At 43.5% G+C, this 55,637-nt stretch carries 45 protein-coding genes, 1 tRNA gene and 1 other RNA gene; 30 read left to right on the top strand and 17 right to left on the bottom strand.

What is annotated here, in order from left to right; genetic code table 11:
* The first annotated feature begins 221 nt into the window (after positions 1 to 221).
* Complete coding sequence (gene ligA / locus L0G63_RS04085; protein ID WP_301449481.1) at positions 222 to 2,342, top strand: NAD-dependent DNA ligase LigA; 2,121 nt, start codon at positions 222 to 224, stop codon at positions 2,340 to 2,342.
* 255 nt (positions 2,343 to 2,597) lie between these two features.
* On the opposite strand, the gene L0G63_RS04080 is transcribed toward ligA, so the two are convergent.
* The 3 genes from L0G63_RS04080 to L0G63_RS04070 all read right to left on the bottom strand — a co-directional run bounded on the left by L0G63_RS04080 (position 2,598) and on the right by L0G63_RS04070 (position 3,801).
* On the bottom strand, positions 2,598 to 2,849 hold the full coding sequence (locus L0G63_RS04080; protein ID WP_301449480.1) for a hypothetical protein: 252 nt from the start codon (positions 2,847 to 2,849) through the stop codon (positions 2,598 to 2,600).
* Positions 2,850 to 3,009: 160 nt separating this feature from the next.
* Entirely contained in the window at positions 3,010 to 3,186 is a 177-nt protein-coding gene (locus L0G63_RS04075) for a hypothetical protein (protein ID WP_288999760.1), read from the bottom strand.
* Positions 3,187 to 3,219: 33 nt separating this feature from the next.
* A complete protein-coding gene (locus L0G63_RS04070) occupies positions 3,220 to 3,801 on the bottom strand; it encodes a hypothetical protein (RefSeq protein WP_301449479.1) in 582 nt (193 codons plus the stop codon).
* Positions 3,802 to 4,155: 354 nt separating this feature from the next.
* Between L0G63_RS04070 and L0G63_RS04065 the strand changes: the two genes are divergently transcribed.
* Complete coding sequence (locus L0G63_RS04065; RefSeq protein ID WP_301449478.1) at positions 4,156 to 4,506, top strand: glutaredoxin domain-containing protein; 351 nt, start codon at positions 4,156 to 4,158, stop codon at positions 4,504 to 4,506.
* A 161-nt stretch (positions 4,507 to 4,667) separates the two neighbouring features.
* On the opposite strand, the gene L0G63_RS04060 is transcribed toward L0G63_RS04065, so the two are convergent.
* From L0G63_RS04060 to L0G63_RS04050, 3 genes are all read right to left on the bottom strand, one after another.
* On the bottom strand, positions 4,668 to 5,204 hold the full coding sequence (locus L0G63_RS04060) for a hypothetical protein (protein WP_301449477.1): 537 nt from the start codon (positions 5,202 to 5,204) through the stop codon (positions 4,668 to 4,670).
* Positions 5,205 to 5,410: 206 nt separating this feature from the next.
* On the bottom strand, positions 5,411 to 5,821 hold the full coding sequence (locus tag L0G63_RS04055; protein WP_301449476.1) for a hypothetical protein: 411 nt from the start codon (positions 5,819 to 5,821) through the stop codon (positions 5,411 to 5,413).
* A gap of 314 nt (positions 5,822 to 6,135) precedes the next feature.
* The gene (locus L0G63_RS04050) at positions 6,136 to 8,619 is read right to left on the bottom strand and encodes a YgiQ family radical SAM protein (protein ID WP_301449475.1); all 2,484 of its coding nucleotides are present in this window, start codon (positions 8,617 to 8,619) and stop codon (positions 6,136 to 6,138) included.
* A 505-nt stretch (positions 8,620 to 9,124) separates the two neighbouring features.
* Here L0G63_RS04050 and L0G63_RS04045 point away from each other — a divergent pair.
* Together L0G63_RS04045 and L0G63_RS04040 are read left to right on the top strand one after the other, a co-directional pair.
* Entirely contained in the window at positions 9,125 to 10,450 is a 1,326-nt protein-coding gene (locus tag L0G63_RS04045; RefSeq protein WP_301449483.1) for an ammonium transporter, read from the top strand.
* 10 nt (positions 10,451 to 10,460) lie between these two features.
* Complete coding sequence (locus tag L0G63_RS04040) at positions 10,461 to 11,093, top strand: hypothetical protein (protein WP_301449474.1); 633 nt, start codon at positions 10,461 to 10,463, stop codon at positions 11,091 to 11,093.
* A 92-nt stretch (positions 11,094 to 11,185) separates the two neighbouring features.
* Here the strand turns inward: L0G63_RS04040 and L0G63_RS04035 are convergent, their stop codons facing one another.
* From L0G63_RS04035 to L0G63_RS04025, 3 genes are all read right to left on the bottom strand, one after another.
* The gene (locus L0G63_RS04035) at positions 11,186 to 11,899 is read right to left on the bottom strand and encodes a hypothetical protein (protein WP_301449473.1); all 714 of its coding nucleotides are present in this window, start codon (positions 11,897 to 11,899) and stop codon (positions 11,186 to 11,188) included.
* A 240-nt stretch (positions 11,900 to 12,139) separates the two neighbouring features.
* Positions 12,140 to 13,132: a hypothetical protein gene (locus L0G63_RS04030; protein WP_301449472.1), complete on the bottom strand. Its 993-nt coding sequence runs from the start codon at positions 13,130 to 13,132 to the stop codon at positions 12,140 to 12,142.
* Between the two features lie 90 nt (positions 13,133 to 13,222).
* On the bottom strand, positions 13,223 to 13,690 hold the full coding sequence (locus L0G63_RS04025; RefSeq protein ID WP_301449471.1) for an Lrp/AsnC family transcriptional regulator: 468 nt from the start codon (positions 13,688 to 13,690) through the stop codon (positions 13,223 to 13,225).
* Positions 13,691 to 13,968: 278 nt separating this feature from the next.
* On the opposite strand from L0G63_RS04025, the gene rarD reads away from it, so the two are divergent.
* Complete coding sequence (gene rarD, locus L0G63_RS04020) at positions 13,969 to 14,976, top strand: EamA family transporter RarD (protein ID WP_301449470.1); 1,008 nt, start codon at positions 13,969 to 13,971, stop codon at positions 14,974 to 14,976.
* A 284-nt stretch (positions 14,977 to 15,260) separates the two neighbouring features.
* Here rarD and smpB read toward each other — a convergent pair whose 3' ends face one another.
* Positions 15,261 to 15,737, bottom strand: a complete 477-nt coding sequence (gene smpB / locus L0G63_RS04015) for an SsrA-binding protein SmpB (protein ID WP_093067726.1) — start codon at positions 15,735 to 15,737, stop codon at positions 15,261 to 15,263.
* Between the two features lie 252 nt (positions 15,738 to 15,989).
* On the opposite strand from smpB, the gene coaD reads away from it, so the two are divergent.
* From coaD to pdxJ, 19 genes are all read left to right on the top strand, one after another.
* Entirely contained in the window at positions 15,990 to 16,508 is a 519-nt protein-coding gene (gene coaD / locus L0G63_RS04010) for a pantetheine-phosphate adenylyltransferase (RefSeq protein ID WP_301449469.1), read from the top strand.
* A gap of 95 nt (positions 16,509 to 16,603) precedes the next feature.
* Complete coding sequence (locus L0G63_RS04005; RefSeq protein WP_058024492.1) at positions 16,604 to 16,852, top strand: YfhL family 4Fe-4S dicluster ferredoxin; 249 nt, start codon at positions 16,604 to 16,606, stop codon at positions 16,850 to 16,852.
* A 55-nt stretch (positions 16,853 to 16,907) separates the two neighbouring features.
* Positions 16,908 to 18,233, top strand: a complete 1,326-nt coding sequence (gene bioA / locus L0G63_RS04000) for an adenosylmethionine--8-amino-7-oxononanoate transaminase (RefSeq protein ID WP_301449468.1) — start codon at positions 16,908 to 16,910, stop codon at positions 18,231 to 18,233.
* Positions 18,230 to 18,946, top strand: a complete 717-nt coding sequence (gene bioD, locus L0G63_RS03995; protein ID WP_301449467.1) for a dethiobiotin synthase — start codon at positions 18,230 to 18,232, stop codon at positions 18,944 to 18,946. Before bioA ends, bioD begins: the two co-directional genes overlap by 4 nt.
* Positions 18,947 to 19,031: 85 nt before the next feature.
* Positions 19,032 to 19,398: RNase P RNA component class A (rnpB, locus tag L0G63_RS03990), an RNA gene on the top strand.
* A gap of 122 nt (positions 19,399 to 19,520) precedes the next feature.
* Positions 19,521 to 19,597 (top strand) — tRNA-Met (locus L0G63_RS03985).
* Between the two features lie 214 nt (positions 19,598 to 19,811).
* The gene (locus tag L0G63_RS03980; protein WP_301449466.1) at positions 19,812 to 20,624 is read left to right on the top strand and encodes an ABC transporter permease; all 813 of its coding nucleotides are present in this window, start codon (positions 19,812 to 19,814) and stop codon (positions 20,622 to 20,624) included.
* Positions 20,625 to 20,670: 46 nt separating this feature from the next.
* Positions 20,671 to 21,342 (top strand): ABC transporter ATP-binding protein, encoded by a 672-nt coding sequence (locus L0G63_RS03975; protein WP_301449465.1) that lies wholly within the window; start codon positions 20,671 to 20,673, stop codon positions 21,340 to 21,342.
* A complete protein-coding gene (locus L0G63_RS03970; protein ID WP_301449464.1) occupies positions 21,311 to 22,426 on the top strand; it encodes a capsule biosynthesis protein in 1,116 nt (371 codons plus the stop codon). The genes L0G63_RS03975 and L0G63_RS03970 overlap by 32 nt, the downstream gene beginning before the upstream one ends.
* A 55-nt stretch (positions 22,427 to 22,481) precedes the next feature.
* Positions 22,482 to 24,254: a polysaccharide biosynthesis/export family protein gene (locus tag L0G63_RS03965; RefSeq protein ID WP_301449463.1), complete on the top strand. Its 1,773-nt coding sequence runs from the start codon at positions 22,482 to 22,484 to the stop codon at positions 24,252 to 24,254.
* Between the two features lie 74 nt (positions 24,255 to 24,328).
* On the top strand, positions 24,329 to 26,806 hold the full coding sequence (locus tag L0G63_RS03960; RefSeq protein ID WP_301449462.1) for a capsular polysaccharide biosynthesis protein: 2,478 nt from the start codon (positions 24,329 to 24,331) through the stop codon (positions 26,804 to 26,806).
* A gap of 152 nt (positions 26,807 to 26,958) precedes the next feature.
* A complete protein-coding gene (locus tag L0G63_RS03955) occupies positions 26,959 to 28,188 on the top strand; it encodes a capsule biosynthesis protein (RefSeq protein WP_301449461.1) in 1,230 nt (409 codons plus the stop codon).
* Between the two features lie 373 nt (positions 28,189 to 28,561).
* Positions 28,562 to 30,361: a translation elongation factor 4 gene (gene lepA, locus L0G63_RS03950; RefSeq protein WP_301449460.1), complete on the top strand. Its 1,800-nt coding sequence runs from the start codon at positions 28,562 to 28,564 to the stop codon at positions 30,359 to 30,361.
* 102 nt (positions 30,362 to 30,463) lie between these two features.
* Positions 30,464 to 31,366 (top strand): signal peptidase I, encoded by a 903-nt coding sequence (gene lepB / locus L0G63_RS03945; protein ID WP_071002300.1) that lies wholly within the window; start codon positions 30,464 to 30,466, stop codon positions 31,364 to 31,366.
* A 130-nt stretch (positions 31,367 to 31,496) separates the two neighbouring features.
* Positions 31,497 to 31,889: a DUF4845 domain-containing protein gene (locus tag L0G63_RS03940; RefSeq protein ID WP_301449459.1), complete on the top strand. Its 393-nt coding sequence runs from the start codon at positions 31,497 to 31,499 to the stop codon at positions 31,887 to 31,889.
* 100 nt (positions 31,890 to 31,989) lie between these two features.
* The gene (gene rnc, locus L0G63_RS03935; RefSeq protein ID WP_301449458.1) at positions 31,990 to 32,787 is read left to right on the top strand and encodes a ribonuclease III; all 798 of its coding nucleotides are present in this window, start codon (positions 31,990 to 31,992) and stop codon (positions 32,785 to 32,787) included.
* 202 nt (positions 32,788 to 32,989) lie between these two features.
* Positions 32,990 to 34,096, top strand: a complete 1,107-nt coding sequence (gene era, locus L0G63_RS03930; RefSeq protein WP_301449457.1) for a GTPase Era — start codon at positions 32,990 to 32,992, stop codon at positions 34,094 to 34,096.
* 63 nt (positions 34,097 to 34,159) lie between these two features.
* A complete protein-coding gene (locus tag L0G63_RS03925; RefSeq protein WP_301449456.1) occupies positions 34,160 to 34,936 on the top strand; it encodes a DNA repair protein RecO in 777 nt (258 codons plus the stop codon).
* 115 nt (positions 34,937 to 35,051) lie between these two features.
* Entirely contained in the window at positions 35,052 to 35,837 is a 786-nt protein-coding gene (pdxJ, locus tag L0G63_RS03920; protein WP_301449455.1) for a pyridoxine 5'-phosphate synthase, read from the top strand.
* 21 nt (positions 35,838 to 35,858) lie between these two features.
* On the opposite strand, the gene L0G63_RS03915 is transcribed toward pdxJ, so the two are convergent.
* Positions 35,859 to 36,407 carry a GspH/FimT family pseudopilin gene (locus tag L0G63_RS03915; RefSeq protein ID WP_301449454.1) on the bottom strand — a complete coding sequence of 183 codons (549 nt, stop codon included), beginning with the start codon at positions 36,405 to 36,407 and terminating at the stop codon, positions 35,859 to 35,861.
* Positions 36,408 to 37,140: 733 nt separating this feature from the next.
* Here L0G63_RS03915 and L0G63_RS03910 point away from each other — a divergent pair.
* From L0G63_RS03910 to mscL, 3 genes are all read left to right on the top strand, one after another.
* A complete protein-coding gene (locus tag L0G63_RS03910; RefSeq protein ID WP_301449453.1) occupies positions 37,141 to 38,427 on the top strand; it encodes an OmpA family protein in 1,287 nt (428 codons plus the stop codon).
* 347 nt (positions 38,428 to 38,774) lie between these two features.
* Entirely contained in the window at positions 38,775 to 40,625 is a 1,851-nt protein-coding gene (typA, locus tag L0G63_RS03905) for a translational GTPase TypA (protein ID WP_301449452.1), read from the top strand.
* A 272-nt stretch (positions 40,626 to 40,897) separates the two neighbouring features.
* Positions 40,898 to 41,329 carry a large conductance mechanosensitive channel protein MscL gene (gene mscL, locus L0G63_RS03900; protein ID WP_301449451.1) on the top strand — a complete coding sequence of 144 codons (432 nt, stop codon included), beginning with the start codon at positions 40,898 to 40,900 and terminating at the stop codon, positions 41,327 to 41,329.
* Between the two features lie 111 nt (positions 41,330 to 41,440).
* Here mscL and L0G63_RS03895 read toward each other — a convergent pair whose 3' ends face one another.
* The 6 genes from L0G63_RS03895 to cysM all read right to left on the bottom strand — a co-directional run bounded on the left by L0G63_RS03895 (position 41,441) and on the right by cysM (position 49,487).
* Positions 41,441 to 41,881, bottom strand: coding sequence for a hypothetical protein (locus L0G63_RS03895; RefSeq protein WP_301449450.1), 441 nt, complete (start codon positions 41,879 to 41,881; stop codon positions 41,441 to 41,443).
* A gap of 281 nt (positions 41,882 to 42,162) precedes the next feature.
* Entirely contained in the window at positions 42,163 to 43,092 is a 930-nt protein-coding gene (gene mutM / locus L0G63_RS03890) for a bifunctional DNA-formamidopyrimidine glycosylase/DNA-(apurinic or apyrimidinic site) lyase (RefSeq protein WP_301449449.1), read from the bottom strand.
* A 52-nt stretch (positions 43,093 to 43,144) separates the two neighbouring features.
* A complete protein-coding gene (locus L0G63_RS03885; protein WP_301449448.1) occupies positions 43,145 to 45,682 on the bottom strand; it encodes a bifunctional (p)ppGpp synthetase/guanosine-3',5'-bis(diphosphate) 3'-pyrophosphohydrolase in 2,538 nt (845 codons plus the stop codon).
* A 380-nt stretch (positions 45,683 to 46,062) separates the two neighbouring features.
* Positions 46,063 to 47,616, bottom strand: a complete 1,554-nt coding sequence (gene rlmD / locus L0G63_RS03880) for a 23S rRNA (uracil(1939)-C(5))-methyltransferase RlmD (protein WP_301449447.1) — start codon at positions 47,614 to 47,616, stop codon at positions 46,063 to 46,065.
* A gap of 62 nt (positions 47,617 to 47,678) precedes the next feature.
* The gene (locus L0G63_RS03875) at positions 47,679 to 48,503 is read right to left on the bottom strand and encodes a 3'-5' exonuclease (protein WP_301449446.1); all 825 of its coding nucleotides are present in this window, start codon (positions 48,501 to 48,503) and stop codon (positions 47,679 to 47,681) included.
* A 27-nt stretch (positions 48,504 to 48,530) separates the two neighbouring features.
* A complete protein-coding gene (cysM, locus tag L0G63_RS03870; RefSeq protein WP_301449482.1) occupies positions 48,531 to 49,487 on the bottom strand; it encodes a cysteine synthase CysM in 957 nt (318 codons plus the stop codon).
* Between the two features lie 570 nt (positions 49,488 to 50,057).
* On the opposite strand from cysM, the gene L0G63_RS03865 reads away from it, so the two are divergent.
* The 3 genes from L0G63_RS03865 to L0G63_RS03855 all read left to right on the top strand — a co-directional run bounded on the left by L0G63_RS03865 (position 50,058) and on the right by L0G63_RS03855 (position 55,452).
* Positions 50,058 to 53,555: an ATP-binding protein gene (locus tag L0G63_RS03865; RefSeq protein ID WP_301449445.1), complete on the top strand. Its 3,498-nt coding sequence runs from the start codon at positions 50,058 to 50,060 to the stop codon at positions 53,553 to 53,555.
* 209 nt (positions 53,556 to 53,764) lie between these two features.
* Positions 53,765 to 54,577 (top strand): crotonase/enoyl-CoA hydratase family protein, encoded by an 813-nt coding sequence (locus L0G63_RS03860; protein WP_301449444.1) that lies wholly within the window; start codon positions 53,765 to 53,767, stop codon positions 54,575 to 54,577.
* 71 nt (positions 54,578 to 54,648) lie between these two features.
* Positions 54,649 to 55,452 carry a hypothetical protein gene (locus L0G63_RS03855; RefSeq protein WP_301449443.1) on the top strand — a complete coding sequence of 268 codons (804 nt, stop codon included), beginning with the start codon at positions 54,649 to 54,651 and terminating at the stop codon, positions 55,450 to 55,452.
* Positions 55,453 to 55,637 lie beyond the last annotated feature (185 nt).

Here is a 55,637-nt window from a genome sequence, read left to right as displayed (position 1 = left end):
GGAACAATTTTAGCGATCAGCAGTGCCTATTTGCGAATGTTCAACACGCCCTAGAGTCGGTTCAAGATAATTTAGATACGAGGAAGGTGAGTGAAAGTACTACACATAGTAGACTGAGCGAGCCTGACACAGTAGCTGATTTATATGGGATTGGCTATATCCGAGCCTCCTGTAAACTTGTTATCATATCGGCATCTTGAATGACAAAAAAGACCCCGACTATGACTGACGCTACCTCACCAAATAATTCTAAAAACCTATCTGCTCAAGTACAAAGTGCAACATCTAATATAGCCAGTTCGGCCAATGACGGCACAAATAATAATGCAGAAATTGTCTCGCAAATGCGCACGCTTATCGAGTCTATCAAACAGCACAACTACGCCTACTATGTGCTTGATAATCCAATCTTAGAAGACAGCGAATACGATCAGTTGCGTCGCTCGTTGCTTGAGATTGAAGAAGAATATCCAGATTTGGTTCAGCCAGATAGCCCAATCAATCAAGTCGGCGATATGCCGCTCTCCGCTTTTACTCAAGTCACGCATGATATTCCAATGTTGTCACTGGGTAATGTTTTTGAATATGATGATTTGCGTGACTTTATGCGCCGTGTCAATGATCGTCTTAGCGACTCGCAGCAAAACCCTGAATACGAGATGGAGCTGAAGCTTGATGGATTGGCCGTTTCATTAAAATATGAGCATGGCAAATTTGTCCAAGCGGTCACGCGCGGCGATGGGCAGACGGGCGAGGACATCACCCAAAACGCCAAAACCATCCGCAATCTACCGCAGTGGCTGCCCGAAGTCGCGGACATTGACCTATTAGAAGTGCGCGGCGAAGTGTTGATGCCCAAAGCAGGCTTTGAACGCCTGAACCGCATTGCCAGTGAAAAAGGCGACAAAGTCTTTGCCAATCCGCGTAACGCCGCCGCAGGCAGTTTGCGCCAGCTCGACCCCAGCATTGCTGCCAGCCGCCCGCTGGCGTTTTATGCGTATTCGGTCAATCAAGGTCTGCCGGCGGCGATTGAAACCCAGTCCGATGCACTTGCTTGGTTAAAAGAGCTTGGCTTTACCGTCAGCGCTGTAGAAGTGGTCGCCAATCCACGCGCCGCCCAGACGTACTATGAATCCGTGATAGAGGGTCGTGCCGATTTGCCATTTGAAATCGATGGCATAGTGATTAAGGTCAACAGCCTTGCGTTACAGCAGCAGCTTGGGTTTTTATCTCGTGAACCGCGCTGGGCGACGGCCTATAAATTCCCTGCCGAGACTGTGATGACGCGTCTCAACGATATCGAATGGCAAGTTGGCCGTACAGGGCAAATCACGCCAGTGGGCAAGCTCGAACCCGTCAAAGTCGGCGGCGTCACCGTCAGCAATGTCACCTTGCATAACTTTGGTGAGATCCAGCGCCTTGACGTGCGCGCAGGCGATATGGTCAGCGTGCACCGTGCAGGTGATGTCATCCCCAAGGTCACCCGCGTTTGGCACGAGCAGCGCCCCGCAGACAGCGAGCCTGTCACTTTACCCAGCGCGTGCCCTGTCTGTGATTCGCCTGTCATCCTACCAGAAGACGAAGCTTTGGCGCGCTGCACAGGTGGACTGTATTGCCCCGCGCAGCAGCAAGAGGCGCTGATTCACTTCGTCTCGCGCCGCGCCATGGACATTGATGGCTTGGGCGAGCGCTGGCTCATTAGCTTTTTTGAGCATGGCTTGGTCAAGACGGTCGCTGATATCTATCAGTTGCACAAGCACACCGATGATTTGATTAACTTTGAAAAGCTGGGCGAAAAATCGGTACAAAACATCATCAACGCTATTGAGGCGAGCAAGTACACGACACTGGCGCGCTTTATCTATGCGCTTGGTATTCGCGGTGTTGGCGAGAGCACCGCGCAAAACCTCGCGCAGCAGTTTGGCGATCTTGACGCTTTAATGACTGCCGATATTGAGACCTTGATAAAAACGCCCGATGTTGGCGAAATCACCGCTGAGCTGACCTATGAGTTCTTCCGTGCGCCGCACAATATCGAAGTCATCACGGCGCTACGTGAAGCTGGCGTGCACTGGGATAAGGTCGAGCAGGTCGCATCCGAAGGGCTACCACTCGATGGGCAAACGTGGGTCATCACGGGTGCGCTCGATAGCATGGCGCGTGATGAAGCCAAGGCCAAACTACAAGCGCTGGGTGCAAAAGTCTCAGGCAGTATCTCGGCAAAAACCACCGCGCTACTAGCAGGGGAAAAGGCTGGCTCCAAACTGACCAAAGCGGAAAAGCTGGGTGTAAAAGTAGTGGGTGAAGATGAGTTTTTGGCGATGGTTGGGGAGAACCGTTAAAAAATTGCACTGCAATTTTAAGTTCGCAAGTGAAAATCCCTTAGAGGGAATTTTCTGGTTAGATCATACTTTAATAACACGCTCGTCCCTAGCGCAAGAGCAAAAGATAAAGATTTAAAAGCATGGCCTCAGCATTGAGTGCTTTTAAAATGGGCCAATATGCAGGTCATGAGCCGTTTTTCTTTAATGGTTCACTTGGCGCTCGTTCCTCGCGTAAAGTTTTTTTCTTCAACTTTAGTAGAGAGTCCGGTTGCTTTACTCATTCGCGCAAGAGTAAGCATTTGGCATATTTTTGAGTAGGGTGCGATCAGCGCACCTTTGAGAAAATTTTTTATATTTATGCGTTAGTTTTTGGGCGTATCCTACCACTACGGATGCAGGAGTGGTTTGTTCGATACGTTGTTTATGCCACGATTGTAGAGCTTCAAGCGTATAGCCAGTCTTAGTTTCAATGGCTTGGATAGCTGACCAGTTGGATGGATAGTCGCTCGCTGGTTCAATTAGCATACGAACGGCGCATTCTTTAATTTCAGGAGTGTAAGTTTATCTTTTCATTGTCGTACTCTGTCAGAATGTTGAGTCTCCGACAATCCTAGGATGGTTCACTATAGGATACAAAAAAACCTACCATGTTAGGTAGGTTTTCTTTAATACATTTAGGAGTATTTTAAGCTGCAACACTGATAGAAAAGTCTGTCTTAGAAATATCAGTAGCTAGAATCTGACGTGGATCAAAACCTTCTTCTACTTTACTATTTAAGGCATCAACGTAAGATTGGCGTAGCGCACTATCCAAAGTTTCAAACATCCTTAAATCTACATTAACTTCTTGAAGATTTTTCATAACCTTGCTCCTTTAGCAAATTTATATACAGGATTAAATTTTTTCAAATTCAAGCCAACGATAGCCTGATGTTTTCATTTTAAACCCTGTTGTTTCTAAAACATTTTTTTCTGTATGTGTGTGGATTTGTTTAATTGTATCTCGAGCGGCATCATCTCTCGCATAGATCTTTGTAATGCCATGATTAGTTGATTTATTGATCTCCAACATATGCGCTAGAATAGAAAGTAATATATCGAAACTTTTATTTATATACGCTTCATCTTCTAAATTACTTATTTTTGGTGCATGAGATATGTCCATGATTTTGCATATAGATTTAGCACCTTGGCGAGCGTATACAATTTCAGTTATAGCAACCACTTCTTGATCACTTGGATCAACTACCGAAAGATAAGTTATTTGATTAGACCTTTGCAGCAAATCTCCAAAGTAATTACCGCTCATAAGGTAATCAAAGAAAGAGTCTGTGAGTTCGAGACCGCTATCATCACCTTTCTCGACTTGTTCTATCCAGTTTGCACGAATAGAGTTGGTGGCTTGGATATCAAGATTTAACAATTTATGCATTAAGTAAGTACCGTATATTTTTCTTGTATGATCATAATTTGACACACTTTCAGCTGTTGACAGCCCTGTCAATACATTATAGTGGTAACTATACAATATACTATTGTAAATTACTATATCTTTATTGCATCTATATAACTACTAATCGAATTGTCAATGATATATATAAGTTAGAGTAATTTATCTAAAAAATACTCTTAAAAGTCAAAATTGAATCATTACTCCAGTCTTCTGCATAAGAACCTTGCCTAACCAAAACACACGCTATCACTTATCATTAAACCTAACAAAGTTAACAAGATTGATTCAGATCGCCCTTACCGATACTTATAAGATAATAGTCACAGTCATAAGAAATTATTATCAAGCAGTGAATAAGCAAAACGTAGGGAGCGCGTTATGGCAGACAATACCAATCATCAGTCTGAGTCCGACACTATAGACGACAGTCACAGCCCGCAAGTACAGCACCTCATCGATATTCTACAAGGCGAGCATATCGGCAAAGAAGGCGGGCAGTCTGCCATCATCTTTCGGATGGTGATGCCAGACCACCTATGTCCGTTTGGCCTCAAATCAATCGATGCGCTCAAGCACGCAGGCTATGACATCATTGATCGCCATATCACCACCCAAGATGAGAATACATTGGTCAAAGAGACGCTTGGGGTCAAGACCACGCCGCAGACCTTTATCAATGGCAAGCGCATTGGCGGCAATGATGATCTGCAAGTATTTTTGGGCAATTAAGAACCCGAGACAGACGACACCACGTACGCGCCGATAGTAATGTACCACTGGGTGCGATCTCTTTAACCGAAAATGTCATGATGTTCGGCATGGGTGGTTATATGCTGATTCGCGCTTTATTATAATCAAATGGTTTGATGATGCGTAACCGATACATCGAGCTACTCCACCATCTCACCATGCGCCTTTGCGTCGCCTTTTTTGCCATCTGGTTTAATCAAAATAGGTAATACCAATCCTTTGGCAAAGTCGTCTGATAATACATAATCGTAGGTACTGGCAGCGACATTGGGTGTGGTATGAATGACCAGTGTCATCTCGTTACCATCGGTCAGCTCATGTGAGACATAGGTTTCGCTCAGCTGATCCAAGACTTTGGATAGGGCTTCGTTACTTGCCATACTGATAGTGAGGTTGTGCTGCGCTGTCGCCGCGTCCACATCGAAGTAATCTGCATAGTCACGGACGTTTTGACTATCGATTGCAAATGGATACTTATAGTTGGTGGGGTCGGCAGGCTTGGTCCCACTAGCGACTAATGACCAGTCTATCTGATCGGCTGCTGGTATTGACGAGTCTGATGCGGTCGCCGCTGTTTCGGCGGATGTATCAGGGGTTTTGACGCTATCGTCGCAGCCTGTCAGCGCCCACATACTCGCAGCTGCCATTATCATCATCGTTATCAGACGCGTCGCCATCGGGTTATCCTTTTTATTATTGATCATCATTAATTGGTGCTAAGGCTATTTTGACAGGTTTCGGTGTGCTTCTCTAGCAAAACAAACCAGCACTGGTGATATCCATAATTATCAGAGAGAAGATGTGTATAAAGAACACGTATAAAAAACAGCCGCTCAAGGGCGACTGTTTTATTTTTGATAGAGCGCTGCTTATCTTTGAGTAATTAGAGTTGGCAGTTTACTTTATATTCTTGGCCGCTTGCCCATTTCATCGCAAAGATTCCTTTGTCACCTTTCATGTGCCACGCATAGACCGCTTTTGGATTTGAATCGTTGACATAGCTTGCGACGTCGCCTTTTACATCACCGTTTAAGACGAGCTTTTGCTCTGTCCATTTTACTTTGGGTAAGGTGGCATTGAGCATGACTTGTTTTTTGTTAATAGACTGCTTTGCCATGATGGTGCTGCCATCGGTACAGGTATAAGGGGCGGCTGCCATGCGATCATAAGCGGCAATGACTTTTTCTGGCGTTGAGGTATCAGTCTCATCTGGCATGGTAGGCGCGGTCGTGGCACAGGCACTTAGCAGAGCAAAGGCAGGTAGGGCAGTTGCAATTTTAGTGATGGTATTCATCATTCTCTCCAAAGTATTACTGGTGTCATTTACTTGTTCTTAATAATGCGTTTAGCATATGAGGCTTATAGTAGCGAAAACGAAGTATTGCCGTGTTAGAAATTGTTCATTACCTGTTAGCTTCGTTACCCAATCACTGACAAATGTAACTTACCATCGCCAGCCTATTGAAAGATAAATGATCGTCATTTGACTATTTATTCACTAATGAGTGAGACAAAAAAAGCCCCTATCAACTGAGCGCTGATAGGGGCTTTTTATGGATTTAACACGATCCACGTTTAGATCATATTTTAATGCTATTTCTTATAAAACTATTTGGTTTTGCGCGGTGGCAGACCTGTATGCTGAGTTTGGAAGTTGCCTTTGCTGACTTTTTTCTTGGTATTTTTGCCGACCGTATTTTTGCTTGTGCCAGCACGGTTTGCAGCGTTGTTCTTTGACGAGTTGTTGCTACGCTTCACCGAGTCATTGCCTAGGCGACTGTTCTTTTTGCGTGCTGACTGATAGCTGTCTTGCGCCGCATCACGCCCCTCTAAGTGTGCATTGAATGGCGGAATCAAGCAACCACGGTTTTTGCCAATCAGATCACTACGGCCCATGTCTTGTAGCGCTTTACGTAGTAGTGCCCAGTTTTTTGGATCATGATAGCGCAGGAACGCTTTGTGCAGTTTGCGCTGCTTGCCAGATTTGACGATATCCATGTCACCTTCACTACGGCTGATCTTATGTAGTGGGTCTTTGTGGGTGTGATACATGGTCGTAGCGGTTGCCATCGGGCTTGGATAAAACGCCTGTACTTGGTCAGCGCGGTAGCCATGACTTTTTAGCCACAGCGCAAGGTTCATCATGTCTTCATCACGGGTACCCGGGTGGGCGGCGATGAAGTAAGGAATCAAATACTGCTCTTTGCCAGCCTCGGCGCTGTACTGCTCAAACATCGCTTTGAATTGATCGTAGCTGCCCATGCCTGGCTTCATCATCTTCGATAGCACGCCTTCTTCAGAATGCTCTGGGGCAATCTTGAGATAACCGCCGACATGATGACTGACCAATTCTTTGACGTATTCAGGATCTTTAACCGCTAAGTCATAACGCAAACCTGAAGCAATCAGGATTTTTTTCACGCCTTTGATATCACGGGCTTTGCGATACAGTTTGGTCAAATTACTGTGATCGGTCAGCAAGTTTTCGCAGACATCAGGATAGACGCAAGAGGGCTTACGGCAGTTCTTTTCAATCATCTCGTCTTTACAGCTCAGACGATACATATTGGCTGTTGGGCCACCAAGATCAGAGATCACGCCAGTGTAGTTAGGTGCGGTATCACGAATCGCTTCGACTTCGCGCAAGATTGAGTCTTCTGAACGGTTTTGGATAATGCGGCCTTCGTGCTCGGTGATCGAGCAGAAGGTACAACCACCAAAACAGCCACGCATGATATTGACCGAAAACTTAATCATGTCATAAGCAGGGATGCGCGCATCGCCATAGCTTGGGTGCGGCAAACGGGCATAGGGCAGGTCAAACACATAGTCCATCTCTTCTGTTGAGAGTGGAATCGGTGGTGGGTTCAGCCAGACATCGATAGAAGTATGTGAGTTACCTGCACCGCTGCTATGACGCTGCACCAGCGCGCGGGCGTTACCCGGATTGGTCTCTAAATGTAAGATACGGTTGGCATGCGCATAAAGCACAGGGTCAGATTTGACATGCTCATAGTCAGGCAGACGAATCACCGTTTGCTCACGTGGGGGCATTTTAATTTTGTGCTTGCGGGCGGTTTTTGGCTTATTAAACGCATTGTCAAAGCCGCGCATCTGTACCACTTGGGTATCAGTATCCACTTGGTCAGCGTTAATGACTTTGTCAGTGACGGGCTCAGCGACAAAACCCTGATACTGTGACGACATTGATGACATGGACGACGGCATGGCTTGCCCAACAGGCGAGTCCAATGGCTTGTTTTGCTCAATTGAGCAGCTATCAACGTCTTCGGTCATGACATACGGGTTGATGATCGGATCGACACGGCCAACGGTATCGACATCGTTACTGGCGACCTCAGTCATATCCGCTTGCCAATGACGACGCGTTGGGGTCAATAAATACGCTGTACCGCGTAGCTTACTCATTTGCTCAAAGCTATAGCCTTTTGACAGACCATGTACCACATCGACGATGGCGCGCTCAGCATTACCATACAATAAGACATCCGCACGCGCATCGAGCAAAATACTACGGCGCACTTTGTCTGACCAATAGTCATAATGCGCGATACGGCGTAAGCTGCCCTCAATACCGCCCAAGATAATCGGCACATCAGGATAGGCTTCACGGCAGCGCTGACTATAAACGATAGCGGCGCGGTCGGGGCGTTTGTTGGCGACGTTGCCAGGAGAGTAGGCATCATCGCTACGGATTTTACGATCGGCGGTATAGCGGTTGATCATGCTATCCATATTGCCTGCGGTCACGCCGTACGCATAGACTGGCTTACCAAGCTCCATAAAGGCATCTTTGCTCTTCCAATCTGGCTGCGCGATGATACCGACGCGAAAGCCTTGTGACTCAAGCAAGCGACCGATAATCGCCATACCAAAGCTTGGGTGATCGACATAGGCATCGCCTGAGACGATGATAACGTCACAAGCATCCCAGCCCAGATCGTCCATCTCTTTGCGGCTCATCGGTAGATAAGGCGCAGGCTCGTAGCAGCTCGCCCAGTGTTTGTCATAATCATAAAGTGGCTTGGTGCCTTGTTTAAAGGCAGTGCGGGCGATGGTATCGGCAGACATGGGCAGACCTGTTAATTAGAAAGATGGCACTAAAAATACGCCCCTTATTCATCATTGATGATAAAGGCTGATTTAAAGGCGCTCATTTTAACATGAATGGCCTTCACTATGCGACCTATTCTATAAGGAGTAATTGCCGATAAGTTATTGATAGCGCGAGATAAACTGCTCATGCAAAGTAAGCGACTAGCCTAGCAGAATAATGGCAAAAATGGTTTCAGCAGAACCGTCTATCTTCGCAAACGTGGTTGTTAAAGTACAGTTATCAAAGTATGGATTTAGCCAGTACCAATCATTTGTTTTCTCATGTTTTGTTAGCCGTTCTGATTTTCATCCATAACTTTTGGCATAGCTTTTGCTCCAACCCCGTTAGGGCTTATTTGTGTGCATTCATGAGTGAAAATGGTGCACCGATAAAAATTGAACGGATAGATAAGTGTTTGGAGATAAAATGAGAACATCATCTGTTGGGCTGGATGCGATAAAAGGGCTACTAAGAACATTACTGCACAAGATACTTATGCTGGGGACGCTACTGTTTGGCACGATAGCTAGTGCACAAGCGGCCGCGGCTGACACATTGACGGTGGCGCAGCTACTCGAATATCAAAATATCGCTTGGATTATCTGGGGCGGGGTTCTGGTGTTCTTTATGCAGGCAGGTTTTGCGCTACTTGAGAGCGGATCGGTACGCGCAAAGAACGCCGTCAATGTGATGATGAAAAACTACACCGACATGTGTATCGGTGGTCTGGCGTTTTATTTGGTGGGTTTTGGGCTAATGATGGGTACTAATCATTCGGGGTTTGTCGGTACCGATCATTTTATGCCAGTCAATCTGCCCAATATGGACTGGGCACTGATGTTCTTTCAGATGATGTTTGCGGCGACAGCGGTGACGATTGCGAGTGGTGCCATGGCAGAGCGTGTCTCGTTTATCGGCTATGCAGTCGCCGCCTGTTTGATCTGTCTATTTATCTATCCTGTGTTTGCCAGTTGGGTGTGGGGTGGGTATTTCGGCGGAACAGGGTGGCTGACCGAGCTTGGTTTTATTGATTTTGCTGGTTCGACCGTCGTGCATTCTATCGGGGGCTGGTTGGCACTGGCAGGTGTTTTAGTTATCGGACCGAGACTGGGCCGCTTTGCACCCGATGGGACGCCAAGACTCATCGCAGGTCACAACATGACGCTATTGGCGCTTGGCGGGTTTATCTTATGGTTTGGTTGGTTTGGCTTCAATGCTGGATCGACATTATCTATCACTGGAAATATTGGCTTGATTGCCGTTAATACTTTTATCGCTGCGGTCAGTGCGGTGGTGAGCTACATGCTGATTGCTCGGACAATGAACAAAGCAATCTTGCTCAGTGATAGTGTCAATGCCAGTTTGATCGGACTCGTGTCTATCACGGCAGGCTGTGCCACAACGACGCCTTTATTTTCTATTATTATCGGTGGGGTTGCTGCCGTGGTCTATATATTGTCTACGCAGGCGCTACTAAAGCTCAAAATAGACGACGTGGTTTCAGCAGTGGCCGTACATGGCTTTGGTGGTGTGTGGGGTACACTTGCGGCTGGGCTATTTTATACAGGGGATTTATTTAATTTATCACGGCTGGGCGTGCAGGCGCTGGGCGTCGGTGTAGCTTTGGTATGGGCACTAGGTCTGGGTCTTATTATGTATAAGCTGATTGATCTGAGCTTTGGGTTAAAGGCGAGCCGGTTACACGAGCAGCGTGGCCTTGACTATACCGAGCATGCAGAGCTGGGTTACCCTGAGTTTCAAAAGCAAATGTTCGATGCTAAAAGTCTAACAGAGCGTCACTTATAGGAGAGAGCTGATGAATACTGATACTCAATCCGTAGACCAAACGGTATCCGCGATGGCAGAGGTACTGGCAAAATACTTACATCCTGAGGAAGTACGACTGCTCAAGACCCAATGGCTACAGTACTCGGCGGTCTCTGTCAGGATGATGCAGCAATGCATCTTGGATGCGACAAGGCGCTATCCTGAACTACAAGATCACAAATCTGAAATTCGTAAAGGCTTTTGGGCTACGTTGCAAGTGGATAGTCAGCAGACAGTGGAGTCTGACAGTCACAATGGCCATAACGAGACAATCAATGCACCCGTACCTATCTCTGAGCCCGTTCTCGCATTTTATACCGTGATAGAAGCGCTGCGCAGTCAGCTAACGGCAGCAGACAGTCGCAGCTTTTTTCATAGTATGCACCAAACTGTTTCGCAAGAACGCACCTTCAAAGGGCATCACATCAATATCAATCAGTTTTTGGAAGGTAATCGTCCACCTGTACCGGACAATGAGCACCTGTTAAACAATCTGATGCAACTTGCCTACGTGTGCTTGTGCGATATTACTGGTCCTGTAGAGGCAGATGAGATACTGTTTCAAGCAGCACAAACGGCCAAGCAAAGTTATCCAAAAGCCATTGTTGAAAAGTTATTTTAACCTATCAAGTGAGCACGTTACGAGCAAGTACGGATATCGCCTCGTAACGTACCTTATGGTTTCAGGTGAGTCAGTGCGCTGTCTGATAGCTTTTAATTATCTAATAATTGAAGCGGGAAAGTCACCACGTCAAAAGCGAGTGCAAAGGGAAGTAATACCAGTTTTTGCGCGCTATTTGGTCCATGACGGTTTGTGTTTTTTTGCTGCGTTTGAGTATAAAAGCTTACCGTATAAGGCTTGGTTAGAGCGCGATAATTTGACTGAATCAAGCTTAAATTACTCACTTGCGGATATATGGCACCTTTCACGGGGACATTAAAACAAAAACGCTGGGCACCAATACGTTGATCACTGGTTGATGTGCATTCCCGGCCATTATTTTGTAAAAAGAACTGATAATCTGTGCGTCCAAACTCATCTTTTAATTTGGCGTAAGACAGCCTCATTTCTCCTTGGAAATATCCATCATTATTGGGGACATAAAAATTCATGTCATTGTCAACGTGAATGTTTTTTTGCGTGAGATTGCTGAGTAGGTTTATCATCTCAATCCCGCCTTGGGTGAGTACGTAGCTGTTTTTTTCACCAACGATTACCATCGTTGCATTTGGCGTTTTTGGTAATGCCTGCGCTGGACGGCCAAAAGCGATCACTTGATCTTCTGACAATGTCTGCTTGGTCGTGATGATATGGTTATTACTTTCTAGCAATGAGCTGGTCGCACAGCCTGACATTGCAAGCATTGAGGCTAGTATGGTTCCTGTTATAAGCGTCCTTGGGTGAGAGATAAAATTTTTCTTAGCCATAATTAGGTTCCCTTTTCTACTATGATTAATTATTCGTAAACATCTAACGTATGCTCATTTGGTCTTTAATAATTTAAGATAGAATAAAATCGATATATAAAGCTGTGTCGTTATATTTAAATAAATTTTTTTGAAAGCTATTCGTGTGCGTGTCGATACTTCGAAAAATATACACTAGTATAATTGGAGTCTTTTTAAAATGGGTCGATTGCAGTTATCTTTCGCTAATACTCTATTGAACTAATGCCAGCTAGTATTGTCTTGAGGTATATTTTCTGACTGCTTCTGCCAATAGTTTGCTTTCGGCTCATAACGCGCATCAGTTAAAGCTAATTCAGTATAAATCTCATCTAAGCCCTCTATTGCTTTGTAACTGCCCAGTTCAGCGTAACCGGTCAACTCTGAAATAAGAGGCTGTAAATACTGTTCAAGCTCTTTTTGACTTGAGTTAACATGAGATGCCCGCCAATAATTGAAAGCCTCAAGCAATAGAACAGCTTTGCTATCTAAATGTCCAGCTTTGGATAATAATGCAGTACTTACAATACCTAATCCAGTCTCAGTTTCCTGCTGTAAGATAATAGGGTTGTTTGGACTTACACGTCTATTTTTTCGTACTAAACCTGTACCCACCATATAATCTAGCCAAATTGAAGAGTTTGCTTTATTTTGTTGAAAATAGTCTACAACTTTACTCATGTATTGTATGGCTTTGTTATCGTCTTTAGGAACAAATTCACCTATGTAGTAATTTAGAGCCATCTGGAAGTAAAGCTCGACTAGTTGCTCTTGATAGTAAACACCATCAGATTTAAATTGTTCTATTTGTTTATGGCTTAAGCTATCTTTCTTAGGAAAGTCGCTAATAGCTTTATTCGCAAACCTAGATAATGCTTGCTCGTATTTAGCATATTGGCTAATAACATCCGTATCCTTACTGAAAGGATATTTTGTTTGACAGAGCTGAAATTTTGCCACTTGTAATGCAAAATTATCTGAATATATGTCTATGCCATTTGGCGTTTCTTTGAATTCGCTTAATGTGATAGGTTTATCAGATTGTTCGATATTTTTATAAATATCGCAACTATTTGAAACAGGCTGAATATCATAGGCATAAGTAGGTAGAGATATAACTGTAAATAACCCTATAATAAACAGGCTATTTAGTGAGAGTTTTAAGTAAGGTAAGCTATTTATTTTGAACATTAAAAATGTATTTAAATTTTGCACAACAAGAATCCTTAAAGTCGTCATTAGCTACCATATTTAAAATTACACTACTCTTATCATTTTATTTCTTGATATGCCACATATGATGTCTTAATCAAGCAAAATCTTCGTGCCACTTTTGGTAAAGTTCATCACAAACTGACTTTTAAAATTGCGTACATTGTTTTCATACGTCAGCAAATGCCGAGTGAACTGATGATAGTCACTCATATTTTTGGCATTGACCATCAGCATAAAATCAAAATCGCCAGATACTTCATAACAGCTCATCACTTGTGTTTGCGAATCCATCAAACGCTCAAATCGATGTTGCATTGATGTGTTGGAGCGCTCCATTTCTATCATGACCACGGCCGTCAGACCATAGCCTACTTTGCTAGGATTGACGATCGCGACTTGTTTGGTGATCACGCCACTGTCTATCAACGCTTGAATACGGCGCTGAGCAGTGGCAACAGACACATGCACGTGCTCGGCAACGGCTTTGAGCGGTAATGTCGCATCGTCTTGTAATAAATTCAAAATGGCTTTATCGGTGTCATCTAGATGCTGACTCATGCGATCCTCCTTTTACAGTAATCCTTATATAGAAATGGATTAGGCAGAAAAAATATAATAAGAATTATGCAATTATTGAATTATTATCAAAATAACCTAGAAAATGATAAATAAATTAGTTTATGGGACAATAATTGAAAAATAAAATCATTATAAATAATAAATAGATAATTTATATCATAAGATATCAGTAGGATAAGACTTATCAACCAATAGTTACGCGATTTACGCACGCTGAGCTTTACCTTTTACTCTTATCTCAATCTATGGTGCTTCACATGTCTATGCAAATGCTATCCAATACTGTCACTACGAGCCTCACACGCTGGCTGTTACCTAGTGTTTTAACAACTGGTAATACGCAGCAGCGCACGCTGATGCTGGGGGTGTCATTTGCCATCTTATCTAATATTTTGTTTGGTGTGCTCTATGCCTACAGCAGCTTTCTTTCGCCTTTGTCGGGTACGCAGGTTTTCATCTGGCGTATGCTGTCAATGTGGGCGGTGTTGGTTGGCTATTTATCGATAAGTGGACGGCTGGGTATGCACATCGATAAATTGCGTGCACTGCGCTCGGTCAAACAGTGGGCATGGCTGCTGCTACCTACACCGATATTTTTGAGTCAGCTTTGGCTATTTATGTGGGCCCCGGTCAATGGGCAGGGCGTCCAAACCGCCATGGGCTATTTTTTGTTTCCACTCATGATGGTGGTGTTTGGTTGTCTGCTGTTCGGTGAGAAGCTCAGTCGTTTACAGTGGTTGGCGGTGGCATTTGCAGCGGTCGGTGTCTTTAGTGAGATCATCCGTACCCAAAGTGTCTCTTGGGCGACATTGTGGGTGTGTGGTACCTATCCGATATACTATATCATGCGTAGGCTGCAAGGTATCGGTGCTATCACTGGTATGCTGGTCGATCTGAGCTTGTTTGCCCCATTTGCGCTTGGTTACTTGTACTTTTTTGCGCCTAGCAATTTGGCGATGGTAGCAGGGTCTGGATTTTTGCTGATGATGCTAGCAGGTCTAGGGATCTTGAGCATATTGGCAATGAAAACCAATATTGATGCCAGCCAAATGCTGCCCGTCAATGTCTATGGCATGATGAGCTATATAGAACCGGCGTTACTGTTTATCTTGGCGGTGACGGTGCTGGGCAATCCGTTTGAATCAGCGATGATATATAGTTATGGGTTGATCTGGTTGGGTATTGCTTGTTTGATTGCTCATGGAATAAAGCAGCTTCGCGCTCGTAAAAGTGTGCCATTGGCGGTCAAAGGGCAGGTCGCGTAAGCGGCTAGTATGGTAGTTAATGAGTATTGTCAGTCACGAGTGTTAACAGTTGATAAGTATAGTAGATTCAATTTAAAAATGTTATAGCGCTACTGGTATAAATTTTCCTTGCGTGCTGTATACACAGAGGCTGTGAAAAATTCATCCCAGTAGCGCTTTGGAACTTATGACATTTTTGTTTTGAACTGACTATATAAGCATTAATAAGGTACAAAAAAGGACGGCTCAATATTTACTGAGCCGTCCTTTTTTATAATGATTGTTCGATAATACTTGAATGAATATTAACCCAAGTGCTGTTTGAAACCACGCTGCTTATCACGTTCCCAATCGCGATCTTTTAACGTCTTACGTTTGTCATGCTGCTTTTTACCTAGTGCGAGGCCAATTTGGCATTTCACTAGCGAGTTTTTCCAGTAGCAAGACAGCGGTACGCAAGCGTAGCCTTTTTGATTGATTGCTCCAGACAGTTTTTCGATTTCACGGCGATTGAGAAGCAGTTTACGGGTACGAATACTGTCTGGACTAACGTGCGTAGAGCTCGATAGTAATGGCTGAATGTGCGCACCAAATAAGAAAGCTTCGTTATTGCGAAATATGACGTACGCTTCAGTGATGGTCATTTTTCCTGCACGAATGGCTTTGACTTCCCAGCCCTGTAGCGCCAATCCGGCTTCAAAAGTTTCTTCGATAAAATATTCATGACGCGCTTTTTTATTAGCGCAAATCTGATTATCAGGTTTTTTTGATTTTTTTGACATAATTTCTCCATAAGGATTGCCTAAAAACACAGGCGCCTTATTTGACCAGTCCTACTAATTCCTCATCTTAACCCATTCAATGGTATTGAATTTTATTTGGATTATAAGTCAGATGAGTCGAACCGCCTATTGTATCAAAGCCTCTGGTGAAAAGGTAAATCGGCTGTTAGGACAAATGTAGCAGATAAGTATTAAGTTTGAGCAAAATTTGCTAGCATATGGCCTAATATTACCGATTATATTAGCCATGCTATGAGCCATTCTATTTCTCCTAATTCCTCAAAGCTACACACCAAAATTCTATATCCTGGTACGTTTGATCCTATTACCAATGGTCATGTGGATTTGGTGACACGCGCAACCAAGCTCTTTAATGAGGTTGTGATTGCGGTTGCCTCGGGGCATCATAAAAAACCTCTATTTAATTTTGAAGAGCGAGTCGCTTTAGTCGAAACTGTATTTGCCGATTTGCCGCAAGTCTCGGTGATTGGCTTTGAAGGGTTGCTGGTTGATTTTATGCGCGAAAAACACGCCACCGCCGTGCTGCGCGGGCTGCGCGCGATGTCCGATTTTGAGTACGAGTTTCAACTGGCCAGTATGAACCGCGAGCTTGATGAAAACTTTGAAGCCGTATTTTTGACCCCCTCTCAGAACTATTCATTTATCTCATCGACCATGATTCGCGAAATTGCCAAACTCGGTGGCGATGTCAGTAAATTTGTCCCACCTTGTGTGTTGCAAGCTTTTGACAAAAAATTAAATAGTAACTAAAAGATGCTGCATCAAAAATACTCTGCTAGCACTTGCTAAAACAGTCAAGCGCAGCCAGATAGGGCTAATATGAGCAAAAATATAAGGAGCAGTTTATGGCGCTATTAATCACTGATGAATGTATCAACTGTGACGTGTGCGAGCCTGCCTGCCCAAATGAGGCCATCTCAGAAGGCGATGATATTTATGTCATTGATCCAGATCTATGCACAGAATGTGTCGGGCATTTTGACGAGCCGCAATGTGTGGTGATTTGTCCAGTCGACTGTATCCCTCATGATCCCAATCATGTCGAGACAGAAAATGATTTATTAGCCAAATACAAGCGTATTACGGGTCAATAAAATATTGATAAGCGATTGATGACGTTTGGGTTTACAACGTTTTAGGGACGATACGATGACCAAAAAAACCACGATCACCACAGCCATCCAAGCAACGAATGAGTTTGATCAACAGCACTTATGGCATCCATATGCCAGCCTACCACCCACCTATTCCAATATCGTTATCGATCGCGCTGAAGGTATTTATATCATTACTGAAGACGGCACGCGCCTGATTGATGGAATGTCGTCATGGTGGGCGAGCGTCCATGGCTACAATCACCCCAAGCTAAACGAAGCGCTAACCCAGCAGTTGAGCAAAATGGCGCATGTGATGTTTGGTGGCTTGACCCATCAGCCAGCGATCGATCTGGGCAAAAAGCTACTCGATATTATGCCTTCTGGTCTCGATGCGATTTTTTATGCGGACAGTGGCAGTATCGCCGTAGAAGTGGCACTAAAAATGGCGCTGCAATATCAAGTGGCTGTCAAACGCCCAAACAAGCAACAGTTTGCCTCAACCCATTCAGGCTATTACGGTGATACGTGGCACGCCATGAGTGTCTGTGATCCTATCAATGGGATGCACAGTCTGTATGGCAAGCAGCTACCGATGCAGCATTTTGTCTCAGCACCGCCACTTGGCTTTGATCGCGCATTGACGGCAGATGATCGTGAGTCGTTAGCTCAGTTTTTTGTAGAGTATGGTGAGCAGCTGGCAGGTTTTATCATTGAGCCAATTATTCAGGGCGCAGGTGGTATGCGTTTTTATAGCCCTGAATATTTGCGGCTATTACGCGCACTTTGTGATAAGTACAATGTACTCTTGATAGCGGATGAAATTGCTACTGGATTTGGGCGTAGTGGAAAGTTATTTGCCTGTGAGCATGCCAGCATTACCCCTGATATCATGACCATTGGCAAGGCGCTAACCGGCGGCTACATGACTTTTGCCGCAACGCTGTGTACTCGCAAGATCGCAGATACCATTCACAATAGCGACTATCCAGCCCTTGTGCATGGTCCGACCTTTATGGGTAATCCGCTCGCCTGTGCGGTCGCCTGTGCTTCGATTGATTTGATCCTGTCTTATGATATCGAAACGCGTACTGCCAATATGCAGCGTACGATGGAGCAAGCCCTGACGCCAGCTGCGCAGCTGGCAGGTGTTGCCGAGGTTCGTTGTTTGGGCGCGGTCGCTGTCATTGAATTGGATGAAGCGGTCGATATGCCTATTTTTCAGTCTTTATTGATTGATCATGGCATCTGGGTCAGACCCTTTGGTAAGTTGGTGTACATTATGCCGCCTTACATTATTACTGATGATGAGCTGACCACCTTATGCCAAGCGCTGCTAAAAGTAGTACGTAAATATTTAGAACATCGAGGTCAACCATGAGCGTGCTATTTGTATCCGGCATTGATACCGATATTGGCAAAACCTATGCCACGGGTCTGCTTGCCAAAGCGTTGATGCAGCAAAGCGTCAACGTTATCACGCAAAAGTTGGTACAAACGGGCATCAGTAAACAAGCAGATGGCGAGCTAGGCATTGCAGATGATATTTTAAGTCACCGTCAATTGATGGGAGTGCCATTACAACCATACGATCTGGACTTTACCACTTGTCCTTATCGCTATGAGAAGCCTGCGTCACCGCACTTATCTGCCGCATTAGCAAACCGTCCTCTTAACATCAATGTGATTACCGATGCCACTAACGCACTACAAGCCGATTATGAGATGGTGTTGCTTGAAGGGGCAGGCGGGCTACTGGTACCGATAAATGAGCAACTATTAACCTTGGATTATATCGCTGAGCGAGGCTATCCTATCGTCTTGGTCACCTCTGGCCGACTGGGCAGCATTAATCATACGTTACTCAGTTTAGAAGCCACAAAATCGCGCGGCTTAATGATCCATAGTGTGATTTACAATCATATCCATGATGATGCTGAACAAACGGATGCTGAGATTGCAAATAGTACCATTGATTTTTTGCAGGCGTATTTGGCGCGCTATTACCCCAAAGCGCACTGGCTGATTTTGGCCAAACAATCAAATGAACATTCAGATAATGCTGACATAGCCTTGCCAACAGCGTTTATCTAAGTGCTTAAAGTGTTTTTAAGGTCATTTTAAAAATATGCCGAAAAGACATTCCCATACAGGCGTGAGTTTTGCTATACTAGCGCGCTTGGTAGACTAGGCGATCGCCGCTGCACACTGGCAACAGATGAGCAGGGGAGGAAAGTCCGGGCTACATAGGGCAGCGTGCCAGCTAACGGCTGGGCAGAGTAATCTGACGACCAGTGCAGCAGAGAGTAGACCGCCTTTAGTATCTTAGGGTATTATCGGTAAGGGTGAAAGGGTGCGGTAAGAGCGCACCGCGTGGATGGCAACATCTCACGGCATGGTAAACTCCACGCGTAGCAAGACCAAATAGGCATCGGCATGGCGCGGCCCGCGTTCGATGCGGGTAGGTTGCTTGAGCGTATCAGCGATGATACGCCTAGAGGAATGATCGTCCACGACAGAACCCGGCTTATCGGTTTACCAAATCTTTTTTATCATTTGTCGTAGTAAGTAAGTGCAGTTAATTTGAATGACATTCATTTTTTTGCAAAAAATGCCCATTAGGGGTTGACGGCAGTCAGCAGCTTGGGCATAATGTGCAGCCTAAAACGGCGATGTAGCTCAGCTGGTTAGAGCGCACGACTCATAATCGTGAGGTCGAGAGTTCAAGTCTCTCCATCGCCACCATATATAGCAGTATTAAAAAAGCCAATCTTTCGAGATTGGCTTTTTTTTGCTTAAAATATATGTATAAGGCTAAGCGTTTTGTACTTCCATCTCTGATAACTTACAGATTTCTTACCAAATCATAGGTTTATCTGTTAATACACAGATTAATTCTTGTAACTTATGTCGCGCTTACTTATCATAGGGGCTGTTTTCGGTAAAGTCCTGTAACGCCATGTCTGTTCAATTACCTCCTTATCGTCCTATCAAGCATCGCAGTGGCTTAAAAGTCATGGGTGCAGCCTTTCATGCACTGCTGATGCGTGAGTTGCAGACCCGTTTCGGTGGTTATCGTTTGGGCTACCTGTGGGCGCCCCTTGAGGTTCTTTTCCAAGTCCTGATTTTTTTGGTGATCTTCGGGGCAATTAGAGAGCGTCTAGTACCAGGTATGGATTTCTCTTTGTTTCTAGTAGCTGGAATGGTGCCATTTCGCATGTTTCAAAAGATAGCGACAAGAGCGTTAGGGGCAGTGAATGCCAATAAAGGTTTATTGATGTACCGTTCGATTAAGCACATTGATGTGATTATTGCGCGTTCATTCTTAGAATTAGTCATCTATTTTTTTACATCTATAATTCTACTTTTAGGCTTGGCTTTTTTTGATATCTATGCCAATTTGGAAAACCTACATATCGTATTATTTTGCTGGATAACGCTATTTATATTTAGTTTCGGTATTGCTCTTATCATGATGGTGGTTGGATACTACGGCGGTGAGATCAGCAAAGTAATCACTATTCTGTTTACTATCTTGTACTTTACGTCTGGTATTATTTATCCAATCCATATTGTTCCTGAGCCTTATTTTAGTTACCTGCTATATAATCCTTTTATCCATAATATTGAACTAATAAGACATGCATTTGCGCCCAATTATCCAGCAAACCATATTGACATTTGGTACTTTCTAGAATGGATGTTTGTGGTTAATTTTTTAGGTCTTCTTCTCTACAAGTATGCTGAGCGTGACATGATCCGTTCTCGCTAAATTAATCATAATAATTATGAGTATCTATATTGAGTAAGGTAGATGAATGATTGAAGTTAAAAACATTTCTAAGTCATTTATGACGAAAAAAGGTCGGCATTATCTTTTTAAAGATCTCAATCTGACCATTGGTGATAAGCAAAGCGTTGGCTTGCTCGGGCGTAATGGCGCGGGTAAGTCAACCTTGCTGCGTATCATCTGCGGACTTGATGAGCCAGACCATGGCGAGATCATCACCGACTCTACCATCTCATGGCCAGTCGGTGTGGCAGGGGGCTTCCAAGGCAGTTTGACCGGTCGGCAAAACGTCCGCTTTGTGTGTCGGCTGTATTCTAGCGGGGCCTATATCGATGAAAAAATTCGTTTTGTCGAAGAGTTTGCTGATATCGGTAATTATTTTGACATGCCCGTTAAGAGTTACTCGTCAGGTATGAAAGCTCGTTTAACATTTGGGCTGAGCTTGGCCTTTGATTTTGATTATTATATGCTCGATGAAGCAGGTGCTGTTGGTGATGCAGCATTTCGCAAGCGTAGTGAAGAGATTCTAGCTGCCAGACGTGCACAGGCCGGATTTTTAATAGTGTCGCACAATATTGGTGATATCAAGAGAAACTGCGATATTGGTATTGTATTAATGGATCAGACAGCACACGTCTTTGAAGATACAACAGAAGCGATTGAGGTTTATGAAAAGCATATCCACAAAGCAAAAAAGTAAGATAATTAACCTCTCGTTATTTATCGGCTTAGTCATACTGCCTTGGGTGCTCGTGATATTTTATGTCATGACGCTGGCTCATCCGCGTTATATATCGACCGCTGATGTGGTGGTAAAGCAAGTCAGTGACTCAAGTGTGTCGTCTGGCGGTGGCATATCAGCTTTACTGGGCGTAAATAGTACCAGTAAAGAAGATGCAACCTATTTGACAGAGTACATTCTGTCAAATGATATGGTGAAGCGGCTAGATAATAAGTTTAAGTTTCGCGAAGCATACTATGTCGATGGCTCAGACCCTATTTATGAAATTGATCCTGATGCGACCCAAGAGGATTTGCTCGAGTATTTCAAAAAACGTGTTCATATCGATCTTGATGAGCAGAGTTATGTACTTTCGGTATCGACAGAAGGCTTTGATTCAAAATATGCTTACGAGCTCAACAAAGCTATCTTAGGTGAGTCTGAGCGTTTTGTGAACCGCATCTCACAAGAGGTGGCGCGTGATCAGTTAGCGTTTGCAGAAACACAGTTAGATGAATCAGAAGAGCGTCTGAACGACGCCAAAGAGCAGCTATTAAACTATCAAAATAAAAATGAGATTTATGACCCGCAGGCCAATGCACAGATTGTTAATCAACTGATTGGTAGTCTGCAAGCGCAATTAAGCTCTTTACGCACAGAGGAGCGTCAACTGCTTAGCTACCTAAATCCAGATGCGCCGCAAGTGGTTTCATTAAGAAGTCAGATAAAGGCCGTTGAGGAACAAATTGCTCAAGAGCAAACCAAACTTACCTCGCCTAATACGACCAAATTGAATCGACAGGCGGTACAGTTTGAGACCATCAAAGCGGATGTCGATTTTGCAACAGAGTTGTATAAATTGTCATTATCATCGCTTGAAAAATCAAGGTTGGAGGCTTTCAAGAAAATGAAAAACTTGATTGTGATCTCAACCCCTTATGAAGCTGAAGAAGCATCCTATCCGCGTCAAGCCTATCTGATATGGACATCATTGGCGTTACTTTTGATGCTCTATGGATTTATACGTTTGGTGATGGCGGTTATCCGTGATCATCGTAGCTAATATTGACAGACCAGATACCAATAATGATCGATGGATCAGTAAAGGAATATAACGCATGAATATGAAACTACGTTCTATCGTGATCATGACAAGTTTAGCGATGGCCACAACTAGCCTGTCAGCAACCGCTGCAAGCAGTTATGCTGACCAGATATCAGGGTCGAGTTTTGGCACAAGCAACAATAATATGTCTCAAGATCAAAATCGCAATAATATCAATGTGTCAACACAGGCATTTTCAGGTGGTGTTCCAGGGCAGGCCAACACTCAAGAGGCGGTCAATGCCGCAAGTTTACCAAGTCAGTCGGTAATCAATACCACGCGCCCTTACCAAGATATCAATACGCAAGACATGATGTTTGGTGAGCAACTGTTTCGCGGCGCATTCTCGACCACTTCTGGGTCCACTTTTAACGACAGCTACGTGATAAATCCTGGCGATAATGTTCAAGTAAGAATGTGGGGTGCCTACCAGTACGCGGCGACGATGACGGTTGATCCACAAGGCAATATTTTCTTGCCAAACGTGGGTCCAGTACGTATCTCTGGGGTACAAAATGGCAACCTACAAAATGTAGTAAAAAGCGCGGTCAATCGTATTTATCGCTCAAACGTCGGCGTCTATGCTTCTTTAGAGCAAGCACAACCAGTCAAAGTATTTGTCACAGGTTTTGTTAAACAGCCAGGTTATTATGGCGGTCTGGCAGCAGATTCGGTACTGTCTTATTTGGACCGAGCAGGCGGTGTTGATCCAGCACGCGGTAGTTATATTGATATTCAGATCAAACGAAACGGTCAGATGCTCCAACAAGTAAATCTATATGACTTTTTGCTAGCAGGTAAACTTCAAGCGTTTTCGTTCCGTGATGGTGATGTGATCACCGTCGCGCCGCAGAAAAAAACCTTTGCTGTGAGTGGTGAGGTACAAAACGAGTATACATTTGAGTTTGATGTGAATGATTTGACCATTGGTGATGTGCTACAAGTGTCCAATCCAGCCGCCAATGCTACCAATGTCAGTATTACTCGCAGTGCAGGACGTGCTCAAACGGCAGAATACTACTCGTTAAGCGAGGCTCAGAACGTACCTGTTTATAATGGCGATCAAATAGTGGTAACGTCCGATCGTTACGCCGGCACCATTGCTGTACAGGTAAAAGGGGCGCATACAGGTAATGGTGCGATGGTCGTGCCATACGGTGCTCGTCTAAAAGATATCGTGCCACAATTACAACCAAGCCCGCTCGCCAAATTGACGCATTTAACGATATACCGTCAATCTGTTGCTGAACAACAAAAACGCATGATCAATGAATCACTCGATCGTTTAGAAGAGCTTACACTAGCGACTCAGTCGACGACTCGTGAGGAGGCCGCCTTACGTCAAGATGATGCTGCATTGGTTAAGCAGTTTGTGGCTAAAGCCCGTAATGTCCAGCCTGATGGTCAGATTGTCGTTGTACCAAATTCGTGGCAGGATATTATCTTGCAACAAGGCGATATTATCGAGATACCCGCACAAACATCAGTCATTACCGTTAATGGTCAAGTACGAGCACAAGGCGCGCTTACCTTTAACCCAGATTATACTGTTGGGGATTATGTTGCCAACTCTGGTGGCTTCTCTGATAACGCTGATACCAAAGACATCCTCATTATTCATCAAAACGGTGCTAGTGAAGTCGTGAACACCGCTTATCGTATCCAACAAGGTGATGAGATTATGGTGTTACCGAAAGTCAAAACTAAGCGCGTGGAGATTGCTCGCGGTTTGTCGCAGATTGTTTATCAATTAGCAATCGCTGCTAAAGTCGTCTTAGATTTATAAGGGTTATCTAGTCGTTGTTTGTTGGACAGCGGCTTTATCAGTTGACGTAAAAGTAATGTGTAAGGGTATCAGAGATGGCAAAGGGTACAGCGAATAAAAACAAAGTAGCCGCTGTGGCCGACTCTGATCCTGCACCACCTTCGCCTCCAGCACAACATCAATTGCCAAAAAAACTGGCAGTGGTCGGCAAAGGGATGCTACGTAATAATCTATTGCTCTCACAGGTGTTGCAAGCAGATATTCAGCGTTGGTATCCATGGTCAAGCTTGCAACAAACCCTAATAGCCCGTAACATCGATTTGCAGCCCAGTGCATTCATCGGCTGGGGACGCAAGAAGAGTTTCCAAAGAGCCAATAAAGCCGCCACACGTCAAAACCTGAGTACGCTGAGTATCGAGGATGGCTTTTTGCGCTCCTTGGATTCAGGCATCAGTAGTCGCCATAGCTTAAGTGTGGTTGTTGACGATATGGGTATGTATTTTGATATGACCCATCGCTCACGCCTTGAACAATTGATTATAGCGCGCGCTGACCATAGTCTTGACCGTGAATTAAATGACAGACGCGCTCGGCAATTGATGGCACGTCTTTGTGATGAGAAGCTCAGTAAATATAATGCAGTAATCGATTGTCCAGTATTAGATGAGCTGGTCAATAAAGACAGCAGCGATACAAAAACAGCGCTGCCAAAATCACATGTGCTACTTATTGACCAAGTTACAGGCGATGCCTCTATTAAAGGGGCTGGTGCTAATAAGCGTCACTTTAAGCAGATGCTAAAAACGGCGTGTCGCCAGCATCCTCATGCAAATATTTGGATCAAAGCGCATCCTGCATCAAAATCAGGGTACTTGACCAATTTAAAACTGCCTAAAAATGTCAAGCTGTTGACGCAAACACTTAACCCAATCACCCTTTTATCGCAAGTAGATCATGTTTATACGGTCAGCTCTCATATGGGTTTTGAGGCGCTGATGCTAGGCAAAACGGTGCATTGCTTTGGAGTCAGTTGGTATAGTGGTTGGGGTTTGACTGATGATACTGGTGCCCCTAAGCGTCTATTAAAAACCGTGAAACAACGTCGATTAGCATCTGCAGCGGCGGTGGTTGATAAAGCGAGTACAGCAAATACCGCCCGTCTCAAGACAGTGTCAAAAAACATGCTCACCACGACACTCGAAACATTATTCTATAGTGCTTATATTGATTATAGTCACTATGTGGATCCAGCGACCAAACAAGCTTGTGATATCGAAACAGCGATTGATTGGCTGGTGACCAATCGATACTGGCAAACGCGCCTTGATGGCAATTTGACGATATATGAATTTAGTCGCTGGAAACTGCCATTTGTAAAAGCCTTTACCAATCTTCCGCGCACAACCTTGTTTATCAAGCCAAAACCACGTCTAAAAAACCTATTACATCCAGATCATTTCCGTGTCAATTATCATCAGCCTCTATTGGTATGGGGACTGGCAAAACGCCAACAGCTACATGAGAAGTTACAGAAAAAGGTCGTTGAGCAATCCGCACACACGCCAGCTATTTATTGCATGGAAGACGGCTTTATTCGCTCGAACGGTCTGGGCGCAACGCTATTGGCTCCATTGTCTGTTGTTATAGATCAGCAAGGCATCTACTACGATGCTACTTGTCCCTCAGATTTAGAGACGTTACTACGTGACTGTCAACCGCTGAGCCTGCAGCAACGAGCACGCGTACAACGGCTTCAAGAAAAGCTACTGACTCAGCGGGTGAGTAAATACAACGTGGGCGTCACTCTTGAGAGTCAACAAACCTCGTGGATGCATAAAGCAAAAAACTCTGGTAAATCTCGTATTCTTATCATCGGGCAAGTAGAAGATGATCTGTCCGTGCAGTACTGCGGCTCAACCATTAAAACCAACCGTCATTTGATCGAACGCGTGCGCCAAGACAATCCCGATGCTTATCTGATTTATAAGCCGCATCCCGATGTAGAGGCAGGGCTGCGAGCAGGTAAGGTAACAGAAGCCTGCTTAGCTCAGGTAGAGGCGGTTGCCTACGATACTGCGATGCCTGACTGTTTAGAGTGGGTCGATGAGGTACATACGATCAGCTCACTGACTGGTTTTGAAGCCTTGCTCCGCGGTTTAAAGGTGACTTGTTATGGTTTGCCATTTTATGCAGGTTGGGGATTGACTGAGGATATCGATGCAACGTCACTACCAAAAGCTCAATACTTAAAGCGGCGAAAACGAGCGATTGCCTTGACGCTTGAGCAATTAGTGTATGGTTCGCTTATAAGGTATCCCTTATACCGTTTGCCTGATGGCTATGGCCTTGCACAAGTAGAGCAGGTAATTGATTATTTGTACCCTCCCAAAATGGCGCTAACTGAGAGTGATAAAGACTCTTATGATAACTTTTCTCATAGTATGGATGGTTCAGTGCAAAAGTCAGCATCACGGATATCCAAAATACCCACACAGCTCAAACGACAAGCTATCACACGTTTTATGCAGCAGCGCCATCGATGGCAGCAGCAGTGGCGCAACATGTCTCGTTAACTGACTTTGAGCATCCTCTCATTCCATTGCGACAACTGGGTGCTTTTTCGGTATAATCATTTTTATACTATATAACGTGATGTATAGATAACCTATCGCTGTTTTATATATTCCCTCTCATTTAATGGTAGCCCCGTACTATGGTAGCTTCGATGTCTCACTTGCTCACTCATCGACACGTTTTGCTGCTACAGGGGAAAATGGGCGGATTTTTTAACCGCTTTGCCTCATTTTTGCAAACACAAGATATTAAAGTCAGTAAAATTAACTTTAATGCTGGTGATGCTTTTTTCTACCGTCATGATAATACTTATGAATATACCGATACTTTAGCGCAGTTCACTGCTTGGCTACAGGCGTTTATTAAAGAGCATGGTATTGATGCCATTGTGTGTTTTGGTGATTGCCGCCCGCATCATACACAAGCGGCATGTGTGAGTGAGCAAGTATGCATCTCATTTTTTGTATTTGAAGAAGGGTATTTGCGGCCTGATTACATCACTTTGCAAGAACACGGTATCAACGGTTATTCGCGCTTAAACATAGAAGACATTAAGGCTTTAAAAAAAGCCAATGATAAGCCGTTATATACCCACAATCGTTTTTATCGTCTGAGCATTGCCGCTATCGTCTACTATGTTATGACTTGGCTCTACAAAAGACGTTATCCGCACTATTCGCATTATCGCGGCATGACGGCGTGGCAAGAAGCGATAGCTTGGCTCAAAGCACCATGGCGTAAACTAAAGGGCTATATACCAGATAAGCAACTGCAAAATAAACTGACTAAAAAGAATGGCAATAATTACTTTTTGATCAGTTTGCAAGTACATAATGATTCACAGATCACGCATCATAGTGATTATCGTGATGTGGTGCAGTTCATTGATGAAGCTATTGCAAGCTTTGCCCATCATGCCGATACACAGCACCTGCTTGTATTCAAACATCACCCCTTAGATCGCGGTCATCGGGATTATCGTGAGCTAGTCGCGAGTTTGGCTGAGCGTTATCAAGTGGCACATCGTGTGTTTTATGGCTGTGATATGCATCTGCCCACCCTTATAAAATATAGCATCGGTATGGTCACTATCAACAGTACGACAGGCCTACAATCGGTCTATCATAAAAAACCGACCAAAGTAATGGGCCGCGCAATTTACGATACACCTAAACTCACAGACTCGCAGCCACTCAAAGACTTTTGGCAGCAGCCCAAGACTCCAGACAATGAGTTTTACCTCAGGTTTCGTGAATACTTGATAGAACAAACGCAGATAAATGGCGCCTTTTATGGCAGATCACCATGGATGTATAAATATCTACATCAAGGCCATGAAAACATGGAAGATAATTTGTCCAAAAATGGCTTGCCAAAATAGCTTGCCAAAGTCTTGTATTTGACTGGGTGCATGGTTTTATAAAGAGTCTATAGATCAATGCGCTTTGAGATCTCTCTATTTCCCGATTTTATCTCTGACAGAATTGTTTATAAATGCTTTGCTTCACTTGCAAATCATGCCGCTGCTACTAAAATCGCCTTACTTTGTGGTTGAAAACTGCTAGAATACTCTTTCATGCGTGCGCATAAGAGCTTAACAGGCTTGACTGTATATGCTTGTTGATGACATTAGTGACATCAGCTGGTTTTAATAGTCCATTTCTTAACGATGCAAAAGTATCTTATCGATTGCACCTAACCATATTCGTTCTTTATTTTTATTATTCTATCACCCTTAATTTAGTAGGCGCTTTGTGACTGCATTAGCCAATATTCGTAATTTTTCTATCATTGCCCACATTGATCATGGCAAGTCGACCCTTGCTGATCGTTTTATTCAAATGTGCGGCGCGCTGCAAGATCGTGAGATGCAGGCGCAAGTGCTTGACTCTATGGACATCGAGCGTGAGCGCGGTATCACCATTAAAGCGCAGTCGGTCACGCTATATTATGACCATCCTAATGGTGAGCGTTATCAGCTAAACTTTATCGATACGCCAGGTCACGTCGATTTTTCTTATGAAGTATCGCGCTCATTAGCCGCGTGTGAAGGCGCGCTATTGGTTGTTGATGCCGCTCAAGGCGTTGAGGCGCAGTCGGTTGCCAATTGCTATACGGCAGTGGACCAAGGTTTAGAGGTGATGGCAGTCCTTAATAAAATTGATTTGCCACAAGTCGAGCCTGAGCGTGTTATTCAAGAAATTGAAGATATTATCGGAATAGAAGCCATTGATGCCCCTCGTGTTTCAGCGAAATCTGGTCTTGGGGTGGATAACCTATTAGAAGCCTTGGTTGAATTCATTCCAGCGCCAACTGGTGATCGTGAAGCACCCCTACAAGCGCTCATTATTGACTCATGGTTTGACAGTTATCTGGGTGTGGTCTCACTGGTTCGCGTACGTGAAGGGACGGTAAAAAAAGGCGATAAGATTTATATCAAATCAACGGGCGATGCTCATCCAGTAAGCTCTATCGGGGTATTCACGCCCAAACCTGTCGATACGGGTATTTTAGAAGCTGGTGAAGTAGGCTTTGTTATCGCTGGTATCAAAGATATTGCAGGCGCACCAGTTGGCGATACGATTACGCATGCCAGTACGCCTGATGTTGATCGTATCCCAGGTTTTAAACAGATCACGCCACAAGTATATGCAGGCATGTTCCCAGTCGATTCGAGTGATTTTGAAAAATTCCGTGAAGCGCTGCAGAAATTGCAAATCAACGATGCGTCATTATTTTTTGAGCCTGATACTTCAGACGCGTTAGGCTTTGGCTTTCGTTGTGGCTTTTTGGGCATGCTGCATATGGAGATTATCCAAGAACGCCTAGAGCGCGAGTATGACTTGGATTTGATCACCACTGCGCCTTCAGTTATCTATGAGATTGAAAAGAAAGGCGGTGAAGTCATCTATGTTGATAATCCATCAAGACTGCCTGAGCCTAACAATATTGAAGAGTTCCGTGAGCCAATTGCCCGCTGTCAGATTTTAGTACCGCAAGATTACTTGGGTAACGTCATGACCCTATGTATTGAGCGCCGCGGTGTACAGGTCGATATGCGCTTCATGGGTAAGCAGGTTCAGGTTATCTTTGATATTCCGATGGGTGAGGTGGTCATGGACTTCTTTGATCGCCTAAAGTCAGTCTCGCGTGGCTTTGCGTCATTGGATTATAATTTTGATCGTTATCAAGTGGACAAATTGGTCAAAGTGGATGTACTAATCAACGGTGAAAAGGTGGATGCCTTGGCAATGATTGTACATCAAGACCAAGCACGTTTCCGCGGTAATCAATTGGTGAGCAAGATGAAAGAGCTGATTCCACGTCAGATGTTTGACGTGGCGATTCAAGCCGCAATTGGTAGTCAGATCATTGGTCGTAGTACGGTAAAAGCCATGCGTAAAGATGTCTTGGCCAAATGTTATGGCGGTGACGTATCGCGTAAGAAAAAGCTGTTGTCTAAGCAAAAAGCAGGTAAAAAACGTATGAAACAAGTGGGTAGTGTGGAGATTCCACAAGAAGCCTTCTTGGCTGTTTTACAAGTGGACAGTTAATACATCGCTTTATCTGAGAGAGTTCTGGTACATAACAGTTGAATGTCGTCAGTTTTTTGATCAAAGCAACTAGACAAACAGCACGTTAATAGGCAATTTGGTATGGATTTTGATTTCAATTTAATTTTAGTGCCGTTGACCATAGGCTTAGGAATTGTCTGGCTGCTAGATAAGCTGGCACTCAAGCAGCGCAAAACTCGCGGTCGAGGTCAAGAGAGCCTGTTAGTGCGATGGGCCTATGATTTTTTTCCTGTGTTGGCCGTCGTATTGATCGTACGCTCATTTTTGATTGAGCCTTTTAATATTCCATCTTCTTCCATGGTGCCAACGCTATATACGGGCGATTTCATTGCAGTCAATAAATATGCTTATGGCGTCCGCTTACCGCTGACTTACAACAAGGTGTTGGATACAGGATCACCTGAGCCTGGTGATGTGGTGGTATTTCGCTATCCTGAAAACCCAAGCATTTACTATATTAAACGCTTGATTGGCTTGCCAGGCGATACGGTGAGCTACAGTCAAGGCAAGCTTTCTATTAACGATGTACCCGTAAAAACAACGCCTATCGATTTTTCAGCCAATGCTGAATTGACATCACAGCTTTATCTGCCAGGACAGATGGGTCCAGGCGAGGTGCTGACAGAAGAAAGCGCGGCTGCGATGGGTCAGCAAGAAGAAGGCGCCGCGCAGTACTTCCAAGAAACGCAGGGTGAGAACCAGCACTTGGTTCGCTATCTAAAAGGGATGAACAGTGCCCAATATGCGCCTTTTTTACAGCAAGAGTCGCCAGAAGTGGTAAGCTCAGAGGGGACAGAGTGGCGCATTAAAGTACCAGAAGGTCATTATTTTGTGATGGGTGACAACCGTGATCGCAGTGCAGATGGCAGGTTCTGGGGATTTGTTCCTGATGAAAATTTAGCGGGTAAAGCGGTCTATATTTGGATGCATAAACCACCAGGATTAAACTTACCAACTTTCGAGCGTAATGGTACCATTGATTAATACCATGAGTACTCTATTGATTGAGTTATCGATAATAGTTTTATGCTAATATCGTTGCTATCAAATAAACGGCTGTCTACTATACAGATAGCTGTCAAAAATAGTCATCTATCTGTAGAGGGGTATCATAATGCAGCAATTATCTGGTCTTGCCACGCAGCGCGGCGCTAGTGTGACAAATGTCGTTCTCATTATTATGATGTTAGGCATTGCTGTCAAGCTGATGGTTGCCATCGTTCCTGCTCAAATAGGTGACTATCAGCTCACGAAACTTTTGAGTACAGAGCTCAAAGTTGCCAATGACAATAACGAAACTGCCAAGCAATTTGTTGAGCGCGTTAATAAACAGCTATCTATAAATGCTGACTATGATACTAATGCAGAAGATGTTATTACGTTCACCAACAAAAAAACAGGCCAATTGGCCATTCATAAAGAATATGCCGTCACCAATAATTTTTTTGGCAATGTCGATATCGTCAATCGTTTCGAAGGAAACATTGATATGGCGACCGCAGAATAAATTGTCGTGATAGGGGATGGTACACTACTGTTCCTTTAAAATTCTATATATCTTTATCAAACTAACTCTGTAAAACAGAAGGGATAACCACAAGCCACGCATGAAACCAACTTCGCAACATTCCCAAGCGGTCCTTACTTCCAAAAAAAATAGCACGCCTGTTGATACGCCTGTAGTTAGCTCAGAGTTCACGCAGCGGTTAGCGGTATTGACCCGTAAGCTGGGCTATGTTTTTAATAACGTGGGCCTGCCAAAACTTGCCTTGACGCACCGCTCATTTGATAGCAAAAAAAACTATGAGCGCCTAGAGTTTTTGGGTGATGCACTCTTAGGAATGATTGTAGGCGAGGCTTTATACCATCGTTACCCTAATCAAAATGAAGGTCGTTTGACTCGTATGCGTGCAACTTTGGTGCGCCAAGAATCGTTGGTCATCATTGCTCAAAACTTGGAGCTGTCCAACCATCTCATATTGGGCGTGGGTGAACGTAAAGGTGGTGGTCGCAATCGAGCTTCTATATTGGCAGATGCAGTAGAGTCTTTGATTGGTGCTATTTATTTAGATAGCCAAGATATGGAGATTACTCGTCATTGCGTATTGTCTTGGTATGGTGACTTGATTGACAACGTCAATGATCAAAAAGCACTAAAAGATGCGAAGAGTCGTTTGCAGGAATGGTTGCAATCTAAGCAGTTTGATTTGCCAAACTATGAGCTTATGGAAACACGTGGTAATGCTCCCCATCAAATATTTGTGGTGCGCTGCCATGTCAATATCCAAAACTGCCCTGATATCACCGAGTCTGGCGAAAGCCGCCGTATTGCTGAGCAAAAAGCCGCCGAGCTTATGATCAATCAGTTGCATAAACTCACAGGGTCAGTTAAAAAACGCTCTTAATCAATATCTGTAAATAATTACGAGCCTCTTTTTATATTTGTAATATCATTTTTGAATAATGATTTTTTAGAGCATTGGTACAACTGACCTCACAAATTATAGATTTTAGAACGCCAAATATTACCAACCCATATCTAATATAACGATATGAACAAGCTGCCAAATAACGCTTGGTTGGACATAACCCCTATAGGATTAACTTATGAGCAATCACACTGATTTGCCATCAAATAACGAAGACAGTATTCAAAATATGACAGAAAACACCGCGAATGATTTAAGCCAATCTAATATCGAAGCGACTGCGAACGATAGCGTAGAAGATATCACACTAGAAAACGATCTGGCGATTGAAGAGTTTTTTGCACCAAGTGGTAGTGCCCAGTTGGCTGATGATTTTAGATCAGGCTATGTGGCCATCGTTGGACGCCCAAACGTCGGTAAGTCAACGTTGATGAACCATTTATTGGGTCAAAAATTATCAATTACCTCACGTAAACCGCAGACGACTCGCCACCGTATTCATGGTATTTTGTCAAACCATGAAATGCAAGCTGTGTTTGTCGATACGCCAGGTATCCATCGCAATGAAGTACGTGCGATTAATGAGCGTATGAACAAAGCGGCAGTATCCGCTTTAGTTGATGTTGATTTGGTTTTATTTGTTGTTGACTCAGATCAGTGGCGTGATGATGATCTATTGACGCTGCAAAAGCTTGGTGAGACCGATTTAACGATCGTACTGGTCATTAATAAATCAGATACTTTAAAAGATAAAGGCAGCGTATTGCCGCTTATTGAAACCTTTAATGAAAGTTTTGACTTTGCTGATATCGTTCCAGTATCGGCGCTTAAAAACCAAAACTTAGATCGTTTACAAGAAGTCATTGCCTCTCATCTGCCTATTGCCGCACCTATTTACGATACAGAACAAATCACGGATCGCTCAGAGCGATTTTTAGCGAGTGAAATCATTCGCGAAAAAATCATGCGTAGTGCAGGTGATGAGGTGCCATATGATTTAACGGTACAGATCGACGCGTTTAAAGACGAGCCTGCACACACTGATCCAAAAACAGGACGCCCCCGCAAAGCCTGTACTTTTATTGATGCAACAATATTTGTAGAGCGTGGTGGTCAAAAAGCCATTGTCATTGGTGATAAAGGTCAGCGTATTAAGCAAGTCGGTATGGATGCTCGTAAAGACATGGAGCAGCTATTTGGCAAAAAAATCATGTTGACATTATGGGTCAAAGTAAAACGCGGTTGGTCTGATGATGAGCGTGCGCTGACCAGTTTGGGGTATTAGTGGTATTCAAAGAGTAGTATGACAAGGAGCATGTCCATCTACTCAATGCTGAGGTAATAAACAATGCGTAACGAAGCGTTAGTCGGCTATCTATTACATCAGCGTCCTTATCAAGAAAGGCGTGCTTTATATTATCTTTTTTCTCAGCAGCATGGCGTGGTTCATGGTGTTGGGAAGAAAGGCGCGCCACTTTTTATGCCTTTACAGCTTTTTGCAACTGGCAAGCGTGACCTAAAAACGTTCAGCCAAATTCAAATAACCTCGCAAACGGCTAATCAAGTGGGCGTCTTATCAGAAGACAATTTATCTGCTACCTTGAAATCAGTGCCCTACGAAAGTATTAGTGGTCAACATCAATATGCTGCTTTGTATCTTAATGAGATATTATGGCGATTATTGCCTACCGAAGACCCAATGCCGGTACTGTGGCAGCATTATCAAGATAGCCTACAGCAGCTCAAGCGCCTGCTAAGTAGTAATGAGCTTCGTTTATGCTTGCGCCAATTTGAGCAGCACTTGTTCAATGAACTCGGTTTTAACTTAACGCTGACGCATGATAATCTTGAAAATACCATTGAACCTGACCATGTTTATCGCTTTTTACCAGATGTAGGATTACTGCCCACTATAAAAAGTGCGGCAGAATCTGAGCCGTTAGACGATACTATTGGACAGACTGCTTTTAAGGGCATTGATCTCATCGAAATGGCATATCTTGGTATCACTGATGCGACATTAAATAATTGGTCAAAACTGCATCGCCACTTGATTGATCATCTGCTTGACTATCAACCGCTACAAAGTCGGCTACTATGGCAGCAGCAGCAGCGTTACCAGTAAACGTATCCGTGTGTTCATGCTATGTAATCAAGATCAAGATTCGCATTGTATTAAAGCAGATTTTTATTCATATCATTTATCAAGTAGCCGAGCCTCTTAATAAAAAGGAAGTTTTATGACGACATCTTTATCACCTGCCGCTGACGATACTGTCAAAAAGCCATTATTGGGTGTCAACATTGATCATGTCGCAACGCTGCGCCAAGCGCGCGGGGTCAATTATCCAAGCCCTTTGGCTGCCGCCTTATTATGTGAGCAATCAGGCGCAGATGGCATCACTATACACTTACGTGAAGATCGTCGTCATATTCAAGACTCAGATGTTTATGAGATGGCAGGGCAGTTGGCAACTAGAATGAATTTAGAGATGGCAGCAACTGACGAGATGCTAGCGATTGCCTGCGAAGTGCAACCTTTTTGGGTATGTTTGGTGCCTGAAAAACGCGAAGAGCTAACCACTGAAGGTGGTCTGGATGTGGCAGGTCAGATAAGCTGGCTAAAAGAATATACACGTAAGCTGCAGGCTTTCGATATTAAGGTTTCTTTATTCATTGATCCAAATGAGCAGCAAATTAAAGCTGCTATCGCTTGCGGCGCAGACGCAATAGAGTTGCATACAGGCGCTTACGCCGAAGCAGGTCTAGCAGGTGATAGAGCGAAAGAAACCGCTGAGTTAGATAGAATAAAGCACGCAGTGACGACCGCACAGGGTTTGAATAATCACTTACTCATCAATGCAGGCCATGGTCTAACTCGTGATAATGTCAGCGCTATTGCTCAGATCGCTGGTATTTATGAGTTAAATATAGGACATGCTTTGATTGCAGATGCTGTTTTTGTTGGTTTAGAGCAGGCAGTCGTCATGATGAAACAGGCAATGCATAAAGAGACTCAAAGATAAATGATGAGTAGATTGTCTTAATCAACAATCAGTCGGGTGGTCTGAATTACGTTTATGCTTAATGATACCTGTTTGATTAAATGAGATTTGATACATCGATTGGTTATAAGTGGAGGTAGGGCAATACTTTATATGACCAAAATGCCCTCGAGGTTTACCACTGTCACCCCAAAACTTAATATAATGCCGTCTGCTACCTACCCTCAGCTTTAACGTACTGTATTTTAAGTTCAGATTTTCTTGAGTGAGTAAGGTGTCTGTTTGAGCATCAAAACGTTTATTGTCATTTTTATCTATAAAAGCTAAAAGCGCTTTGTCAGCATTTCTATGACAGCGTCGTCCATCGTTGGATAAGCACACCAATACATTCTGTCTACTGATATAGCTTTCAGCTTTTGCCAAAGCGAGCGTGGTTTCTAATTGGCTTTTAACGCGCTCAGCCTCCATACGTGCCAACTGCGTCAATATACTAGGGGTTGCAATCATAATGACAATCGCTAAGATTGCAACGGTGACCATTAGCTCAACAAGCGTAAAACCGCTACTGCCTTTCGCACTTAGGAGATGCACTTTTATCGCAAACTCCTTATTACCTCTCGCTGATCGCCGCATTATAATGAATGATTCGTATAAAGGGCTCGTCACAAGACAGTTGATTGTACGGAGTATAGGTAAAAATAATTTTCCACAAATCAATGAGGTTTTACAAGGTAACTTCATACACTGCTATATCCTATAGCGTTCAAACGTCCCAGTAAAACAATCTTACTTATTTTGCAGTAGGTACTTTGTCTGGCAATTAACAAACAATGATTCCGGGAGCCTGACCCTTGAAATTCATTACTTACAAACCAGTACCTACCAATTATTAATTCATTATATGGAACAATGTTGACTATTACAATATATACAGAATATATGTTTACTGTCAAAAAATGTTTCAATTAGTGAATAATTCATATTAGCAATAGAGAAAAATAATTAATTGTAATAAAATATGTGCAAGTGATAGGCATTGTTTGTTCCACCGTCTATCGTGAACTGACATACAAAAGATAAAAAGCGTAAGGTGTGTTAGTTCTAAGTAACTTAGAATGTTTATTGTGTTTTAGTTACAACATTATCGTGTAATAATGTGTAGCTCGTTCACGAAAAAAGTTGTAAACTGAATTGATAATCGCTAAGCTACGTCTTAATTGGTTTTGCTTTGTAACTTAAAATGTGTAAAAGATGTCTAAAGTAGAGCGTCTTGAGAATCGGTTTTGCTTAATGCATCACTAAAATTATCCTTTGGAGGAAGTCCATGAAATTGAACAAAATAGCTCTAGCCCTTGTTGCTGTAGCAGCTGCACCGATGGCAGCTAATGCTGGTGTTACTATCAGCCCAGTATTACTTGGTTATCACATGACTGAAGAGTTCGGTGATACATCTGATAAGCAACGTGAAGTTTTACGTACTGGTAAGAATTTACAGACCAATACAGATCGCGCTGGAAATGATAATGGTGGTGTAGCTAAAGAAAGTAGCCTATACACTGGCGCGGCTCTAGGTATCGAGCTTACTCCTTCTACTCAGTTCCAAGTAGAATACGGCGTATCTGATGCAAATGGCGAAGCTTCTGAAGACTCTGCTGAATCTGGTGCTAACCGTTTCGATATCGAACAAGAAATGATCTCTGGTAACTTCTTGATCGGTACTGAAGAATTCACTGGTTACACTGACAATGCACTTAAGCCATATGTACTAATTGGTGCTGGTCAATCTAAAATTGAAGTAGAGAACCAAGTAGAGAACCAAGAAGAGTACCAAGATAGCAATGGTAATACAGTTGCTGCTGGTACTGAAGTATCAAACTCTAAAGATACCATTGGTAACCTAGGTCTAGGTGCTATGTATCGCATCAACGACGCATTAAGCCTACGTGGTGAAGCTCGTGCGATCCATAACTTTGACAACAACTGGTGGGAAGGCATGGCATTGGCCGGTCTAGAAGTTGTACTTGGTGGCCACTTAGCGCCTACAGTAGCAGTACCGCCAATGGAAGAGCCAATGGTTGACAACACTCCAGTAGTTGTTGTTGAAGCTGACCTTGATTCTGACGGTGATGGTGTACCTGATAGCATGGATGCATGCCCAGACACTCCAATGAACGTAGTGGTTGATGAGCGCGGTTGCCCAGTAAATGTAGATATTGAAGATACATTAAAGATGGAACTACGTGTATTCTTTGATAACGATAAATCAGCTATCAAAAACCAATACAAACCAGAAATCGCTAAAGTAGCAGAGAAGATGCGTGAGTATCCTAACTCTACAGCACGCGTAGAAGGTCATGCTTCTAAAACTGGCCCATCAGCACGTTATAACCAACGTCTATCTGAAGCTCGTGCCGTTGCTGTTAAATCTATGCTAACTAACGAATTCGGTATCGCTCCAAACCGTCTATCAACTGTTGGTTATGGCTACGATGTACCAATCGCACCAAACGATACTGAAGAAGGTCGTGCTATGAACCGTCGTGTTTATGCCATCATCACTGGTGACAAAACTATGACTGTTGAACAAACCAAAGACATGGTTGTTCAGTAAGTAGTAAATAGTCAGCCGTTTAGTTAATACACGGTTACAAAAAAAGCCACCCTATGGGTGGCTTTTTTTTATTTATGTATTGAGAAAAGTAAGTTATTTCATAAATTTATGAATCAATAATGTTATACTAGCCACCCAAACATTCTGTAGATTAACAGAATGTACATTAGCATAGCTATCTGTACGATGAATTTATCGGCATAGATATTTGATTATATTGAATTTTTATAAACGATTGCATTTATCATATGTTGTCCAAGATTCAGTATTTATCTAATTGATGATAAGAGTTTATCCAGCGGCGCTTATTGCTACTGCATTTTTTTAAGACGACACGAGCATTTTATATGGCGAACGATATCAAACACCTGCGTAACATTGCGATTATTGCCCACGTTGACCACGGTAAAACAACTTTGGTTGATAAATTATTGCATCAATCTGGTACTTTTGGCGACCGTGCAAACATTGCGGAACGTGCAATGGATTCAGGTGATATTGAGCAAGAACGTGGTATTACTATTTTGGCTAAGAATACAGCCATTCGATGGACAGATCAGACTTCAGAAACGGAATACCGCATTAATATCGTCGACACCCCAGGTCACGCCGATTTCGGTGGTGAAGTTGAGCGTGTTATGTCAATGGTTGACTGCGTGCTTTTGGTGGTTGATGCTGTTGATGGCCCGATGCCTCAAACTCGTTTTGTAACGCAAAAAGCATTTGAACAAGGATTGAAGCCAATCGTTGTTATCAATAAAATCGACCGTCCTGGTTCACGCCCTGATTGGGTTATGGATCAAATTTTTGATCTATTCGACAATCTTGGTGCAACCGATGAGCAGCTTGATTTCCCAGTTGTTTATGCATCAGCATTGAATGGTATTGCAGGTCTAGAAGCAGACGATTTAGCTGACGATATGACCCCGCTATTTAAAACTATTGTTGATGTTGTACAAGCACCACAGGTTGATGCAGACGCACCATTCCGTATGCAAATCTCAAGCCTTGATTACAATAGTTTCGTTGGTGTTATCGGTATTGGCCGTATCCAGCGCGGTAAGGTTAAGACCAATACACCAGTTACTGTCATTGATAAGCATGGTAAGACACGTAATGGTCGTATCCTAAAAATCATGGGCTACCATGGCCTTGATCGTATTGATGTTGAAGATGCACAAGCTGGTGATATCGTTTGTATCACGGGTATCGATGCACTTAATATCTCAGATACGATTTGTGATCCTAATCATGTTGAAGCATTACCAGCATTAACAGTCGATCAACCGACCGTATCAATGAACTTCCAAGTAAACAACTCACCATTTGCTGGTCGTGATGGTAAGTTTGTGACGTCACGTAATATTCGTGAGCGTCTTGAGCGTGAGTTGATTCACAACGTGGCATTGCGTGTAGAAGACACTGAGTCTCCTGATAAATTTAAAGTATCAGGTCGTGGTGAGCTTCATTTGTCTGTACTTATCGAGAACATGCGCCGTGAAGGCTTTGAGATGGGTGTTTCAGGCCCAGAGGTTATCGTAAAAGAAGTTGATGGTGAGCTACAAGAGCCGTATGAAAACGTTGTCTTCGATATCGAAGAAGAGCATCAGGGTTCTATTATGGAGCAGGTTGGTCTACGCAAAGGCGAGATGACCAATATGGAGCTTGATGGTAAAGGTCGTATGCGTATTGAAGCGACAGTACCAGCTCGTGGTTTGATCGGTTTCCGTTCTGAGTTTTTAACACTGACCTCAGGTAGTGGTATCATGACGTCAAGCTTCTCACATTATGGTCCACAAAAGATCGGTGATGTGGGTGGTCGTTCGAACGGCGTATTGGTTTCTATGGCAAACGGTACTTGCCTAGGATTTGCACTGTTTAACCTACAAAAACGTGGTAAGTTATTTGCTGAGCCACAGCTTGAAGTTTATGAAGGTATGATTATTGGTCTTAACTCTCGTAACGATGATATGACAGTGAACCCAACAACCGGTAAGCAGCTAACCAACGTACGTGCTAGTGGTACTGATGAAGCGTTGACGTTGACGCCAGCAGTTAAGTTCACGCTTGAGCAAGCGCTTGAATTTATTCAAGATGATGAGCTGGTTGAAGTAACACCAAAAGCAGTACGTATCCGTAAACGCTATCTGACTGAAAGTGAGCGTAAGCGTCACGGCCGTAGTAAGAAAAATGCATAATATCGGCAGTATAAACTACTCAATCTTTTAGAGCGTTGATTTTCAACACCAAAATTTAATGTCTTTTAGACATCGGAGTAGTTAAAGAATTAGCAGTATAGGGTGAGCTATAGTGGTTCACTTTATACTGCTTTTTTTTGTTGTAATTTTGAAGAAATAAATACTAAATGAACATTAGTTTTGTTGTGTTCAATGATTAACGTTAGAGTGAAGTATGATACTGATTATATAAAATATCTATAAGCCTATAGATAATTCTTGAGGAGAATACAATGAGTATGGTTTCAGAATTTAAAGAATTTGCTCTAAAAGGCAATGTGATGGACTTAGCAGTTGGTGTTATCATTGGTGGGGCTTTTGCTACCATCACTAAATCATTGGTAGATGATATCATTATGCCAATTGTCGCTTTCATTGTAGGGGGCGAGATTAACTTTAAAAATATGCTTTTGGTATTGGGTGATGTGCCTAATGGGGTTGCTATGACCTACGATGCACTCAAAGAAGCTGGCGTTCCTGTATTAGCATATGGTAGCTTCATCACTGTACTCATTAATTTTCTAATTTTAGCTTTTATTATTTTTATGATGGTGAGACTAGTAAATAAAATGCGTCGTACGGAAGCTGTAGTAGAGCCATCAGAAGAAGTACAGTTACTGCGTGAAATCAGTGCTAAATTAAGTAATACTCATATTGTAAAATAATAACGTACGGTTTAGTGGTAACAAAAAAGGCTAACTTGATGTTAGCCTTTTTTATTGTCTGTTCATTGGATGAGCGTTTTAGAGGTATTTAAATAAGTGATAAATAATAAATTATGGAGTAACTACCACGTAATCGTTAGTATTAATTAAAATCTCTGATGGTTGGTCTACGATGATACGCACGGTGTTGTTATCAATAGCTTGTGATTTGTAGTAATTGTCTTCTGCAACTGTACAGCCTAAACACCTGCCCATTGCATTCCAAGGCTCAACAAACAATTTTTGCTGTGCTTGATCGGCATTACCACCGATAAGCGAGAAGGGAAGGCTGACGATATAAGCAGCAGTACCAGTCACCGCATTAACAAGCTGCAATGGCTTACCGACAACGGTATCTACAACCATCGTCTCATACGAAGGGCCAAAGTCAGTTTCATCTATTTCAATGGCTGCAAAAGTAGGTTCCATACTAGCAGCCATTAACGCTAAGGAAGTAAAGACAGGCAACAACTTCTGCTTAACTGCGCGTTTGTTTTTGGCTTTAACCGTCATAACGATATCCTAAAATTCACAATGAGTATGATTAATGGCTGCTGCTGTCTCCACATAGGAATATCGCGGCAACGACAGGTAAGTATTACAGAAGTACAAATAGTCGCACTATTTTTATAAGTGCTAGCACTATTAAAGCAAGATGTACGCCAATAAGCAACAATAATGCGCAGGATATTACGATGTGAATAAAAAAGATACGATACTCAAAAATCTATAGCAGCAGGATATCAAAGCTGCTTTAACTTAAAGGGAAAAACGTCCATAGCTGGCGAACAGTCTTACACGAGTGGCTGACAGTTCGAGCAATAAACGCTGGCTCTACCATCGAGCTTAACATTTTCTAGAATGGTATCGCATTTTAGGCAATGCTCTCCTTGCCGACCATAAACATTTAAAGTCTGCTGAAAATAACCCGTTTGACCACTCGCGACTGTAAAATCTCGCAACGTTGAGCCACCAAGTTCAATGGCTTTTTTTAGAATGTCTTTAATATGATCGACTAAGACAATAAGTTGGTCAAATGAAAGTTGGTTCGCTGGGGTAGCAGGATGGATACCTGATAAATATAAGCTTTCTGTCGCATAGATATTACCGACACCTACCACGACTTTTTGCTCCATAATGACGGACTTGATTGCGCGAGCGATAGACTGTGGCTTTTTAGTCGGTTGGCTTTTGGTAGAGAGTTTCTCAATACCCTTGTTGTCTAGCGATGTGCGCTGAATGACATTGTATAGATACTGGGCAGTGAAATTTTTTGAAAGTGGCTCAGGACCTAGATGATCCAACAGTTTGTCGCCATAATCCTCAAACCACAGTACTGAACCAAAACGTCTAGGATCATAATAGTGCAGTTGAGACTCTCTATTGTTAGAGTCTTTAAAGGTGATGATTAAATGGTCGTGTTTGCGCTTATCAGTGCCATAACTGTGCTGCTGTAGACTGCCTGACATTCCCAAATGTATCAAAAGCTGAAGTGGTACAAACGTATTATCACCAGTTGCGTGAGAGGCGGTGGGCAAAAAGTTCAGAATAAGATATTTTGCTCGGCGATCAACACGATCTAACGTGTAGCCAATCAGACGGCTCAAATCATCTGGCATCACCCATCGTAACTTTGGTTGAAAGATGCTTATGTCCACTACCTGTTGCCCCAATAGCGGTGTAAGACTGGTTTTGGTGGTTTCTACTTCTGGCAATTCAGGCATGGTTTTTTATGGTCACTCGATTATTGAATAAATGATTGTAGCTTAATGGCTGTTAGGCCACTGCGCGGCGAGCATGCAAGATGCCATGCTGTTGCTCTAGTTTCGCGAGTAACTTAGAGAGATGTGCTAGCCCTGAAACCTCGATATGAAATTTCAAAAAGGCAATATTGTCATCATTGCTAAGTGTCTCAACTTTACGAATATTGACGTTTTCCTTGTCAATAATCTGTGTCAAATCACGTAACAATCCTCGTCTATCATAGGCTTCTACATGGATATCGACAGGCTGGTAGCGCCCAGTTTGCACTTGCCAAGCAGCCTCTATTTTGCGCTCTGGGTCACGCTCTATTAGGCGCAGATACTCAGGACAGCCACGATTATGAACGCTGACACCTCGCGATAAGGTAATGTATCCGGCAATTGGCTCACCATGTACAGGATGGCAGCAGCCTGCTAAATTGATTTCGATATTATCCAGACCATCGATACGAATCTTATAGGCATCAAGCTTACTGACGTCTCTTGTATCTACATGAGGCGCAAGGTTCTCTGGCGGTATTTCAGGTTCTAGATGCAGTTGACGCGAGATATGGCTGGTGAGCTGATTGAGACCAATATCACCTGTGACAAGGCCAACGATAATATCATCGGTCGTATTGACATGAAAATGCTGGATGTAGTCATTTAAGTCAATACTGTTAGGATGCACAGATAGGCGCTCAAGCTCTTTGCTAAGCATTTGCCGACCTATCTCAATGTTTTTATCACGGTCTTGTTTGTTGAACCACTGACGCAGTTTGGAGCGTGCACGGTTGGTATGAATATAACCGAGTGAGGCAACGAGCCAGTCACGATTGGGCTCACGCGATGCCTTGGTAATAATCTCAACTTGCTCACCTGTTTTTAGCTGATAAGTCAATGGCACATAGCGTTGATTGACTCGAGCTGCTTGTGCACGGTTACCAACTTGGGTATGCACATAATAGGCAAAATCAAGGACAGTTGCCCCTTTTGGTAATTCGGTGATATCCCCATCCCGACTAAAGATATAAATGCGCTCAAGCTCATCAAAATCAACGAGCTGCTCTTCTTCATCAAGCTCTATGTCATCCAGCTCTTCACCTGTCATGATGGAGGAGCGCGGCTGGTGACGAGTTTCATTATTTATCGATAATAACTGCCGTAGTGAGCTGATTCTTTGATTTAAATAATTGTCTTTTTTATTCTTGAGACCTTCTTTGTAATTGACATGAGCACACATGCCAAGCTCCGCCTCAAAATGCATCTCCTGAGTACGAATTTGTACTTCAAGTGATTTGTTTTCGGCAATGACGGCGGTATGCAATGAGCGGTAGCCGTTTGACTTTGGATTGGTAATATAATCATCAAACTGCTCAGGAATATAGCGCCATAAACCATGCACCAAGCCTAAGACGTGGTAACAGTCAGAGGGGCTGTTGACCAATACTCGCAATGCTCGGATGTCATAAAGCTGATCGAACGATAAGCCTTTAAGCTTCATCTTGCGATAAATGGAGTAGATATGCTTAACGCGTCCAGATACCTCACCTTCAATACCTGCATTGGCTAATGATTCATTGAGCTTGTCTTGCACTCTCTGAATATACGATTCACGTTCGCTGCGTTTTTCTGATAATAATTTGGCAATCTCTTTATATCTGTCAGGAGCAAGATAGCGAAAGGCCAAATCCTCAAGCTCCCACTTGAGCTGTGCAATACCTAAGCGGTGGGCCAATGGCGCATAAATAGTCATGACTTCACGCGCCACACGCGTTTGACGCTCAGGCCTAGAAAACGTCAATTCACGCATGGCAAAGGTACGTTCTGCCAGTTTAATCAGCACCACACGCACATCATTGGTGACAGAAATAAGCATGCTATAGATGTTTGAGAGCTGATCGCGCTGATTATTGACGAAATGATCTTCTAAGCGCTTATTGCTTTCAATAATCGCTGAGAGCTTACCCATCGCTAGGGTGTCTTTGATCAGAGTCAAAACATTTGTGCCAAAGTTTTTCTCAATTTCATCCAGACTGATAATGGATTTGCGGGCACTGCGGTATAGCATGGCAGCGACAAGCGCATCTTCATCTTGATAAAGATAGGTCAATATGTCTGTCATGCCAATACCAGTGACATAAGCACCTGAGCGCTCAGATTCACTTGTATTCATATGACGACGGATAAATTCGCAGGCAGCACTGAGGTTATGCACAGACTCTTGTCCAATGCGCTGTGCAACATTGTCAAGCCACGTAGGTACATCGATATTGGCTTGATCTAAATCAATCGAGTCAAGCTCTTCATCTGAGAGCGTATAGGTATTGTCTAAATAGTCGCTTTCATAAGTGGGGTCAGGGCCCTCATAAGTATGTGCCACTGACCGATCAAACGTAGTATGTAGCTTGTGAGTTGACAGCTGGTATTTGATATCGAGAGGAATCTGGGCGTAGCTATTGGCAGACTGGTGAGAGCGTTGGCTCGCTACCAATTGCGCCGCCAGTGTGGCACTGTCGGCCTGCGTGGTTTGTCCATCCACCAACGGTAACCCTTCACGAATTTTTACCATAGCCGACTCCTCTTAGCTATTTTGAATTGATTATGACCTCATCTACTATGCACATACTCTGAATGGACGATTCATAAAGTGTCAGCTATAAACCAATACAACTGCTAAAAATCTGATTTTTAGCAGCCATAAAATGCGCGTAAAATATATAAAGCTACGAGTACAAGTGCTGCTTATACGGCGATATACAGTATAAGAAGATTGCTTACTATTATCTCACTTTGAAAGGACAAATCAAGCGAGGCTCTGTAATGACTGTGGTTAATTATGTGAAATAGCCGTGAGCTATAGGCAAAATATTATCCAAGCTTGGATTCAATGTTATGGTCATAATACGGCTACTTAAGAGGCTATTACGAATCATAAGATACATATAAAAATCAGCTGTCTACTTTTTCAAAACGAGCGATAGACTCGACGTGTCCAGTATGGCAGAACATATCCATGACACCCGCATGCGTCAAGCGATACCCTTGCTCTAGTAATGCTTTGGTATCGCGGGCGAGGGTTGCTGGATTACAAGAAACGTAGACGATACGCTCAGCGTTGAATTTTGGCAAATACTGCATAATCTCCCAAGCACCAGAGCGCGGGGGGTCGATGAGTAAGGCGTCAAAACCCTGATTGGCCCAAGGTTTGTCAGTGCAATCTTTTGTCAAATCTTGACTATAAAATTCAGTATTGCTTATACCGTTACGACGAGCATTGTCAGCCGCACGCTTGGTCATGGCCTCACTACCTTCGACACCCACCACAGAACCTGTTTCACCAACGAGACGTGCTAGCGGCAGGCTAAAATTACCCAAACCACTAAACAGATCCAGTACTCGCTCACCTGCTTTTAAATCTAATAAGTCGCAAGCCAGCTTAGTCATTTGGCGATTGACAGATAAATTGACTTGGGTAAAGTCAGTAGGAATAAATTCAAAGGTCAAATCATATTCTGGCAGTTGATAATACAAGCGACCAAACTGCTCGCTTAGATCATCTGCCTCTGTCAAAGCGATACGTTCAATACTATCAGCGCCTTTTGACTGTAGATATAGCTGCCAATTGCGCGCTGCAAAGAATGCTTTTAATTTGTCTATGTCAGTCTCTGACAGCGGCTCTAAGTGACGCACGATTAGTGCAACAGGTTGATTGCCGTCAGGCAATTCTGGCAATTGCTCACCCATCGCAAGCTCAAGCTGAGCAATCTTGTCACGGCTCTCTAGCGTGCTGATGAGCGTCTTTAAGTTCTCAATCTCAAAACCGATGCGTGGGTCTAAGATATGGCACTCATTGAGCTCTGCCAAAAAGTTACTTGAGCGCTCACGAAAGCCGACCAGCGCGGTTTCTTTTTTGACGACATAGCGCACGCCTAGACGAGCTTTGGTGCGATAGCCAAGACGATCACCTACGACAGGTGCTAGCCAGTTATCAGGTTCTGCATTGGCTTGATGCATGAGCATCTCAGCAAGTACGGACTGCTTAAAATTTATCTGCCCATCTGGCTGCCAGTGTTGTAAGTTGCAGCCACCGCAAACACCAAAATGTGGGCAAGGCGGCACAGCACGTTCAGGATTTGGATTGGCAGTGATGCTGATTGCATCGCCTTCTTCAAAACTGGCACGGCTATTGGTGATTTTTACCAGTGCGCTTTCACCCGGTAGAGCAAAGCTTACAAATATTTTTTTGCCATGCTTATCTTCAGCGTGGCCATCATCTACACCAAAACCATTGCCATAGATGGCTACGCCGCGACCATCATGTGACAAACCATCAATGTTAAATGGAATCGGCGCTGCATCTTTTAGACGACGGCGCGTTTTTGATGATGGCTTAGATTTTTTCTTGCTGGGTGGAATGGCAATCTTTTGGCTATCATTCGTTTGAGTAACACCGTTCTGCGGAGCAGAATTGGCTATTGAGGTTTTGGAGTCGGTGGGTTGCATAAACCTGCCTTAATAATAAATAACTATAAGAGGAGAATAACAAACTGCTAATAATACGGTTTCTATAATTTGGGTGCCGATGACCAGTCAGCGATGAACTCTTGATGTCGTGGACTACCATCGGCTTGGGTATATTGTGCTAGATAGTCGTAGCTCTGCTGTTGCCACGCATCAAAATCTGGTGACGATAACTGTCCTGTCAGACGTAGCCAACGAAGATAGATGAGCCAAGTGTTCATCACATCAGACTCACAATAGATGGAGAGTGTCTGCCAATCACCACTACTGACGAGCGCGCCCACCATGCTACCATCGACATTAGTTTTGCCTGGTAATCCGTACAAGCTTGCGACCACATTCATGGCCTCGCGGCGACTGGCACCGTACTGACTAAATCTGTCCATCAAATCAAGATGACGTGTATGGAAGCGATTGACGTAGTTATCAAAGCGCATATTTTTGATACGGTCGCCTTCTTCAAACAGCCATGGCGCTGACAAATCATACTGCATAGCGCGATATATCAGCACAGGTATGTCAAAGCCTGAACCATTCCAGCTGATGAGTTGTGGCAAGGTCTCAAGATCACTGAATGCCCGAAAAAACTTGGCAAGAATGTCTTTTTCGCTAAACTTATCCGCGGTCAATGAAAACAACGATAACTTGCCATCTTTGATATATAAAGCGGAAATACAGACAATGCGCTGCAATGGCAAGCGCATAAAATCATGTCCTGCCTCCTGCATGCGGATGGCTGTCAGTGCGCTTAAGGTGTCTTCATCATTCAGTGCAGCCAACTGCGGATAAATACGCCGTGCGCCATCGATATCGGCGACCGTCTCGATATCGAAAACTAGTATAGGGTCGGACGGTAGAGCTTGTGACATAAAGAATCCTGCATTTTTATAAGCTTACTATGCTGCGTTATCTGCATCATTATCGATATGACTGTCATCAACATTGTATAAACCTGTCGATAAATAACGGTCTCCACGATCACAGACGATAAAGGCAATGACGGCATCGGGATTATTTTTGGCGACTTGCGTTGCTGCCCATGCTGCTGCACCTGAGGACACTCCAGCAAAAATACCTTCAGTTTTTGCCAGTTTGCGCATGTAGATTTCAGCGATACGCTGATCGACATCCATGATCTCATCGACCAAGTCTGCGTCAAAAATACCCGGCATATACGCGGCAGGCCAACGGCGAATGCCAGCAATAGAAGCGTCTTCATCAGGCTGCAAGCCGATAATGGTGATGTCAGGATTTTGCTCTTTTAGATAACGTGAGACACCAGTGATCGTGCCCGTGGTACCCATTGAGCTAATAAAGTGGGTGATCTTACCGTCAGTTTGTGCCCACAGCTCAGGCCCTGTGGTGAGATAATGCGCTTGACTGTTGTCAGGATTGTTAAACTGATCCAGTACGATGCCCTTACCATCTGCTTGCATCTGTAATGCCAAATCACGCGCCGCTTCCATGCCTTCATCCACTTCGATCAGTGTGGCACCGTAGGCCATCATGGCATCTTTACGTTCTTGAGTAGAGTTGGTTGGCATCAGTAATGTCATTGGATAACCGCGCATCGCTGCAACCATGGCTAGTGCAATGCCTGTATTACCGCTAGTGGCTTCAATCAATGTATCGCCGGGTTTGATATCACCGCGCTGCTCTGCTTGATAAATCATGTTAAAAGCAGGGCGATCCTTTACAGAGCCTGCGGGATTATTGCCTTCTAATTTGGCTAATAATGTGGCGCCATTTTCGATATGCTCTTCAACAGGTAAGCGTTGCAGCTTTACCAGTGGTGTCTGACCGACACAATCGGCAAGCGTGGTTACTTGAGTGATAAAGTTAGCGTTTGACATGGCCGTTGCGGACATAAGAAATCCTTATTTATTTTCTAAAATATTTTTTGGGCGATAGGCTGTGATCGAATCACTATTTTTTATTGTTTGATCATCATTTGAGACAAGCGTTTTGTGTATTGGCTTATAGTGACAGATAAACCAAAACTTAACGGCAGTAGCGTACGCTCTCATTCATCATGAGGGTAAACCATCTATTGTGGCAAATAAAAAGTTGCGTCATTATATCATTTTGTTGTTAGCTGCGCTTATTGCATAAAAGAATAATACTTGATGAAAGCGCCTTTTACTGGCAATTTTTTTAGGGACAAAAGCAGGTTTTATGGTGCCGCAACCATGCCGTTTAGTAACGTATGTATATTTGCTAGGTTTGCTTAAAGCCATATTGGTCAAAGTTTGTGTTTCATTCACCTTGAATGGGTAAACGCGATTTATAGAATCCTGTTAAGATAATCTTGGTGGATAAACAGGCGCCGTCAAACACAAACTGGTCATTTGACGCAACTTTGTATGATACATGATAGTTAAATAAAATTTATAGATAGAATCTTTGTAGAGAGTAGGGCAAGCATGGAATATAAAAAACGTTTTAATACCAGTAGCGCTTATGGTCAGCTGATCCTATTGGTGTTTTTGCCTATCTGCGTGTTGGCGGCGGTAGGCGGTATTTTGGTATTTCACGAAACCATGCGAGCGAGCGATTCAGAGCAAGAGGCACTGGCTGAGGCGGTATTGATTCGTTATACACCAGTCATTGCAGAGCTGATTCCTGATTTGTTGGAGCAAGAACGTCAGCAAGCAAAAAGCAACACAGATGAGGCATCACAGAGTGCGATGACAACGCTTGAAAGCATACAGGATAAGCTTGGGCGTATGCAGTCTGAGCAGCATGTGCAGCGTATCGCTATCATTAATGAAGGCAATCAGGTATTGGCAACCGTCGGGTATGGCCTAAATGAGCAATGGCCATTAATCAGTGACTCGGCAAGTTTTTTGGCACAAAAACCGACGCCAGTGGGGACAGCTTATGGCAGCGTGCTAGGCGAATTTGAAGGGGAGACGTTGTGGCTACTGGTTGATATGGATAACGAACCTCTTTATATTGCCCGTTATCGGATTGCGATGGCGCTGGTAATTACCGGTTTGTTTACCATTCTGATTTTATTGCTCAGCTTAAATATTTACTCAAAACGTTGGATTGCGCCGATCTATGAGCTGCGTTTGCAATTACAACGTACCCATGTTGATAACTTATATCAGCCTGTACCAGTAGAGTCAGATGGTGAGCTTAATTTATTACAGCAAGATTTGGTCAAGACATTCCGTCGCCTCCGTAGAAGTTTTCAGGAGCTTAAGGATCATGCCGAGCAAACCGAAGACGATCTGCGTTTGGCATTTGATGAGATGGAAATGCAAAACATCTCTATTCGAAATGCGCGTGATGCTGCCATCTCGACCAGCCAAGCCAAATCCGCATTTTTGGCCAACATCAGCCACGAGCTGCGCACACCATTGAACAGTATTGATGGCTTTATTAACTTGTTGGCGCGTCACGGTGAGCTCAATCCTGAACAGGATTTATACGTACAGACTATTCGCAAATCCTCAGCTCACCTACTTGCTTTGGTCAATGATGTTTTGGATTTCTCTAAGATTGAGGCGGGCAAGTTGGTGCTTGATCGTCATGAGTTTGATTTGTATGACACCATTTATGATGTGGTCGATATGCTCTCTCCTGTCTCTGCCGAGAAGGGTCTGCGCATGGCTGTCTTGTTCTATAACGATGTGCCCATGCGTATCAATGGCGATGCGCTGCGCCTTAAGCAGGTATTGACCAATATCGTTGGTAATGCCATCAAATTCACAGACAGTGGTGATGTGGTCGTACGGGTCAGCTTGGATGATCACCGTGATAACTATCTAATGATTAGCGTGCAAGACAGTGGTAAAGGCATCTCGCTTGCTGATCAAAAAATGCTGTTCCAAAGCTTTAGCCAAGGCGATCCGTCAATCACGCGCCAGTATGGTGGTACGGGGCTGGGTTTGGTTATCTCCAAGCAATTAACGCGTCTGATGGGCGGCGATATCGGCTTTCATGACAATGCTCAAGAGAATATTGCCAATCAAGGCGCGACGTTTTGGTTCCGCATGCCAGCCCATGTCGATGTGCTAGAGGCACCAACTGGTCAGACCATTGAGCTACCGATATTGGCTCCGCTTGCGAGCGAGACTGATGAATTTAACGTCTTGGTTTGGATCAGTCATACGGCCTCAATACAAGTGCTAAAAGCCAGCTTGCAGTACTTACCGATTAAGCTCACCCAAGCCAATTCATTGCCAGGGGTGCTTGAGTCACTCAAAGAGCATGGCAATTTTTGGGATTGGGTCATTGTTGATGATGACACGCAAGACGATATGATGGCGTTACTCAAGCAAATCCGTCTCCATTATCAAGGCAAACTTGCTGTGTTTGGCTATCAAGTGGCAGCTGACCAAGCACTGCTAAACCGCTATCAAGCCAATATCTTGTATGAGCCCTTAGACAAAAGACAGCTGTACGCGATGCTCGATACACAAAATCGCAGTATGCCTAAGAGCTTACAAGAGCCGCGCTGGAAAGGGATTACCGTGCTGGCAGTTGATGATCATCTGCCAAATCTATTGGTACTTGATGCGCTATTGAGTGAGCTTGGCATACAAGTCATTACAGCGAGTAGCGGCTTTGATGCCATAGAGATTATCAGCAAACAGCAAACCAAAAATGTCAAATCTGCTAAAAATGATAAGCAAAGTCTATCGAGTAAAACGCAAATCTCTAAAGCGGAAACACGCGATGAGGTCAATAAAAAATCCAGCACCTCCCTGTATGCTGAAGAGAGCGCAAATGACGATAAAACAGCTACTCAAGTTAAAAATCATATCGATTTGATCTTTATGGATATACAAATGCCGCGTATGTCAGGTCATGAAGCAGCGAAGCAAATTCGGAGCATTGAAGCGGCTGATAGCCGTATTCCTATTATTGCTCTCACCGCACATGGCCTAGCGGATGAGCGCGACAAGCTGATCGCCAGCGGTATCAATGACTATGTCGGTAAGCCCATCAGTCAACCTCAATTGTTACAAGTGCTACAGAAATGGTTAGGACGCCAAAACACCACGCCGCAACTAACGGCATTACCTGATACTGATTTGCAAGCTCCTAACTTACAGGATTCTAATTTGCAAGATTCTAATTTGCAAAGCATCGATTCACAAAATACTGACTCTGAAAATCTAAATCTCACAGAACAATCGACGCCGCTTTCAGATCAAAAGACCGCCATTTATCCGATGGTCAAAGACAACGAAAGCGTTCGTAATAGGACTGAAATCACAGAACCGCCAAAAGTAACTCGACCATTATCACTGAAAAAAATCCGTGATGACTACTTGCGTGACAGTCAGCCCCGTGACGATTATAGACGAGAGACTACCCGTGAGAACCAGCCACGCTACGAGAGCCTACGTTTACACAAGCAGGGGCAAGACTCATTACTGCATCCACCAAAAGAACCGACAGATAATTCTGATAAAGACATAACAGCGAATATGGATAAAAGGCTATATGAGCAAACGGATCACAACTTTCATCAAAAAAACCTCAGTACAACGGATACGTCTGATATTTTAGACTGGCAAGATGCGCTTACTCGCTCAGCAAACAAACCTGATTTGGCCGCCAAGCTCATCATTATGATGATTGACACTATCAATGAGGAAAAGCAAGCACTGACTCAAGCATGGGAAGCTCGTGATCGTAACTTATTGGCACAAATTGCCCATCGCATATTGGGCGGCAGTCGTTATACAGGAGTGCCGCAGCTACGTCAGGCCAGCCAAGACTTGGAGGATAAGTGCTTATTGAATGTACAGCATACAACACCGGTACAATTTGCGATGATTGAGCCATATTATGAGGCACTACTTACCGCACTGAATAATTTACAAAACGTGGATTTATCGGCTTACCCTCAGCTCAACTATCATCGTTTGAGCGAAAATGACATGACGTGGAAAATGATTTAGAGCAGGTAATCGGACCGTTATTATGCGATGTAATAAGTGAATTGCATACGCTACCGATCACTAGCGGCCAGATAATGTGCGAATATTAAAAGGCAGACGCTTGATACAGTATCGTAGCAGTCAGTTATTGCTACGGTAGAGTAGGGTTAAGCCTGCTAATATTGTGACCATCATTACTATAGTTATTTTATTCATTAATAAGGATTATTATGAACGTGGTTGCAAGCTACCAGTACGAGACACTACAAGTAAGTATCGTAGACAATATACTCACAGTCACCTTAAATCGTCCAAATAAAAAAAATGCCATGAGCTTTCAAGTCATAGATGAGCTGATCGCCGTAGCAGGTCGCATTAGTAAAGACAAAACGATACGCGCGGTTATTTTAAATGGTGCAGAAGGCACATTCTGTGCAGGTATTGATTTAGGGGATTTAAACCATCCAAAAAACCAAGTCTTTGCTATTTGGGAGCTGATTAAGCCTTGGCAAAGCTCATTCCAACGTGTCTGCTTGGTGTGGCGTGATCTACCAGTACCTGTCATCGCGGTACTAGAAGGCTACTGTATTGGCGCTGGGCTACAGCTGGCATTGGCCTGTGATGTGCGTATTAGTCATCCGGATTGCCAGCTGTCTATTATGGAAGCCAAATGGGGTTTGGTACCGGACATGGGATTGACGCAATCCGCATTTGGGGTGGTACGAGAAGACGTTCTCAAAGAGCTTGCCATGACTGCGCGCATCATTAATGCCAATGACGGCAAAGAATTAGGATTAATCAGTCATTGTAGTGAGACGCCGCTTGAGCAAGCACGACAGCTGGCGGCTGAGTTTGCTGAGCGTTCTCCTGACGCTGTGCTAGCGAGCAAACGCGTAATCAATGCGATGTATGAGCAGCCTGCAACTACTTTATATAAAGAAAAAATCTGGCAAATTAAGATGATGCTTGGACGCAATCGTAAACTTGCTCTTAGAAAAGCAAAGCAAGCCAGCACCGTATTTAGTAAACGCCAGTTTCGCTAACATTCTTTTGGTTCTAGAAGTATGCTCCAGTCAGAAATTAATAAGACTTAACTATATGAACTAGGATGATTATGACGATGCTAAGGTTCATAGGCATTTTTATTTTAAATACTATAGGAATCTTAGTAATCGGATGTACCGAGCCAGAAGATCCAAATGAGCCAGTTACCGCTTATATACCCTCAGAAATATCAGACAGAGTGTATGTCACTACTTTTCCTAGATGTAACTATAATGATGCTGACGATTTGGATGAGTTCTCAACGAAAAGCTTGGTATTAAACTTTCAAGCTGAGACTTTATCAGGAAACTTATCCGGTGAGTTTCATTGTCCCTCTGAGGACTTAGGGAAGGTGTTTAGAGTAGAAGTAGATCCCTTGTATGAACTTAATGGCAAAATTGTCACTGGTAAGGAATATTTTTACTATACTTTTCCTCCAGAGTCGCTACTAGAAAAAATGTCAAACATTGAGCGATTTTATGCTGATTCTAGTCAAGAAATGCTAGTAATAGATGGTATGCCCAATCAGACTAGTCCATTACAACTGATATTTGCTAAGTATCCTAATGAAAAACTTGGTCCTTTCCACAATTATTATAGATTATCAACATTATTAGACAATGATTTCTTACTACAGTACAAAGTTAGAATAATGAATGATAACTACAACCAAAGGTTTAATCTGAGCGGCTACGATACACAATTTGCGCAAGCGTTTAAAGATGTCATAGCGGCTGATGGTAATATATTAAAGCATCCGGAGATTATCCAAGGGTTTGTTGATAATAATGAGCGCGTTATTAATTTTTTTAAAGATCATAGACAGATAATGACTCAAACAGAATTTGACGAAATTAATAATTTAAAAAAGTAAATTTAAGCTAGAGGTCAAAGGGTTTATTTAGAACGATCCTGCTCTCAAAACCTTTAATTTTAGTCACTTTTATAGCCACATTTGGATCAAAAATATACTAGACATATTTTAATAAATTACGTTGATTGTTTTTAGGGTGTGTATAGAATTCAAATCAGGGGCAACCAGATAAAGACACAAGCGAG

It is taken from the genome of Psychrobacter sp. (genome assembly GCF_030454045.1).
GTDB lineage: Bacteria > Pseudomonadota > Gammaproteobacteria > Pseudomonadales > Moraxellaceae > Psychrobacter.
Note: the sequence above shows the minus strand (reverse complement) of the source record. Positions and strands in the feature narration are given on the sequence as shown.

Excerpts from the sequence above, each read along its gene's own strand:
- era (WP_301449457.1), top strand. The coding sequence starts at position 32,990 with ATGAGCAATCACACTGATTTGCCATCAAATAACGAAGACAGTATTCAA.
- L0G63_RS03895 (WP_301449450.1), bottom strand. The coding sequence starts at position 41,881 with ATGACGGTTAAAGCCAAAAACAAACGCGCAGTTAAGCAGAAGTTGTTG.
- L0G63_RS04050 (WP_301449475.1), bottom strand. The coding sequence starts at position 8,619 with ATGTCTGCCGATACCATCGCCCGCACTGCCTTTAAACAAGGCACCAAG.
- bioA (WP_301449468.1), top strand. The coding sequence starts at position 16,908 with ATGACCAAAAAAACCACGATCACCACAGCCATCCAAGCAACGAATGAG.
- L0G63_RS03960 (WP_301449462.1), top strand. The coding sequence starts at position 24,329 with ATGGCAAAGGGTACAGCGAATAAAAACAAAGTAGCCGCTGTGGCCGAC.
- L0G63_RS03980 (WP_301449466.1), top strand. The coding sequence starts at position 19,812 with ATGTCTGTTCAATTACCTCCTTATCGTCCTATCAAGCATCGCAGTGGC.
- rarD (WP_301449470.1), top strand. The coding sequence starts at position 13,969 with ATGTCTATGCAAATGCTATCCAATACTGTCACTACGAGCCTCACACGC.
- cysM (WP_301449482.1), bottom strand. The coding sequence starts at position 49,487 with ATGTCAAACGCTAACTTTATCACTCAAGTAACCACGCTTGCCGATTGT.
- bioD (WP_301449467.1), top strand. The coding sequence starts at position 18,230 with ATGAGCGTGCTATTTGTATCCGGCATTGATACCGATATTGGCAAAACC.
- L0G63_RS04065 (WP_301449478.1), top strand. The coding sequence starts at position 4,156 with ATGGCAGACAATACCAATCATCAGTCTGAGTCCGACACTATAGACGAC.
- mutM (WP_301449449.1), bottom strand. The coding sequence starts at position 43,092 with ATGCCTGAATTGCCAGAAGTAGAAACCACCAAAACCAGTCTTACACCG.
- L0G63_RS04080 (WP_301449480.1), bottom strand. The coding sequence starts at position 2,849 with ATGCTAATTGAACCAGCGAGCGACTATCCATCCAACTGGTCAGCTATC.
- L0G63_RS03975 (WP_301449465.1), top strand. The coding sequence starts at position 20,671 with ATGATTGAAGTTAAAAACATTTCTAAGTCATTTATGACGAAAAAAGGT.
- smpB (WP_093067726.1), bottom strand. The coding sequence starts at position 15,737 with ATGTCAAAAAAATCAAAAAAACCTGATAATCAGATTTGCGCTAATAAA.
- L0G63_RS03865 (WP_301449445.1), top strand. The coding sequence starts at position 50,058 with ATGGAATATAAAAAACGTTTTAATACCAGTAGCGCTTATGGTCAGCTG.
- mscL (WP_301449451.1), top strand. The coding sequence starts at position 40,898 with ATGAGTATGGTTTCAGAATTTAAAGAATTTGCTCTAAAAGGCAATGTG.
- L0G63_RS04025 (WP_301449471.1), bottom strand. The coding sequence starts at position 13,690 with ATGAGTCAGCATCTAGATGACACCGATAAAGCCATTTTGAATTTATTA.
- rnc (WP_301449458.1), top strand. The coding sequence starts at position 31,990 with ATGAAACCAACTTCGCAACATTCCCAAGCGGTCCTTACTTCCAAAAAA.
- L0G63_RS03910 (WP_301449453.1), top strand. The coding sequence starts at position 37,141 with ATGAAATTGAACAAAATAGCTCTAGCCCTTGTTGCTGTAGCAGCTGCA.
- L0G63_RS04040 (WP_301449474.1), top strand. The coding sequence starts at position 10,461 with ATGAATACTGATACTCAATCCGTAGACCAAACGGTATCCGCGATGGCA.
- L0G63_RS03875 (WP_301449446.1), bottom strand. The coding sequence starts at position 48,503 with ATGTCACAAGCTCTACCGTCCGACCCTATACTAGTTTTCGATATCGAG.
- L0G63_RS03925 (WP_301449456.1), top strand. The coding sequence starts at position 34,160 with ATGCGTAACGAAGCGTTAGTCGGCTATCTATTACATCAGCGTCCTTAT.
- L0G63_RS04060 (WP_301449477.1), bottom strand. The coding sequence starts at position 5,204 with ATGGCGACGCGTCTGATAACGATGATGATAATGGCAGCTGCGAGTATG.
- L0G63_RS04035 (WP_301449473.1), bottom strand. The coding sequence starts at position 11,899 with ATGGCTAAGAAAAATTTTATCTCTCACCCAAGGACGCTTATAACAGGA.
- rlmD (WP_301449447.1), bottom strand. The coding sequence starts at position 47,616 with ATGCAACCCACCGACTCCAAAACCTCAATAGCCAATTCTGCTCCGCAG.
- ligA (WP_301449481.1), top strand. The coding sequence starts at position 222 with ATGACTGACGCTACCTCACCAAATAATTCTAAAAACCTATCTGCTCAA.
- lepB (WP_071002300.1), top strand. The coding sequence starts at position 30,464 with ATGGATTTTGATTTCAATTTAATTTTAGTGCCGTTGACCATAGGCTTA.
- coaD (WP_301449469.1), top strand. The coding sequence starts at position 15,990 with ATGAGCCATTCTATTTCTCCTAATTCCTCAAAGCTACACACCAAAATT.
- L0G63_RS04005 (WP_058024492.1), top strand. The coding sequence starts at position 16,604 with ATGGCGCTATTAATCACTGATGAATGTATCAACTGTGACGTGTGCGAG.
- pdxJ (WP_301449455.1), top strand. The coding sequence starts at position 35,052 with ATGACGACATCTTTATCACCTGCCGCTGACGATACTGTCAAAAAGCCA.
- L0G63_RS03855 (WP_301449443.1), top strand. The coding sequence starts at position 54,649 with ATGACGATGCTAAGGTTCATAGGCATTTTTATTTTAAATACTATAGGA.
- L0G63_RS03970 (WP_301449464.1), top strand. The coding sequence starts at position 21,311 with ATGAAAAGCATATCCACAAAGCAAAAAAGTAAGATAATTAACCTCTCG.
- L0G63_RS03885 (WP_301449448.1), bottom strand. The coding sequence starts at position 45,682 with ATGGTAAAAATTCGTGAAGGGTTACCGTTGGTGGATGGACAAACCACG.
- typA (WP_301449452.1), top strand. The coding sequence starts at position 38,775 with ATGGCGAACGATATCAAACACCTGCGTAACATTGCGATTATTGCCCAC.
- L0G63_RS03940 (WP_301449459.1), top strand. The coding sequence starts at position 31,497 with ATGCAGCAATTATCTGGTCTTGCCACGCAGCGCGGCGCTAGTGTGACA.
- L0G63_RS03955 (WP_301449461.1), top strand. The coding sequence starts at position 26,959 with ATGTCTCACTTGCTCACTCATCGACACGTTTTGCTGCTACAGGGGAAA.
- L0G63_RS03965 (WP_301449463.1), top strand. The coding sequence starts at position 22,482 with ATGAATATGAAACTACGTTCTATCGTGATCATGACAAGTTTAGCGATG.
- L0G63_RS04055 (WP_301449476.1), bottom strand. The coding sequence starts at position 5,821 with ATGAATACCATCACTAAAATTGCAACTGCCCTACCTGCCTTTGCTCTG.
- L0G63_RS03860 (WP_301449444.1), top strand. The coding sequence starts at position 53,765 with ATGAACGTGGTTGCAAGCTACCAGTACGAGACACTACAAGTAAGTATC.
- L0G63_RS04075 (WP_288999760.1), bottom strand. The coding sequence starts at position 3,186 with ATGAAAAATCTTCAAGAAGTTAATGTAGATTTAAGGATGTTTGAAACT.